Genomic DNA, 57671 nt, shown 5'->3' on the forward strand with positions numbered 1-57671 from the left:
GTCAAACTGGTACGCGTATCATTTTCGTTAGTGATATAGTTAATATTAGTGTAATGAAAACTTTTTGCACGTTCGAAAAGTTTATGAGTAATTGACTCATCTTTTGAAAAAATTGAGACATAGCATGAATCTATAATTAAAAGTGCAAGTTCACAAGTGCTCTTTAAAAAATCGTCATAACTTTTAATTTCTACTACCTCTTCCATATTAGGAAAAGCCTTTAGATCCGTAAATATTAAATAATATTCTTTAGTTGAAATATATTCTAAGAATGATGGACCATTTAAACTAACACTGTGGGGGAATAAATCTGAACCAAGTGTTCCTTTTTCTATTTTGTAAGACTCTCCAGGACCTACTGACCAATACCAAGAAGGATCAATGATATTTGAAAAAATATCAGATAAAAACTTGCCATACTCATTATTAATCTCGAAAGAAATACCTCGCATTTTAACATCCTTTCTTCAAACTACTAATTTTATTATAAAACAAAAAAATCTATCAATTACAAAATGTAATTCACTGGGCAACTCTCAATAGAAAAGTGTATAATTTAGCTTATATTGGAAAATGCAGACGTCTATGCATACCTAAAATAAGCAAATCATGTAGGGGAGTATAAAATGAGGATAAAAATTATCATAACAGTAGTCATTTGTTTATGGATGTTGCCATTTAGTCAAACAGCGCAGGCAGCAAATCTTAGTGAACATTATCATGATATTACAGACAATGATCTTCATAACAGTATCATTATGTCGCCTGAAAGCTCAAAGGCATTTGTCAATGGTAATATGGTTTCTGCAGTACAGCCACTTATCAAAGATGGAAGAACCTTAGTGCCACTTCGCTTTATTTCTGAAGGGTTTGGCGCAAAAGTCGATTTCAATGCTAAAAACAATACTATAACTATTAAAAATTCTGATAAAATCATAACCTTGAAAATCGGAAACAAGGCTATTGATGTGAATGGCCACTCGATTCAAATGGACGTTGCGGCTAACCTTCATCATAATTCTACCTATATTCCTTTAAGATATATAGGGGAGGCTTTTGATAAGAAAGTAGTTTATTTAAAAAATGAAAACCTACAACCTTATAGTTTGATTATGATTAGGGATGTAAAGGCAGCGGAGCTTGAAAATCTTAAACTTGTCCGCATTTGTGAATGGCTATTTCAGGGGAAATCAATTGTCTATAGCGATCGTTTTATGGCAGTGATCCAAGAGAAGGGTCAATTATTCTATAGCAATTATTTTTCAGATTTTGAACCATTTGTTTATAAGGAATTTGTTGAGGATAAAAATATCATCAAATTAGGGGATATTTGGATTAAAACAGATATGGGCAATTTTTATATGGACTACGCCTATAACACTACAAGAGAATTTATTTTATATTATGTGGATGGACAATCCATTTCAAGAGTAGCCGTAGAAAAAGCACCGATTAAAGCTGTAAAACCTTATGAGAATAATGTCTATTATCTAACGAGATATGAGCGTGGTATTGTAAATGCTCATGAAACGAGTAATTTAAAATCTGCAACACGAACAAATGGCCAATGGGTTACTGATTATTTAGGCAAGCCAGGGTTTTATTATGGTTTTGATACGATAGGCAATTCATATAACTGGAAAATAAATGATAACGGCATCTATATTTTTGGTTATAATAGGTTTGGCAATTTAAGCTCAGATGATAGAAAAAAAACTTTTGGAAATTACAGGGTAGACGTAAAGGGGCATAATCATGAGGTATTACACCCTTAAAGTTTGCGTATTCATGATATAGTTGGCTGGTTTAGGTTCTGTAGTGTACGAATCCTGAGCTAGTCAATTTTTGCTTACTCGGTTCGTTATGATTGGAATGGGGGCATGGCCATTTGTTTGATTTTACTTTCTGGCACTTACATGTTCTATTATTTGCGTTGCTTTTTAATATAAAAAATAAACCAAATATAATATATGATTACAACTAGTGACAAACCTAATGAAACATATTTATTTTGCTCATTGGGCAAAATAATAATAGAAATAATAGCTAATATAAAGGCGGGGAATACCGTGTAAAACCAGATTCGCACTGCTTTATTTCTAAAAGAAACTTCAAATCGATCCATACAAGCACCTCATTTATTGATCCTAAAGACCATTGTTTGGATAGTTGGAAATGATTTCCTAATAGAAAATATACCATAGTAAAATAAAAAATAGAAGTAAAAGGGTAGGGTGACGGATAAAACTAGCTCATTAAAGGTTATCGATAAATATCTTTTCTCCTGTAACTTTATTTGAAGTTGATGCGTCTACTTAGTAGTGTATTTAACTATTTTTCAAAAAGAATAGTAAATTCACATCATTTACCAAAGGGTTTTTAGTTGCTTGTCGACAAAAATATAGATTAAAATGATTCTGACTGTTTTTTTATTAGGTACAATGTATCCTGATTATCTACTTGTGCCCGCAAGCACATCCCCGTTTTGACTGCTTACTATAAGTGATGAAACAAACCTTGTCTGCAAATCGGAAAAATATCCCAATCCTTTATATGATGGAATACACGATAATTTCATAGAAAAATACTGTAGAAAATGATATGCCTTATGGTCGTAGGCAAAAAATCAATAGGACATTCAGCTCTTTCAAGTGGCAGAAATGATGATAAAATAAACATGTTATTGGAAATATTAACTATCGGAGGTTTATTATGGGTAAAAGTATATTATGGACAGCCACTGCTATCCTAGTAGTTTTACTTGGGTTTGGAAGCTACTACTTTATTAAAGAAATAACGAACTCTATGGCATACAATAAATTAGTGGATGAGTATAAAAAGCCAGTACCCATCAACAATATAGAGTCTGAATATGATGTGATTGTCATTGGTGGTGAGCCAGAGGGTGTCGCTGCTGCGGTTGCTTCAGCTCGTAATGGAGCTAAAACCTTATTGGTAGAAAAACGTGAAGAATTGGGTGGATTATTTACATATGGGATGCTAAATTTTCTAGATATTCCACGTGATGGTCATAATAACTCCATCAGTGAAGGTATTTTTAAAGAATGGCATGAGCTAGTGAGAGGCAATGATGCTTTTGGTATCGTCGGAGCTAAAGCAGCGTTTAAAAAGCTGATTGATGAGGAACCCAATTTAACATTGTCGGTGCAAACGGAAGTTGTCAAAGCGAATCTTCAACAACAGCAACTAACGTCTGTTGAGCTAAAAAATGAATACGGTACATATGTCGTTAAAGGAAAATCATTCATAGATGCTACACAGGATGCGGATTTTGCTACGATGTCTAAAGTTCCTTTCTTCGTTGGTGGTGAAGATATAGGGATAAAGGATAAACGCATGGCTGTAACATTAATGCTTCACTTGAAAAATGTTGATTGGGATCAAGTAAAAAAAGCGGCGAAGTCAGATGTATTTGGCGGGGCTAACTTGAATCATACCGTTATGTGGGGCTTTACAAAGCTTCATGATGAATATACACCTTTACAAGAAGGTACAAGATTAAGAGGGTTAAATTTAGCGCGAGTGGATGATGAATATTTTATTAATGCCTTACAAATTTTTGGTATTGATGGCTTAAATGATCATTCGAAGCAGGCGGCCATTGCTGCTGGTAAAAAAGAAACATTGCATGTACTTAAATATTTACAGGAAAACTTCCCTGGATTTGAAAAAGCAGAAATTGTCAGCTTCCCAGAAGAGCTTTATGTACGAGAAACAAGACATATCTGGGCGGAATATCAATTACCAATGTCCGATATTTGGCAAAACCGAGATCATTGGGATAGCATTGGGATTGCTTCTTATCCAGTAGATGTGCAGGCTCAAACACCCCATGATTATGGCTATGTTATTTCTGCACCAAAGCAATATGCGATTCCTTTCCGATCTCTAGTACCAAAGGATATCGATGGTTTACTTGTTGTAGGACGATCTGCAGGTTATTCATCTTTAGCAGCGGGAAGTGCCCGTATTGTTCCAACCGGTATGGTGACTGGGGAAGCGGCAGGGACAGCGGCAGCACTGGCTCTTCAACAAGATGTTACTTTTAGAGAAATGAGCAAGGATAAAAAATTAATTGCTACGTTAAGAGAGCAGTTGGATAAACAAGGTGCCTATATCGATTCATTTTCTGTGGACTATCCTTATCAGGGCGAATGGTATGATGAAGCCATTCAATCGTTAATTAACTATGGACTTGTAGTGGGCGGTTATGATAATGATTTAAAGGTCGACAGTAAAGCAACGAAAATTAAGTTTGCTAAAATGTTTAAAGAAAGTATGATTCGTGCTGGCGGAGAGAGTACAGCCGATAAGAAAGATAAGCTGGAGATTGTCATAAATAAGGTATATAGCACGGGTGATGAAGCTATTACGCGAGATGAGCTGGCGCAATATTTGGCAGATGTGCTTATCGATGAATCGACTGGAACAAGCTGGGAAAGCTTAATTGATCAAGAAATTGTTACTGAAAAAGTAGCTAAAAAAGTGAAAGACAATAAGCAACTGAAGTTAAAAGAGATGTATGCCATCATGGCAGATGTCATTCATTATATAGAAAAAGAACGTTCCTCTAAATGAGGAGCGTTTTTTTTAATGTGGATCGTTTGAATGCCGTCTGTAACTCATGAAGGTGAATGCAGATGCAATCAGTGCCAACGTTGCTGCTGCCCAGGCAAGATATTCTAGACTCCCTGAATTGATGACAAAGCCTCCTATGGCAGCGCCTAATGCTATCCCCACATTGACGGCTACTGGCGTTAATGAGGAAGCAAAATCTTTGGCTGATGGAGAATACTCTTCTGCTAAATCCATGAAGTATAGCTGAATTGTCGCGTTTACGGCATAAAGTATAACAGCCATTAACAGGATACTTAAAATTCCTAGCCAATGGGAGGACATTGTAAAATAAAAGGAAAATAAGATGAATGCCTGAATGATAAAAATATAACGTAATTTACTTAATCCGTTTCTCTGTGCAATTTTACCTGCTAAAACATTACTAAAAATAGAAAAGAAACCATAGATCAGAAGGACAATGGCTATGTATTTAGTCGGAACACCAAGTTTATTTTCTAAAATAGGCGTAATAAATGTATAGATTGTGTATGTTCCAGCAATGGTGAAAATAGGAATTAAAAATGCAAGTATAACTTTAGGATGCTTTAATAAGGACAATTGATCGGATAGCGATCCATTCTCACCACTTAAACGTTTAGGTAACACAAACATGCTTATGATAAATGCAACGCCCCCTAAGAAGGCAGTTAACCAAAATGTCATATGCCAATTACTCCATTGTCCTATCATTGTTCCTAATGGTACACCCATGACATTGGCAATGGTAAAGCCGGAAAATATCGAAGCAATGATAGTGGATCTTTTTTCTTTTGGAATGACCGTATTAGCAATGGACATAGATAGAGCTGTTAAAACACCACTGACAACAGCAGTCGTAATTCTAGAGCCCATTAGCACAACATAAGTGCTAGATAAAGCACTAATTATATTTCCAAGAATGAAAATGGCAATTAATACTAACATAAGTGGATATTTCGGAAATCTACTGACAAAGCCTGTTACAATAGGGGTGCCTATTGCATAGGCAATGGCGAATCCAGAAACCAATGTGCCTGCTGTAGCAATCGAGATCCCTATAGATGTAGAAACCTCAGTTAATAGCCCTACAATTACAAATTCACTTGTCCCCATGACGAAAGTAAGCAAAATAAGCGTAAATGCTAAAATCTTATGCTTTTTACTAAGCGTTTGTTCTTCATGAACCATTGTATATTGATACCTCCTTATATTTATATATCGAGAATTATTGATATATTAGATGTAATATCGGAACCTATATCTATTTATCGTGAATATTCGATATAATACTTGAATAGAAACCCACTTAATCATTTTGGGTTTCTGATACTAAAAACATTGCAATTTCTTGGACAGTTTCTTCTTTTAATTTGTAATACGTCCATTGACCATGACGAAAAGATTCAAGGAGACCAGCTTTTTGCATCATAGTTAAATAGTGAGAAACGGTCGATTGAGAAGTTTTTGCTTTTTCCTGAATATCCCCTACACAAACGCCTCCTTCAATACTCACTTTTGGAAAATGCTTCTCAGGTTCCTTCAACCACTGTAAGATGTTTAGCCTTGTCTCGTTTGATAACGCTTTAAAAATTTCAATAGGTTCCATGTCTCAATGATATATCGAATTATCTCGATATGTCAATGATTAATTTTATACAAAAAATTATTGACGTCAAGAAAGGACTCCTGTAGAATATGTCAAAATCATAGAAAAATTCGATGATAAAGAGAGTAATTGATGGGACAACTGGAAAGCGAGTTAGGGATGGTGTGAGCCTAATACAGAAACCATGAATGAAGCGCACTTTGGAGAAGGTTCTCGAACTACTAGTAGAGAATAGCGGGGCGTCACCTCGTTAACAATGGAAAGTGGTCATTATGAATGGCAACTAGAGTGGTACCACGGGATTACTATGCTCTCGTCTCTAATTATAGAGGCGGGGGCTTTTTTTATTGAAAATGGAGGAGGATATACATGAATAAACAAATTGCAAACAGTATTGCTGAAATTTTAAAGCATCAGCTAACAGCTCAAGACGTGGAACAATTGCTAGAAAAACCAAAAAGTTTAGAAGTTGGCGATGTGGCATTTCCATGCTTCACCTTGGCTAAAATATGGAAGAAGCCACCTCAACAAATTGCTGCGGAAATAGCGAACCAATTGCAAAATGAGATGATCCATCAGGTGCAATCCGTTGGTGGCTATGTCAACATCTTTTTAAATCAAGCAACAGTAACGCAACAAGTGTTGGGCCTTATTATGCAGGAACAACAAAATTTTGGTACGAATCAAAATGAAATGGGAAGTGTCGTCCTCGACTTTTCTTCGCCCAATATTGCTAAACCGTTCTCTATGGGGCATTTACGTTCAACCGTCATTGGGAATGCCTTGGCAAATATTGCAGTTAAAAATGGTTACCAGGCTATTCGTATTAATCATTTAGGGGACTGGGGCACCCAATTTGGCAAGCTTATCGTTGCGTATCAAAATTGGGGTGATAAGGAAGCCATTACAGCATCTCCTATTGAGGAATTATTAAAGATTTATGTTAAATTTCATACGATGGCCGAACAAGATCCTACATTAAATGAAATGGCTCGCGCCGCATTTAAAGCATTAGAGGATGGTGATTCAGAGGCGTTAGCATTGTGGCAATGGTTCCGCGATGTATCGTTAGATGAATTTCAGGCTATTTATCAGCTGCTAGGTATCAATTTTGATGAATATACAGGAGAAGCCTTTTACAATGATAAAATGACAGAGGTTGTGACAGAGCTACAAAGCAAAGGACTCCTAATCGAATCAGAGGGTGCTTTTGTAGTAGAGATGGAGGGAATGCCTCCTTGTTTAATAACAAAAACAGATGGCGCCACGCTTTATGCAACTCGTGATTTAGCGGCTGCCTTTTACCGACAGCAACAGTATCAACCGAACAAAATTTTCTATGTAGTTGGCAATGAACAAACGCTCCATTTTAAACAATTATTTCAGGTGATTGAAAAGATGGGGTATAGTTGGGCAAAAGATTTACAGCATGTACCGTTTGGGATGATGCTTAAAGATGGTAAGAAAATGTCCACACGTAAAGGTAAAGTGGTGTTATTAGCGGATGTGCTAGCCGAGGCGATTGCCACAGCTAAGCGTAATATAGAAGACAAAAACCCTCATTTACAGCATAAAGAGCGAGTAGCGCAGCAAGTAGGAGTTGGAGCGGTTATCTTTAATGACCTAAAATATCATCGTTTAAACGATATTGAATTCTCCATCGAGCAAATGATGAATTTTGAAGGGGAAACAGGTCCTTATGTACAGTATACCTATGCTCGTATTTGCTCTATCTTGGCAAAAGGCGATGTGCCCTCTCACATAAAGACATTTGCTCCATTAGGGCAGCATGCTTGGCCAATCATTTTATTATTGGAACAATTTCCGAAGGTTGTGGACACCGCTTTTAATCAGGCAGACCCATCCATTATCGCAAAATATGCTTTACAGCTAGCACGTTTATTAAATAAATATTACGCTAATCAAAAAATATTAACCGATGATGCCCAGCAAGCTTCACGTCTAGCGCTTTGTCATTGTGTGGCGATAGTGTTAAAAGAGTCATTAGCTTTATTGGGCATTGAGTCGCCAGAAAATATGTAGTGAACGGTCGCATATTGAAAGCATTGACCATTTATAGAATACATGGTAAAAGGATAGAATAATAAAAGAAAATTCTTCCATTGACTGGCAGCAGAGGGGATTAAATCAAATGGGTAAAAAACAATGGACTGTTTCACTGATTTTAGTCGTAATAAGTATATTCTTTGTAGCACTTAATATGAGACCCGCAGTAACGGGAATTGGGCCACTCTATAATGTCCTCATGACAAACTTACAGGTTTCCAATACGAGTATGAGCTTTCTCACATCTATCCCAGTTTTTTGCATGGGTTTATTTGCTCCGATTGCTGTACCATTTCAGCGTAAGCTTGGAACAAAATTAGCAATCGTGCTGTTAATGGTTATACTCATCTTCGCAAATGGGCTACGCTTTTTCCAAGAAAGCTATCTTTTATTAGTTGTCACTAGTTTTGCGGCAGGCTTGGCTATTGCGATGATTGGGCCTATATTAAATGCATTTATTAAGAAAAAATTCCCTCAACGCTTTACAATTGTTATTGGTATTTATTCATTTGGCATCGGCGTTGGTGCGACATTAAGTGCAGCATTAACAGTGAGCTTTTATCAATATTTTGATAATCAGTGGACAGTTGCACTGGGCATGTGGGCCTTACTTGCTATGGTCGCCCTTATTCTATGGAGCTGGGCAATTCCGAAAGAACAAGGAGCAGATGGTGAAGAATTAGCTAAAAATGAACCGGCGCGTAATCCTTGGGTAACTGGGCGCGCTTGGTCAATTTTATTGTATTTTGGCTTACAAACCTCACTGTTTTTCTCTATGATGTCGTGGCTTACACCTCTTTTACAGGACAAAGGAATGACGCTTAAGGATGCGAGTATGATGCTGACGTTTATGTCTATTGTACAAATGATTGGGAATATTGCTGTGCCGATGCTTATGGAGAAATGGACTAATCGATTAGCATGGGCAGTGGCATTAGGCTGTTTAGGGCTGATAGGCTTTACATTATTATGGCTTTTATCAGGTATTTATTTGTGGTTGGCCGTATTGATAATCGGCATTGTTCTAAGTGGGCTATTTCCGATCGGCCTGCTGTTACCGCTTGATGAAGCTAGAAATGATCAGGAAGCCAACAGCTGGTCATCGATGGTATTTTCAGGTGGCTTTATGCTAAGTGCAATCATTCCTGTTTTGATTGGCGTTTGCTATGACATGACAGGTAACCATACATGGACGTATGTGATTTTTCTAGCATTAATGCTAGGAATAATCGCGACAACAGGGCTACTGCGAAAAAATTAATTCAAGAAGGCATGCCATTCAAAACGCATGTCTTTTTTTTGTCAAAAATATTTTGAAGGCCTAAAATCCATCCATTTTCACAGCAAATCAGAGAATCCATAAATTTTAATAGGTAGAATGAAATAGAACTAAAGCGATTGCTCTATTTTACTACTAGATAAATTCAAATAATAATATTATGTAAACTTGAAACATCCTAAGACCTTGATTATGATAGACAAGAGAGATAGTTGAAAAGAAAGTTTTGGTGAAGGTATGTATAAAAAGATGCTCGTTTTAGGAGCGGCTACAATACTAATGACAAGTTGTGACAGTCAAATAGGTGCAGGCTGGTTTCAAGCAGAAAAAGCAGAGATGCCAACAAAAACAGTGGCCAAGCAAGAAGAAAAGATAGTGCCTGAGGTCAAAGTGATAGGTGAGCATGGAGTTGGTGCAGGCATTATTATTCAGCAAAAGGATGATGAGCTTTATATTTTAACAAATGGCGCACTAGTGGCCTCAAAGCCAACTGCCCTTGTGCAAATTGGTCCGGATAAGCTAGTGGCAACGAATGTTCATTTTATGTCAACGGCACATAATGTTGCACTTTTGCAGGTGACCTATAAAGCGAATGTAAAAGTACCTAAAATGTATGAGGGGGAGCTCGATCAGCTATCAGTTTATGTGAATGGCTTACCTTATACGATTCAAAAATACGATGATAAAATTGCTGCTTATTATATTGATACAGATGAAAAGCTACCTTTGGGAAGCCCCGTGATGGAGGCGGAAAACGGAGCAATTGTCGGTCTTTATTTTAACCGGCAGCAGCTAGGTGAAGCACAACCATACATATTGCCGATAAAGGAAATTCAACCGTTTATGCAGAAGTGGTTAAAGGAAGGCATGAAGGCGAGTGTACGCCTATCGCAATCAAAAAATTTATATCCTTATATTGAACAGGGGGATCAAGAAGCCGTACAGCAAGCCATCGACCAATATGGTGAAAATATATTTGCGTATAATATAGATGAAATCAATCTTTTTTTAGATACATTCCATAAGCATTTAAAAGGCGCTGTCACTATTCAAGATGCAAGTGTTATGGAGCCGATTGTTGGATCAGAAGATTTGCAAGACACTTTGGCAGGTATGGTTGCCTACTATGCCTCCAAACACGCGAAGATTCATTTCTCGAATACGGACATTCAAGATATTCGTATAGTGGATCAGCATCTACAGGTACAAGCTAAAACGGAGTATGTATTGACCAACGCAACTGGTCAGGAGGCACTTGCCCATTCCATCATGCTTTATGAAATTATGAAAAATGAACAGGGCGAGTACAAGCTACTTCGTCTTACTACTGAGGAGTGAACTTTGCATGGAGCAAGCAAGACAAATGCTACAGCATCATTTTGGCTATGAAGCCTTCCGGCAAGGACAAGCCCAAATTATTGAACAAACTTTACATGGACAATCGAGCCTTTGTGTGATGCCAACAGGTGGAGGGAAGTCTATTTGTTATCAGATTCCAGCGTTAATGCTTGAGGGGCTCACAATCGTTATATCGCCTCTTATTTCTTTAATGCAAGATCAGGTGGAAGCTTTACGAGCAGCCAATATTCCTGCTGCCTATATAAATAGTACATTAACAGCACAAGAAGTGAATGAAACGATGCAGCTAGCTAGTGCTGGTTATTTAAAACTACTGTATATCGCACCTGAAAGACTTGAAAGTGCTTCCTTCCTTCAAGCATTGTCCTATTTATCCGTGCCATTAATTGCGGTGGATGAAGCACACTGTATTTCTCAATGGGGTCATGATTTTCGACCAAGTTATCGTTCCATTCAAAAGCTTTTCACACTGTGGCAGCAGAAGCCAACTGTTTTAGCGCTTACCGCCACTGCGACACCTGCTGTTTGTGAGGATATTCGGAAAATATTAACCATTGATGAAGATGCAACAGTGATGACAGGCTTTACACGTGATAATTTGGCCCTTTCGGTGTTAATTGGTGAAAATAAAGAACGTTATATTAAAAATTACTTGCAGAAAAATAAACAGGAAGTCGGTATTATTTACGCCGCCACACGAAAAGCGGTAGACGCGATTTATGACATGCTAAGTCGGTCGGGTGAAGAGGTAGCCAAATACCATGCTGGGCTATCAGAGGATCTACGGATGGCTGAGCAGGAGCGTTTTTTAAAAGATGAGGCACGTATTATGGTGGCTACCAACGCCTTTGGTATGGGAATCGATAAAAGTAATGTGCGCTTTGTGCTGCACTATCAAATGCCTCGCAACATGGAGAGCTATTATCAAGAAGCAGGGCGAGCTGGTCGAGATGGTCTTCCAAGTGCTTGTATCCTACTGTATGCCTCCGGAGATGTTCAAACTCAACGTTTTCTTATTGACCAATCGCAAGATGAAGCACGAATACCACAGGAATTAGCGAAGCTCCAAACAATGGTCGATTATTGCCATACAGAGGGCTGCCTACAAAATGCAATTTTAGCCTATTTTGGTGAAGTACAAGAGGAGCCTTGTGGTCGCTGCAATAATTGTAATGATGGCCGTACTGTGATGAATGTAACGGAGGATGCACAGAAGGTACTCGCTTGTGTTGTACGGATGGGCCAAAAATTTGGCAAGACGATGGTGGCTCAAGTACTTATCGGCTCCAAAAATCAAAAAATGAATGAATTTGGATTTGCACGTTTATCGACCTATGGCATTTTGAAAGGGCATTATTCGTCTAAAGATGTCTCGAACTTTATTGAGTTTCTAATTGCCGAAGGCTTATTGGCAGTTAAGCACGGCACGTATCCGACTATTTATGTGTCAGCCGATGGCAAAGAAGTTCTACTTGGGCAACGACAGGTCATGCGGAAGGAAGCTGTAACGGTTAAAAAACTGGTTGATAATGATCCTTTATTTGAACATTTACGTGTGTTGCGAAAAGAAATTGCAGATGAAGAGAAAGTTCCACCATTTGTAGTATTCTCAGATAAAACATTACGTGATTTATGTGACAAGAAGCCCGCAGTACTGGATGATTTACGCCACATTAGCGGCATCGGTGAAGTGAAATTTGATAAATACGGCAAGCGTTTCTTTGAGGCACTACAATCATTTTTAGAAACACCCATCTAAAATTAAGCATGTGTTTTTACAAAAAGAGAGGTGTCTCAATGAAAAATTGAGGCACCTCCGTTTGTTTATTTATCCCAATGCTTAGTTAGAAACTCATCACGGCCGGAAACAGCACGGTCTTGCTTATAGTGATCAGCTTCTTTTTTATAGTAATCTTGGTGATAGTCTTCCGCTGGATAGAAGCGTTCAGCATCGCGAATTTTGGTTACAATAGGTTTATCGAAGCGTCCACTAGTGGCAAGCTTTTCTTTAGATGCCTCGGCGATTTGCTTTTGTTCATCCGTGTAAGTAAAGATCGCTGTTGAATAGGACTCTCCACGGTCATGAAACTGCCCAAAAGCATCAGTGGGATCGATTTGCATCCAATAAATGTCTAGTAGTTGTTCATAGCTAAAAATGGCTGGATGGAATTCAATTTCGACGACTTCTAAATGGCCAGAAGTCCCTTTCTTAACATCCTCGTATGTTGGGTTTTCTAAATGGCCGCCCATATAACCAGATGTTACTTTATGTATACCATCCCACTCGACGAATGGCTTAACCATGCACCAAAAACAACCGCCAGCAAATGTAGCTTTTTCTATCATGTACATCATCCTTTCTTTTGTGAAAATATTATAGCATTGTTTGGCGAAAAAACTGAGCATTTGGGTGTAAAATAACAATAAGATAGATGAAGATGAGACTTCCTCTATCAGCCAAATGAAACTTTCCGGCTAATCAATCGTTACATTAACTATAAAAAAATAGAGGAGTTAGTCATTATGGAAGAGCAAGATTATACTAGACGCTCACAACGTCCTACAAAACGAAAGCTTCGTAAAGGGAGAGCAATTTTTACATTATTAATACTCTGTGTCTTGGTTGTGGCAGGTTATTCTATCATGCAGTACCGCAGTGGCCTAAAGCTTGCCAATCAAACACAAGTTGAGCAGGAGGATTTTTCTGGCGATACATTAAAAGGCGATATCGAAAATTACTTAATCCTTGGTGTCGATACACGTGGCGAGGAGAAATCTCGAACAGATACGATGATGGTATTATCTTGGAATAAATCAAACAATGATATTAAGCTCGTATCCTTTATGCGTGATATTTATGCGGAAATCCCGGGCTATCAATCCTATAAGCTTAATACAGCGTACTACTTAGATGGGGTACAGCTACTGAAGGATACACTAACAAATATGTTCGGCTTACCGATTCACCATTATGCGCTTATCGATTTTAAAAACTTTGAATCGTTGGTGGATATTTTAGCGCCTAATGGTGTTGAGATGGACGTTGAGAAGGATATGTCTGAAAATATTGGGGTAGAGTTAAAGCAAGGTGTTCATCACTTAAATGGACAGGAGTTACTAGGCTATTCACGATTCCGTCATGATGCGGAAGGTGATTTCGGTCGTGTAGCACGTCAGCAAAAGGTTATCGAGGCTTTAAAAAATGAACTGTTAACACCTGCGAATGTATTGCATTTACCAAAATTTGTAGGGGCAGCACAAGGCTATATTACAACCGATTATTCTTCTGCTGAAGAAATGCAACAAGTGCTGAAATTGTTATCTAAGGGCAAGGTGAACATTGAAAAAGCAACGATTCCAATTGAAGGTAGCTATCAATTCCAAAACTTTAGTCATGCCGGCGATTCAATCGTGATAGATGTGGAACAAAATAAGGCCTTTTTAAGTGATTTTTTAGGCATTTCACTGGAGTGATATTTAGCAAAATCCAACATTATCCTGTAATATAAAGGTAGAGCTTTTTGATTGGGGTGGATATATGGAAAAAGAAAGACCAAAAGAACGTTCAAACCTGTTAGCAACCAAGTTTATTCGTTTCTTAGGTGGCAGAAACCTATTATTTACGCTGGTTATTTTATTATTAGTTGCATGTGTTATTTTTATGTTTAATCAAGTTTCCTTTATCTTTACTCCGCTTCAAGTATTATTTGAAGTAGTCATTTTACCAGGGGTACTAGCCGTCATTGGCTACTATTTATTACGTCCATTGTTGGCGATCTTGGTTAGATGGCGTATCCCGAGAATTTGGGGTATTTTAATACTCTACATTGCGGTCATTGGTGTCATTACACTGCTTGTTGTGTTGGTTTATCCGTTTTTACGTGACCAATTCACGAACCTTGTACAGGAATTCCCAGAGTATTTTATGAAGTTTACGGAAAAATTTGTTGCATTCTTTAATCATTCACGTTTTAACGATTATTTAGATAAAATTAATTTTGACTACAATGAAGTGGTTAAAAACTTCACTACAGATATGGTGAAAACTGTGAAGGATACAGCTGCAAATATAGCACAAGGTGTCGCATCCGGTATTACGGGCTTCCTATCAACGTTAACAGGCATTGTTCTATCGCTTGTAACCGTACCATTCATTCTGTTTTATTTACTGAAAGAGGGCGAAAAGTTACCGAAATTTATGCTGAAAGTTTGCCCACCGCGTATGCGTAAAGAAGTGACTGAAATTTTCCATGATATGGACAAGCAAATTAGTTCTTACATACAAGGGCAAATTTTAGTATCAATGTGTATTGGTGCAATGGTAACGATTGGCTTCTTAATTATTGGTATGAAATATGCTTTATTGCTCGGCTTCCTTGCGATGATTACAAGTGTGGTGCCTTATTTAGGTCCTGTTATTGCCATCACACCAGCCGTTATTATTGCTCTTGTCACATCACCATTGATGCTGATTAAGCTAGCGATTGTATGGACAATCGTGCAGTTAATCGAGGGAAAATTCATTTCTCCACAAATTATGGGGAAATCGCTCAGTATTCACCCGATTACAATTATCTTTGTATTATTAACGGCAGGTTCGTTATTTGGTGTACCGGGTGTCATTTTGGGGATTCCAGGATACGCAATCTTTAAAGTGCTTGTGACTCATCTATTCAAGCTATTTAAACAGCGCTATAACCGGTACGAGGACGACGTTCACCAAAAATATGATGTATAAGAAGATACAGCTACTGCCGCTTGACAGTAGCTGTATTTTTAATACGAGATGAAGGATGGGGGAAAAGGGAATGACATACATACCAATTAATTTTCAAGAAAAATTAGCTAAATTCCAAGAGCACTGGTCACCAAAGGTAATTGCTGAAATGAATGAATATCAATTCAAACTTGTTAAAGTAAGAGGAGATTTTGTTTGGCATAAACATGATGATACAGATGAAGTGTTTATTGTTATTGAAGGGGAGCTTGTCATCGAATTCCGTGATGGAGAAGTTAGATTAAAGGAGGGGGAAATGTTTGTCGTACCACGCCAAGTTGAACACAAACCTTACGCCGCTGCCGAGTGTAAAATTTTGCTTGTAGAGCCTGCAGGGGTAGTGAATACGGGTGAGGAAAAATCTGTCCTTACTGCTGAAAATGATGTTTGGATTTAATTAATAAAACCCTTCTAGCTTGTTGTTAGAAGGGTTTTCTATGTTAGTTTTCTTGTAGTACTTGAACTTGCGCTAAACGATCGACTGCTTCCTGAAGGATTTCCGCTGGCTGCACGAGTGCTAAGCGCAAATAACCTTGCCCTGCGGTTCCAAATACAGTACCTGGAACGGTCACAATGCCAACCTGCTCGATCAATTTAAAGGCAAGTTCTGTGCAGTCCATATCATATGGATATTTTGCCCAAACAAACATACCACCGTTGGAAGGTGCTGCGTCCCAACCTAGTGCCTGTAAGCCATTCATCAGTGTTTGATGACGCTCAGAGAAGGTTGCACGTAAGCTTGCCGTAATTTCTTCAGCATGATCGAGGGCAACAACAGCTGCATCCTGAATAGGCTCAAAAATACCGAAATCTAAATTTGATTTTAATTGCTTTATGATCGAGATCATTTCAGCATTTCCTGCGATATAGGCAATACGTGTTCCTGCCAAACTAAAGCTTTTGGAAAGGGAGTTAATTTCCATTCCTACTTCTTTCGCACCTGGGGTAGCAAGGAAACTAATTGGTCCATCGCCTGTAAAATAAAACTCAGAATAGGCTGCATCATGCAGAACGATGATGTTATATTTTTTAGCAAAGGCAATCACTTTTTCAAAATATGCTAAGGATGGCATCGCTGGTACTGGGTTTCCTGGTAAGTTTAAAATTAATAGCTTTGCTTTTTGGGCAATATCTTCTGGAACAGCGTCTAAGTCTGGAAGATAGTTGTTGTCAGCTGTTTGAGGCATGTAATAGGGTGTTGCACCAGCTAAGTGAATGCCTGCGTCATACGCAACGTAAGCTGGGTTTGTCGATAGCACGATGTCTCCTGGATCACAAAAGGCCATTGGAAGATGCACTAAGCCTTCTTGAGAGCCAATCGTTTGAATGATTTCAGTAGCGGGATCTAAATCAACATGGCTACGGCGCTTATAGTAGCGACTAACTGCCTCATAAAAACGCTGTGTGCCTGTAAGTGTATAGCCATACGATTCAGCTAAACCTGCTCGATAAGATAGATGTTCACGAATTTTGGCATGTGGGGGAAGGTCTGGGCTTCCTAAGCTTAAGTCAATCAGGGTCATGCCCTTTGATTGCTGCTCTCTCGCAAAATTTTTCAAATCTCCGAAAATTGCTGGTGTAAATAAAGACATTTTTTTAGATGGTACGATTTTCAAGACTAGTACACTCCTTGTAGTTGTATAACAGAATAGTAGTTCACATTTTATCATACTAAAGCACAGAAAGGGGCAGATATTCTGAAAAAAGAAAATATTTATATAATGTAGAGGATGTGCGCATAGGCTAGCGAAAATGGATTGCCTAATGTTGGGGAAACCTACTGTAAATTCCGTAAATCTAGAAGTTGTATTATACTTACTATATAGCTTGTCAGTGAGAATTAAGGTACGAATCGATGGATCTACCTGCTATCATTAGCATAAGGGGGGGTGAGGGCTTTGAAGGTATATTCGTTAAGTGGACCGAGTGGCACAGGAAAAAGCACTAGTGCTCTATCTTTTGCCCATAAAATTGGCGTACAGGCGATTATCGATGATGGATTACTCATTGTCAATGGCGTGAGAGTCGCAGGAGTTTCTGCCAAATTTGAAAAAAATACAATTACCGCTGTTAGGCGTGCCATTTTTACGGATCAAGAGCATCGTGATGCCGTCAAGAAAGCGCTAGCGACCCACCGAGTGGAATCTATTTTACTTATAGGGACGTCAACGAAAATGACAAACAGTATTGCAAAGCAGCTGGAGCTAGGGGCTATCGAGCATTATTATGCTGTGGAAGATGTTCGTTCCTTTAAGGACATTCAAAAAGCTCGTTTTATTCGTCAAACGCAAGGGAAGCATGTCATGCCAATCCCTTATCGACAAGTTGAGCAAAACTTCTTTAAGCGACTGGTGCTAAAGGGAATGGAGATTTTTTCAACAAAACGTGAAAAGATAGGGGAAACAACCATTGTTCGTCCTGATTTTCAACGGGAGTATATTGAGATTAGTCACCATATTTATGTCCAACTACTTACGTATTGCTGTCAACAGCAAGATTTTGTGCAAAAGGTGGAGCAAGTCCAATTCGTGCTAGGTGAACATGTCCAAGCTATATTGTCCCTACAGGTAAGGCTACCGATCGATTATCCGTTGGCAGAACGATTATATAACTTACAACATGCAGTTCAGACAGAGTTTTATGAGCATTTTGGCTATGAATTGGATGCTATCCATGTTCATGCTAAATCCGGAATACAGAAGAGAAAGTCATAAAAAACAGGTACTCCCGTCGCGATAGGGCGAGAAGAGTACCTGTTTTTTATTTAGGTTGACGCGTAAACAGTGGCTGGCGTTTTTCAACAAATGCTCGGCAACCCTCTGCAAAATCATTGCCGACAAATGGCGTGGAGCCTTGCCATAAGGCTGGAACACTATCCAGGCATTCTTGGACAGATTGCTTTACTGCCAGTAAGGATTCAGGAGACATCCCCGCCACAAGCTTACCCATGCGGATCATGTATTTATTTAAATCCTTTTCTGCTACAAGATAATTGAGCATCCCAAGCTTGTAAGCTTCCTCTGCTTTAAACATTCTTCCTGTGAATACTAAATCCTTGGTTGTAGCAGGGCCGACAAGCTGTACTAAACGCTGTGCAAATTTATTATTTAAGGTGATCCCCAATTTACCAACAGGAATGCCGAGTTTGGCTTTATCGGAGCCAATACGGATGTCGCAGGCTAACGCTAATTCCAACCCAGCCCCCATGGCAGGCCCATTAATCACACCAATTGTAGGAATCGGCAAACGCTCAATAGTGGAAATGGTCTTTTCCATATGTATAAACGCCTCCTCAGCCTTGTCGAGAGAGATGGCATTAAATTCTTTAATGTCAGAGCCAGCAGTGAAATTTTGTCCAGAGCCGCGTAGAATAAGGACTTTATTTTTAGGATTATCTAATACTTGTAGGGCAATTTTTGCTAATTGGTCCCACATATTTGCGGTTAAAGCATTTTTCGCTTGTGGTCGATGGATCGTAATAATTGCTAGCCCAGCAGTTTCTTGATAAATAATTTTTGCATCTTCTGCTTCCAGTCTAGTCGTCTTTACTTGCATTTTAGAGAACCCCCTAATTTGTTTATACCTTTATTATATAGTACAAGGAACGATAAACACGAAATTATACGAATTTTCATATAAAATTGCGTTGTTATACAAAAATAGGTGGAATAATAGCATTGTTCTACAACAAAGGAACGCAATTTACTATTGTAAGAAAGCAAAAGGTATGAGAAACTAAAAGTCGAACATTTGTTTCTTAATTATGCAAGAAGCATTTGAAGGATGGGAGCGGGTATGAACCTTGACTACAGATTATCCGACACTATAAGTTAATATTAAAAATAAGAACAAACGCACCGAATATATAGTAAAATGAAGATAATTACCGCTCAGCAAACAAGGAGGGATCGAATGATCACACTCAAGGACGCGTGGAACAGATATATTTTGCTGTTGCAGTCATTAAAGAAAAGTGCAGCAACGATGAAGCAGTACAATATGGACGGGCAGCATTTTTTATCCTTCGCCCATGAAAAAAATTACTTGTATGTTGATCACCAATTTCAAGAGTTATTACAAATTTATTGTCACGATATAAAGGAAACCTATAGCAATATCAATACGTTTAATCATAAAATAGCAACAATGCGCGGCTTTGTAGACTTTATTTTCTTACGAGAATGGATGGAGCCCTTTGATTATCAACATATTTTACAGCCGAGAAAAAGGCAAAAAGAGGCGTTACAAGTACTTACAAATAAGCAAATCGGGCAAATGACTAATGTTTGGCCAACTTATTTTCAATATGCAAAAACAGCAGAGCATGCATGGCTGGCGAGGCGGAATGGTTGTATTGTTCAAGTTTTGATGGAAACAGGTTGTAAGCCAGCAGAGCTTGTACGTATGAAATGGTCGCATTTCCAAAGGGAAAAATCAACTCTTTTTATTGCCAATCGGAACGGACGCCGTGAGGTAAAGTGTTCGCCCTTACTTATGGACATGCTAGGACATTATAAGGAAGAAACAAAATCCATGCATGACAAAAAGGTAGAGGAATGGGTGTGGGTGAGTGAGGCAAGCATGACAAAGCCGATTACGACGAAGACAGTAGAACGTATTTTTCAAACGATGTCTAAAGATATTGGAAAAAACGTCAGAGCTACCGATTTACGTTATACCGTTATGCAAAGGGCGTTTCAGGAAGAGAAGACGCTGGAACATATTCAGCAAGAAATGGGCTATGTTCGCAAATGGGTACTAACAGAAAGACAACAGCGCTTTGAATAAAAAAATGTGCAGCAATTGCGTATGTCACCATTCCTGCACATGTCATTATTTCTTATAAGTGATTCAATGCTTTGACACTTACTTTTACGGTTAAATCATGCTTGCCTCCTGAATAAACCCCTTCAACAGGGCTTATATCACTATAATCTCGACCAATACACAAAATAATATGGTTTTCTAATACTTCCACATTATTTGTAGGATCAAGACCAATCCAGCCAATACCAGGTATCATTACTTCTACCCAAGCATGTGTTGCAATATCGCCGACGAGAGCTGAATTTTCATCGACATATAAATACCCACTAACATAACGTGCTGGAATTCCTTTAGAGCGCAATACACCTAGCATAACATGAGTGAAATCCTGGCATACGCCGCGTTTTAGGGCAAATGCCTCACTGGCTGTTGTACCCACATCTGTTGCTGAAGGATCATATTCAAAGCTAGAGTATAAGTATTGCATTAAATTAAGCGAAAAGAGCACAGGATTTTCAGCATGGCCAATTGCATGAAAAACTTCCTCCAGCTGTTGTTCTGTCATATACGTAAAATGAGTTGTTTTTAAATAGGGAAGATAATGTTCATAAAATAGCTGTGAGTGAAAAATAGTCTGCATTTCGGGCGAATATTGAATGCGGTGAATAAATGGCGCACGCTGGATACTGACAATCGACGATGTATGAATTTCTAGTACTTGATGCTGCTCAGGAATATAAAATGAACCTACTGTATTTCCCCAAATATCCGTATGCTCACGGGTAAGAGAGGATGGAGTAATTGCAATTCGATAGGATAACAAGCGTTGACGCTCATCACTCCGCGGCTTTAAACGAATCGTATTTAAGCTTTGATCGACTTCAGACTCATACTGAAAAATATTTGTATGTTGAATTTCAAATTTCATTGTGTCCGCTTCCTTCTGCTTACTGACTTGCCTGTTGAAAGGGAGCTGTGATGGATTCCTTTCAAGGTTGTATGCTGGGTTCATATAAATGATAGATTGTCGAGAATGTTTCGCTAAAGGCAATCCATTGACTCAATCTTTCCTCCATTATTGTGATGGCTTCCTCAACGCTCATTGACCAAAAATCATGATGATCGATTGCTAGGACGAAGCTTTTGATGGTCGAATGAAGCGTTAAACATCTTGACGACAAAGGATCATGCTCGATGGACTTGAGAGCTTCTTCTAATTTTTTCAGACAAAACATGATCGAGCAAGGAAAATGTTCATCCTGCAATAAATATCGAATGACCATTAAGAGATTGGTTTGGCGGTGCTTCTGCAAAAATGTTTCCTTTGCGGCAGCAAGCTCCAATAGAAATGTACCATCCATTTCATGAAGGGATGGTCCTGTTATTTTCTGTTGTTCGAGAATAATTAACGTCATCCGCATTGTTTTTTCAGCTCTTTCCAGCCATTTCCCAATCTGCATGAAATAAAAGGGGAGATCCCGATCCATCGTGCCCTCAATTAATCCAGTCACCATCCACAACGTCTTCCGAACTTCCTGTAAAAAAGCTTGAAGATCAATTAATGGGATAGGCCGATCCATTGTTAGTATGTCCTGTTGCTTAGTTAAATAAAAGGCATTTTGTATTTCCCATAGCTCAGCAGGTATACGATCTCTCGTAACTCGGGCATTTTCTCGAATGGCGCGTAATGTAGTATGGAGAGAGTTGCCGTTTGTCTCAGAAAACAGAAGATAATCAATTAATGGGTTAACACGTATAGCTGTATAATTGGCTAAATACTCCTCCTTTGAGGCACAAATATTTAATACAGCCTCCCAATGATCAATATAATCATGTTCTTGCCCAGATTGCTCCAACATATTCAACAGCTGTACCTGTAATATATGTGTATTGGTTTGTGTGCGTTCACTATACCGTGCCATCCAAAATAACGCGTCGGCTACTCGACTCAGCATGCTTCAACTCCTCCTTTAAGATCCATGTGTCCTTAGCACCACCACCCTGTGATGAATTGACCACAAGTGAACCTTCTTGTAAGGCCACTCGTGATAATCCACCTGGCAATACATAACAATCCTCACCCTTCATGGCATACACACGTAAATCCACATGGCAAGGATAGAATCGTCCATTTTGAAAGGATGGCGCTCTAGACAACTTGATAGTTGGCTGGGCAATATATTGACATGGATGCATCATAATTTTGTCCTTAAATAAAGTAATTTCATCCTCACTTGCATGGGGACCAATCAGCATATCATAGCCCCCGGATGCACTCACATTTTTTATGACTAGCTCCTGAATATGCTCCAGTACCCACGCTCGCTGTTGCTCATCTTCTAAATGATAGGTTTTCACATTCGGTAATATTGGCTCTTCCTGTAGGTAATAACGAATCATTTCAGGGACATAGGCATACATCGCTTTATCATCTGCCACTCCATTGCCAACAGCATTTAAAATGGCCACATTGCCTGCTTGGTAAACTGCCATTAAATGAGGGACACCCAATAAAGAGTCCTCACGGAATGCAACCGGATCTAAAAAATCATCATCGATACGGCGATAGATAATATCAATTTGCTGTAAACCATAGATGGTTTTCATATAAACCTTTAAATCCTGTACGACTAAATCGCGGCCTTCCACCAGTTGAATACTTAAATGCTGAGCTAAAAATACGTGATCATAATAGGCAGAGTTGTACATTCCTGCTGTTAGTAGCACAGCTTTTGGTTCTCGCCCTTCATCCATAGTAGGTGGGCGGTGGGCAAGCAGTGCTTTTTTCATGTTAGCCATCTGCTTATCAAGTGATAAAATGGTATGCTTGGAAAAAAATTCTGGATACACTTCCTTCATGACGTCACGGTTTTCAAACACATAAGAAATACCAGAAGGGTTCCGTAAATTGTCTTCCAGCACGAAATAGTCACCTTTTTCATCCCGTATTAAATCAATACCTGCTAAAAATATATGATTAGCAATTGGAACCTTAAGTCCCAGCATGATTGGCGAGAAATATGGATTCTTTTCTACCAGCTGTCTAGGGATATAACCATCACGGATGATTTTTTGTTCAGCATACACATCCTGTAAAAATAAATTCAGTGCTTCCACACGTTGTTTGACACCTTCCTCAATAATTGCCCACTGTGTTTGAGGAATAATGATAGGGACGCAATCAAAGGGCATGGTCCTTTCGGTTCCATCTTGTGCACCATAGACCGTAAAAGTAATTCCTTGTCTGAGAAAGCTTGCTTGGGCTTGACGATATTTCTCTTCGAGTTGCTCCTGCGAAAAAATGGATAGCTTATGATGAAAAGATCGATAATGGGGCTTCGGTTGATTGCCATCAAACATTTCATCGAAAAACAGACTAGAATCATATAAATTCATCATATGGATCCCTCCGAATTTGAGTAGTAATAAAAACATGGTACACTGTGAGTAAATACATAAAAGGAGCTAACATTCATGACAATCATTAATCTAATGCAAGCTTATGAACTTGATAAACTTTCTAAATTAAATTTTTCAGACGAGGAGATCTTACGTGCTTTACGGGCGGGGGATGTATCAGCTTGGCAGGAACAAGTACCAAACTATGAATTTAGTGAAACAATGGCACTTTTTCAGGATGGCGAACAAGAGTTCTTAGATGCGTTACATGGCCATTATCGAATCAAGTATGTAACATTGCCTGGCATCCAACGTTTATTGCACCTGCGCTTTAACCTAGAAGAAGGGATAGATTACCAACTTTTAGAAACTGGTATCCAACATTTGATGTGTGATGAGGAAACGGTCACAAAACTACAGCAAATGTTATCGACGAACTGGTCTCTTACAAAACAAGCTGATCAGAAATACTCGGTTTTTGTAAAATAATCAATTTTTCCAAATAATACCATGCGTGTTGTGAGACGAATCGACATGGGTAGTTACCCACCTTTCTGTTTTTCGAGTCGCCTCACAAAGCAATAGAAGTATACTAGATTTTAATATTCATCGAACGTCAACTTTATACCTAAAAACCAAAAACTGTCACAATTCTTTTCTTATTTAGTAGAAGGTCCCTATATAAAAAGGGGATCTTTTTTTATTTGTATATACCGAACATATGTTTCTTTAGTGTAGAAAAGTAGCTTGTTTTTTCAATAAAGTTCCCAAATTTATATTTGGGAACGTTTTTTATGGTAAAATAGAGCAAATAGAGGTGATTGTGATGCAAAAATCAAAACAACCAAAAATCATGAAGGACTTTCTTGTATATTTAACAACCATCAAAGGAAAGTCCCAGCGCACAAGAAAAGAATACGAATATGATTTGACTTTATTTTTCCGTTTCCATACAGCTGTCCAGGAGGATCTGGATATAGAAAATTTAGCAGTCATTGATATTGCCACCATTACAATAGAAGAAATTCGAGATATTACACTGGAGGACCTTTATTACTTTATGGAGTATTGTGAGGTACAGCGTGGAAATTCTGCAGCTTCAAGGGCACGGAAGGTTGCGACATTAAAATCCTTTTTCAAATACTTAAAAGGGAAACGGCGACTAATTGAGGAAAACCCAGCAGAGGAATTAGAAACACCGAAAATTGGTCGAAAAAGACCCATCTATATGAATTTTCAAGAAGCTACACAATTTATAGATGGCATACCTGCTAATCAGGCATCGCCAAGAAATTATTGTATGATGATGTTTTTCTTAAACTTAGGAATTCGTGTGACAGAGCTATGCCAGCTTAATATTACCTCTATACAAGGACGTCATTTAACCGTTGTCGGGAAGGGCAATAAGGAGCGTACTGTTTACTTGAATGATAGCTGCATGCAGGCACTAGCAGACTATGAGAATAGTGGGAAAACACCATATAAAGGAAACGGAGATGAGCCTCTTTTTGTCTCCCAAAAGGGAACACGTTTTACACGGCAAACTGTTGCTAAAATCGTGAAGCGTATTAATCAGCAATCAGGTCTTCAAAAGGAGCGACTTACACCACATAAGCTGCGCCATACTTCGGCAACAATGATGTATAAGGCTGGTGCTGATATTAGGAGCTTACAGCATATTTTAGGGCATTCAAGTGTAGCAACCACTCAAATTTATACACATATTGAGGATGAACAGTTACAGCAGGTTTTAGAAAACAATCCATTTAATATGGTGCATGAAAGATGATTTTCACCTATCTCTGTCGAATATAAAGGTATAACGAATGAAGGGGGTAGCGTATGATTATACTTGCAAAGGATCAATTTGATGCCACAAGAGAGCAATTACTTCAGGAAATTAATCATTTAAGTGATACCGAATTTAATGACAAGCCAGATGCACAAAATTGGAGTATAGCACAAATTTGTCATCATTTGATTTTAGTAGAGGAAGCTACAAAGAAGGCTGTTACATGGGGCTTACAATCACAGGAACAATCGTCTCCTGAACGAAAGGATATGCAGCTGTTGTTAGACCGTACACGAAAATTTCAAGCGCCAAGCATAGTGGAGCCTTCGGAAGATCCTTTCCATGTTCAAAAGATGGTGGAATTGCTAGCAACAACAAGAGAAGAATTTCTTGGGTTTTTAGAAACCCTTGAGGACGCTGATGCTTTAGCAAAGCGCACTATGAAGCATCCAGCTCTTGGTGAATGTCCACTAGATCAATGGATTGAGCAAATTTATCTCCATGAGCAACGTCATATCCTGCAAATTCAGGAAATAAAAAATAGCTGGCAACAGGCATCAAATTAATTTGAAAACCCATCTATCCATTCAACAGATAGATGGGTTGTTTTTTGCGATTGATCATTGATCAGGAAGCTTTTGTATAAGGTCTGAATAAATGTCCATCTTCATTTTCTTTTCTAAAAAATGTCCGGTCTTGTCAGTGTAAATAGCTTTAGCTGTACCGTCCTCATACTCAGTAAAAAGCACATTTCCATAGTTATAGGGTTCCATGATGGGATCAGTATCTAAACTCATATCGGGTGAAATATTCCCTGCGGCTATAGATGGCACTCTTCGCTCACGGAAAAGCTGTCCAATGGCAATGGCCTGACCTTTTTTAATTTCCACAAATGTAAATATACCATCGAGTAAATAATATACATCTGCTCGACCGATAGGAAAGGTATAACTGTGTAAGCGATGTCCATCAAATGTGCCTAGTGTTTTAAAATCAGCCTTAATAGGTAGAGCAATAGCAGCTTTGCGCGCTGCTTGAAGATCCTCCTGCTCCCATATAGACGAATCAAACGAATAGTCTTTGGCATTAATGAAAACGAATTGACGAATGGGTTCAAAATATATGTCGTATCCCAAAGATTCAGAGACAAATCTGAGAGGAACAAGGATACGGCCTTCGCGATTTTGCGCAGGCACCTCCATTTGTACATCTTGTCCATTGTTAGAGGCGGAATGGCTATTGGCAGTGATTTTTAAGTAATCGCCATTTTTATTTTGCACGGTTGTCATTTTAGTTTTAGCATTAAAACTATAGGAAAGTCCAAGTGATGCAAGGGCACGGATGGGAACGAAAAGATGATGGCGGTCCATTAGTGGATGTATATCCAGCTTGATAAATTCACCATTGACAACAACTTCGATTGGCCTATTCTCTACTGCTGGCTTTGCTAGAGGCGCTGCAAATACAGGGGTATTGGCTATCATTCCCCAACCTACTATTAAAATAATTCCTGCTAGGATGTTCTTCATATTGTGTATTTCCCTCCGTTCTAAAGTTTATTTTCCATTGAATACCAAAAAACTCCATATTTTGGGCGTTTATAAGCGCTTGCAAAGCGATGCAAGCGTTTATGATTTTTTCTGTCATAAGCACTTGACGTCCATCATAATCTGTTATATATTAAATAAAAATAAAAACAACTGTTATAAAACAGATTCGACTAAGGAGGAATTTTTAATGTCAAAGTATCGAGATGGATATGAATTTTATTGTGAAATGTGTGAGCGTTATGGATTAGAACCAATTTCTTTCCGCTATTATGTATTACAGTTATCCCAGAAGCAACTTTCCGCTTATAATATGCAAGCAAAACAATTAGGGATTTAAAAGAATATGGAGATGACGGAAGCCGACGCGAATATTTTATGAAAAGCCCAGCCATACTAAGTAAAATGGACTGGGCTTTCATCTTTCTAAAAAAAGATTTCGGAAAATTCGTTGATTTATAAAGTAGAGATGTAACGATATTATACGTACAAGGAAAAGTAGTTCAAGTGAAAGGGAGAAATAAAGATGACTGATTATCGAGAAGGCTATGAATATTATCGACATATGTGTGAGGAGCATGGATTAGAGCCCATCAATTTTCACTATTATATTTTAAATTTATCACAAGAGCAGTTAAATGCTTATAATGAGCATGCTAAAACATCTGGAGGATCAATAGAATATGGGGTCTCCTAGCTATTAAAATGCCTTACTGCTGCTTATGAGTGACAGTAAGGCATTTTGTTTGATCATTTTTACAATCTGATAAATTTATAAGTTATTAGTATTTTGTATTTAATGGAGAAATAGCCTAAGGAAAATACTATCAATAGTACAAAAGTATTCAAAAATCTTAAGATTAGACATTTTAGAGTGTTAATAATAACTAATATTTGTATTTTATATCAAAAACTATCCCAACCTTGACTTGAATGATTTCATATTTGGGTTGAATTAACTGCTTTTCTAAGACTATAATATAATTACAGAAAAAAGGGCGATATACCACAACTTTATACCTCGCTGTAAAATAAAGCAAAAGTACCAAACCCTTCATATTTTAATGAATGGAGAATGAAAATGATGAATGTCACGCCGAGTAGTAATCAAATGAACTACAGTCTTAAAGAATTGCAAGATATTTTTTCCGCTATGAATAGTTCCATTATTGTGGCAATTACAGATCGTACCGGAAAAATTACTTTTGTTAATGATCATTTTTGTAAAATTTCGAAGTATACGCGTGAAGAATTAGTAGGCCAAGATCACCGTTTACTGAACTCAGGCTATCATCCTAAATCTTTCTTTAGAGAGATGTGGAGAACAATCGGTAATGGTGAGATGTGGAATGGCGAGGTTTGCAATCGTGCAAAAGATGGCAGTTTATATTGGGTGAAGACTACTATTTTCCCATTCCTCGATGAGCGGGGAAAGCCTTATCAGTATATCGCAATACGCGTCGATATTACAGCGCAAAAGGATATTAAAAAAATTACCCACATAGCCTATCACGATGAATTAACAGGGCTACCAAATCGTCGTAAATTAGAACAGCGTTTAGAAAATGAATTCCATCAATCTCGACGTACAGGAGAAAAGTTTGCGTTATTTTTCATTGATGTGAATCGTTTTAAACACATAAACGATGGGCTTGGCCATATTATCGGTGATATGTTTTTAGTGGAAATGTCCAATCGTTTACGGAATATTGATTATACCTCTAATTCTTTCTATCGTCACAATAGTGATGAATTTGTCATGATTTTAAATGATGTCAATCGTATAGAGGAAATGGCCAAGGAAATTATTAGTGTCTTTAATGAAAGCTTTGTAGTAGATAACTATGAATTTTATGCAAGTATTAGTATAGGCATTAGTATTTTCCCAGATCACGCAAACACTGTAGAAGAATTACTGAAAAATGCTGATATTGCGATGTATGCTGCTAAATCTACGCGAGGAAATCAATATCGCCTCTACCGTGACAATATGGATGAAGCGAACGATAAATGGCTTTTACTAGAAACAAAATTACATCAAGCTTTAAAAAAGGATCTTTTAGAATTACATTACCAGCCTAAAATTGACTTAAAAACAGACACAATTATTGGTATGGAAGCATTATTGCGCTGGTATGATCCCGAATTGGGGCATATCCCGCCAGATCGGTTTATTCCATTTGCTGAAGAATGTGGACTAATTAATGATATTGGTGTATGGGTGCTAGGTAAAGCCTGTGCACAAGCTAAACTTTGGAATGAATCACATAATCTCAGATTGCGAGTAGCTGTTAATATTTCACCGATTCATATAAGTACTTCAGGCTTTGTAGATATGGTGAAGGGAGTCATTGCGGGAACAGGCATTGACCCACATTTATTAGAAATTGAAATTACAGAAATGAGCATGCTAGATTATACAGAAGATTTAATTAATACGATTAATCAATTGCGCGCGCTTGGAATTACGATTTCATTAGATGATTTTGGGACAGGCTATTCATCTTTAAATTACTTAAAAAAATTCCCTGTGGATGTACTTAAAATTGATCGTGCTTTCGTTCGTGATATCGTACCTGAAAAATCAGGTATTGCGATGATTTCCGCCATGATTTCTTTAGCTCATGCGCTCAACCTACAAGTAGTTGCGGAAGGTGTCGAGGAAGAAGCTGAATTAAACGTACTTCGTGAGCATGGCTGTGAGTATGTTCAAGGCTATTATTTTAGTAAGCCTCTTTCTGTAGAGGATTTTACAAATTTAATCGTCCAGTCGTTCACTAATAGTTCCAGTTATTAATTGCTATTTATGAATGATTTTGCTAAAGTGAGAGATAATATAAATTACAATTTGATGATGTGACCAAGTAAGTAAGAATAGTGAAACAGAAAATATAGCATTTGCTGAGAGCTATATCACCGCTTCTTTACTGAACACCTACCACGGAGAAGTTATGAAAAACATAACCGAGTCGTTTTCGTTACTAAACGCTAGAGGGTTTTAAGCATTAGCTTAAAGCTAAATTCAAGGTGGTACCACGTCGGGTCCAGCACAAAGACGTCCTTTATACAAGGACAGCTTTGTGCTTTTTTTATTCATCAAATAGAATACTTACAAAAAATGGAGGTAAGCACAATGTCAAAACAACTAGAGGATTTTTCAAAATGGTATATCGAAACCATTCAAAAAGCAGATTTAATGGATTATACGCCAGTTCGTGGTTGCATCGCCTTTAAACCAGATGGCTACGAAATTTGGGAGCATATACAGGAGGCAATGGATCGTCGTTTTAAAGATACAGGCCATCGAAATGCCTATTTTCCTATGCTAATTCCTGAATCCTTTTTCCAAAAGGAAAAGGATCATATTGAAGGGTTCTCACCTGAGCTTCCTTGGGTGACAGAAGCAGCAGGTGAAAAATTAGAAGAACGCTTAGCACTTCGTCCCACATCTGAAACAATGATTGGTCATCTTTATTCAAATTGGATTAAAAGCTACCGTGACCTACCAGTTCTCATTAATCAATGGGCCAATGTCTTCCGTTGGGAAAAGAAAACATTGCCTTTCATTCGTACCTCAGAATTCCTTTGGCAGGAAGGGCATACGGCTCATGTGGATGAGGAAGATGCACGTAAAGAAACGATGCAAATGCTTGAGATTTATAAAGAAGTGGTGGAACAAGTTCTAGCAATTCCAGTTTATGATGGACAAAAAACGCCATCAGAACGTTTTGCAGGAGCAGTCGATACGTATTCGATTGAGGCAATGATGAAAAATGGGAAGGCTGTGCAAGCAGGTACGTCTCATTATTTAGGAACAAAATTTGCAGAAGCCTTTAACATAAAATATTTAAATAAAGCCAATCAACACGAATATGTACACACAACATCTTGGGGGACATCCACACGTTTAATTGGTTCTGTCATTATGGTGCACGGGGATGAGCAAGGATTAGTTTTACCTCCACGAATTGCTCCAACTCAAGTGGTCTTAATTCCAGTAGGACCTTGGAAAAAGAATCCCCAAATTATGGAGCAGCTGGATGCGATTTTTGCGGCATTAAAAGCGAAGGGGATTCGCGTACGACTGGATGATTCAGACCAATCGCCAGGCTTTAAGTTTAATGAATGGGAGCTAAAAGGAGTGCCTGTTCGTATTGAATTAGGCCCACGTGATCTTGAAAATAATCAAGCTTTACTGAAAGCACGTGATGAGGATGACAAACAGACGATTGAATTATCAACTATTGTGGCAGCCATTGAGGAAGAATTAACGACGATGCAAACACGTTTACTTGAGAAGGCTCGTCGATTCAGAGAGGCACATACTCATTCAACAATTGATACACTGCCACAGTTACAGCAGCACATTGAAATAGCTAAGGAAAACGGCACTATTCCAGGTTGGATACTTGCTGGGTGGTGTGGGGAAGATGTGTGCGAGGAAAAAGTGAAGGAAGAAACGAAATACACGACTCGCAATATTCCATTCAATCCACCAACAACAAAAACGACTTGTATTTGCTGTGGAAATGAAGCAAAACATACCGTTTGGTTTGCCCAAGCATATTAATAATACGTACACGAACCCCTGAGCGAAAACTCAGGGGTTTTGTTCTTTTATTTGAAATAGCTTCCCAAACGCTCCAACGTATGAATCTCAGCATATGGCTGGATAGCAGTGTCATTTTTGCGCATGTCTGGATTAAACCAGACGCCCTTTATATGGGCCTGTTGGCACCCATCAATATCCTTTTCTAAGTCATCCCCAACAAAAAGAGTTTCCTCTGGATTGACATCAAGTCTTTTTAAGGCCACTTCAAAGATACGCTTATCTGGTTTACTAAATTCCACTTCCTCAGAAATAATGACCGTATCAAAACAGCGATCTAAATTTGTGTAGGCTATTTTAGCTTTTTGTCTTTCTACAGAGCCATTTGTAATTATGCCCACTTTCACTTGCTGCTTTATACGATGAATGAACGTTATCGTATCCGGATGAACAGCAAAACATTGAGGGAAGTGAAGATTCCAAAAGTCTTGAATAGCATGGTTCGGCATGCCGTTTTGCGGCGGAAATTCATCAAAAAATGATGCGATAACATCGGTTTTATCATGCTGACCAAAGTATTTTCCATCATATACTTTAAATTGTTGTCGCATTTCATTTTCTAACGTATGATCGACATCCCTGTAACACATTTTTACTAGCTTGAAAAACAATCTATCAACTGCCTCATCTCTATTAAGTAAGGTGTTATCTAAATCAAATAACATTGCTTTAAAACCGTTCAACGAAGTCACGACCTATCATCTTATTAATGAAGCTTTCCTTTAATAAATAGGTATCGATAATATCTATTGCTTTCTTGACGGTATTAGATGGCAACGCATCTAAAGAAAAATAGGCTAGCTGTAAACTCTCACCATCAACCATTGCAAGCTGTCCATCTATTTGATCTGCCATAAAGACGGCCGTTACCCCATAAACTTCATCTCCATTTGGATAGTGAAAATAATCCTGCTGACCAGATAGCATCGTTATCAAACGAAGTTGGGAAGTATGTAGGCCAGTTTCCTCAAACAGTTCACGTCTAGCGGTATCCTCTAAACTTTCACCAGGCTCCATCGCTCCTCCAGGTAAACCCCACATTTTTATATCTGAGCGTAGCTGGAGAAGAATTTGTTTCTTGTCATTCAAGACAATGACCGTTGAACCTACCAAAATAAGAGGCATTGTCCCAACCTGTTGTCTTAGTGCTTTTACATAATCACTCATAACATTGCTCCTTTTTCCATCAACCGTTACCTATACCTTAACATAAATATCCAGATTCTTAGCATGCTTGTGATAAAATAAAGGGGTGATATCCTACATCTCTATCATGTAAAATAATCAATAACCTAGGTGAAAGAAGCCAATTTATTAGCGACTATCTAATAAGAGTGCAAGAAGGATTGATCTTCATGGACAGTAAAAGGAGATATAGAAATGACAGAAACAACTGGCTGGAAAAATAATGCGAAAAATCATCCATTCATCGCTTCATTTAGTGGGGGAAAGGATAGTGTATTAGCTTTATATAAAGCATCACAGGTGGGACGAGCGATAGGTCTGATTGTCATGCTGGAGGAGGAAGGGAAACGTTCTCGATCACACGGTATGCCACCTGAGCTTATACAGGCTCAAGCCGATTCTATTGGATTGCCAGTCTATACGGCTGGGGCAAGTTGGACGGATTATGAACATGTATTTATCGAACTTTTAAAAAATGCGAAAAATCTAGGGGCAGAGGTGTTAGTTACGGGCGATTTAGATATGCCTGCACACGGCTGCTGGCATGATGAGGTGACGAAAAAAGCTGGATTAAAGCTTGGCATGCCGTTATGGGAGATGAATCATCGGGATGCTGTTGATGAGTTTATTCGCTTAGGGTTTGTTACGATGGTGGTGACAGTTAATCTGTTATTAGGCATGACAGAAGAGGATTTAGGACGAGTACTTACCCCTGATTATATTAAAGAACTGGAAGAACGTAATATCGACCCTTGTGGAGAAGGGGGAGAATTCCATACAACAGTGATTGATGGACCTCTTTTCCAATATCCCATCAAGGTTCGTACATGTTCTATTATTCGAGATGGGGAATATGCATTTTTACCATTAGAACTTGCTTAAAAATAACCTAAAAACATCGATGGATGCCTGTTCTATGGCTTGTCTAAAGCAGAATATCCATAGACAATCATCATAAATACAAGCACAAAGGAGCTCACCTTTGTGTTTTTTGTATTTATAAGTATAAAATCCAAAGCAAAATGTCCAAAATAATAATTGACTAGACACTAAACGGTGTCTTATAATTAGGACACCATTTAGTGTCCTAATAGAAAGGGTGGTGGTTTTGAATAACAATCATCAAGAGCGTGACGTGTATGTAGCCATTGCTGACCCTACAAGACGCCAATTGATTAATTTATTAGCTAAGGCAGATGAGTTACCGCTTCACGAATTAACGGCTCACTTTGATATGGGACGTACTGCCGTGTCAAAACATTTAACTATCCTGAAAGACGCAGGTCTTGTGATCGCTCGAAAAGAGGGTAGGGAAACAAGATATAGGCTAAATGCGGCTCCATTGAAAGAAATACAAGATTGGATATCGATATACGAAGATTTTTGGAAAGCAAGAATTTCAAAATTACATTTATTATTGGGGGAAGACAAATGAAACCAGATGTAGCATTAGATTTTAAATTTACAAGTTCCATCGAGCAAGTATGGCATGCCTTAACTGATTCGGACACACTTGCAAAATGGATTTGGAGCAATGATTTTCAGCCGATTGTTGGCCATAAATTCCAGTTCCGAGCTGAGCCAAATGAATGGTGGGATGGTATTGTCGATTGTGAGGTACTTGAAATTGAAGAGCTACACAAACTATCTTACACTTGGACAAGTGCGGGTGAAACAACAACCGTAACATGGACATTAACACAAGCATCTGATGGGACAACTCAGTTACATCTCGATCAAGGTGGATTTAGTGAAGAAACAAAAGCTCGTCAAGGAGCAATTGAAGGAGCTAAATACGCTTGGACTAACATGGGTAGTCAGCTTGAAAAAGTATTAGCCTAGTAATTGAATCAACCTTTATGAAAAAGAGCGCAATTCCTTCAAATGAATTGTGTTCTTTCATTTTCTGAAGGTTGCTCTTCATAGGTAAATATAGTGTCCTTTTGAAAAATAGTAAACACGGAAGGAAAACAGAATGAAGATTAATCAACTTATTGCCAACAATATTAACCGTTTAGATGTCGTCTTACCCGAAGATCTATCCCTTGGCATTGCAGGCTTGTCTGGGTCAGGGAAAACTACTTTTTGTCAAACAATAGGGGAAGAATCCAAAAAACGTCTTGTTTCTTTATTACCTAAAGCTGAATATCAATATTTGTTTCCAGCGATTATGGAAACGAATTTTAGTGCCATTAAAATGGAGGATATGCCATTAGTTCTTTTTCTAGGGAAATCATCCATATCTACGAATCCACGTTCAACAATCGGTACGCATACAGGTGTATTTAAGGAAATACGTGATCGATTAGCGGAAGAGTTTCTTTTATCTCCAGAAGTTTTCTCCTTCAATAATGCACTAGGCTGGTGTCCGACGTGTAAAGGGCGTGGGACGACGAAAAATGTTGAATGTAAAAAATGTCAGGGGAAGCGCTATAGCGAGGAAGTAGAACAGCACCATCTAACATTAAGAGGTGGACAATATAGTATTTCGGATATCCATCAATTAAGTGTCGAAACGATCTATTCCTTATCAGCGGAATTAAAGATTAGTGAAGAGAAACAACATATTCTTCAAAATATTATCCAGATGAATATTGGCTATTTAACATTAAATCGTATTATGGGCACATTATCAGGTGGAGAATTAACAAGGCTGTATTTAGCTGAGTTTATGGCAACAAGCGAAAATACGGTAATTATTGTTGATGAAATCTCCGTAGGTCTTGACCATGATACACTCTTGAAAATTTTAGAGCAAATTCAACGACTTGGCTCTAAAAATCAAATTTGGCTCATTGATCATTCGGATACGGTTTTAGATACAGCAGATAAGCATCAATTCTTTGGACCAGGGAGTGGAAAATACGGAGGAAAAATCGTAGAGGAATCTCCTCGACCACAGGCTATCTATTGGGAACGTAGTCAGCTAAAACCAAAGACCTTCTATCAATTCCGTGACCTACATTGCCGCAATATCCAGATAGACGAGATAGAAATTCCACAAAATCAACTTGTCACTTTCACAGGAGAGTCTGGCTGTGGAAAATCAACACTAGTTAATGAGTGTATTGCAATGGATTTTGTAAAGCGCTATCCAAAAGATAAATTAGTGATGGTTGGGCAAGATCGAAATCAATCGATTACAAGCCGATCCACTGTTGCGACATTTCTTGATATTAAAAAGAAATTGACCAAATATAGTGAGGAAATCGATGATATTTTTCAACGCTCGATTGAAGATATTATCGAGGAACTCCCAAAGGAAGATATTGCTCATAAACGTTTAAGCTTGCTCATCAAACTTGGTCTAGGCTATTTAACGCTGGAAAGAAAAACACAAACTCTATCAACCGGTGAATTCCAATGTGTGCATTTAGTGTCAGAGCTGTTCGCCAATACGAGAAATCCTCATACACTGTTTATTTTTGATGAGCCTTCTAAAGGATTATCACAAAATATTTTAAACCAATTTATTGATAGTATTAGGGATATTCTGAAAGATGAATCAATCACCATTGTCATGATTGAGCATAATGCCTACATGCTTGAAAGCTCTGATTATATTGTAGACTTTGGTAAAAGACAGCAGGGGCCAGTGACACATCTTGATGTAGTGGATCATGAAGCATATTTTAAACAATCGCACCATACGAAAAGCACCACCGACCTAAAAATCACATCTACATTAGCATCGAAAAAGGGTATTCATTACTTACAAGACAATCCTATTCGCTATTTTAAACATGCCGAAAATATATACAAAGGTGGCATCTTAAAAAGCCTTTCATCAATGGCCCGTCTAATTTACGGTGAATATGAATCGAATAAGATTGCGCCTGTCATCGCGATTGATCTTGAAAGACATTTATACAGCCAATATAGTTTTCTATATGAAATAGGTGGTCTCATCAATCATATTGTGGCTGCCCATCCGACGAATAAGGATACGAGAAGCTTTGATTTCTTTAGCCAAGAAAATCATTGTCCTAGCTGTTCGGGTCGATTACAGATTGAAGAGTTCGATTTTGATTTAGTCATTCAACATAAAAATGTGCCATTCTGGGACGGTTTATTGTATCCAGAGGTGATGGATGTTTTTAAATACTACCAACATTCAAAATTAGCATTCCTTTTTGAAGAGATCAAAAATGAACTGGGTCAAGACATCAGTAAGAGCTATAATGATATGACTGAAGATGAAAAGCATACATTTTTATATGGTTATTGGGACAAATCATTTTATGATAAAGCAACAAAATCCTCGAAAAAATGGGAAGGCTTTAATTTTATTATTGGCCGTTATATGGTCATCTCTAAATCCATCATTAAAGAGCAAATGAAGGAAACAAGAGAGATGGTCCCTTGCCCAATTTGTCATGGCTCTGTCCTTAATCACCAAAAGAAATTACGCTTTGGTGACACGGATATTCGAGAAATAATCCGTCAACCGATTGATGAGGTCATCAAACTAGTAGGCGATTTACCACAGCTTGACAAAATCAAAGCCATTGTAGGCAGTGATATGTCATTGATACAGGATGTTTCATTACTGCCAAGAGAAGCGCAAGTATCGCTGAAAATGCTGGAATTAGAGCTTGCCAGCTTTGTTGGCTACGAGATTGTTCTGCAAAACACATTACCATTCTGGGATAAAATCAAAGATAATATTGCTGCTATCAGCCGTAAAAACCAAGTAACAATTTGTGATTTCCCGAATATTTATGAAACGAGAGACACCATCATTGATCAATATTTTACGAATGGTAAATATAAAAAACTGACGTATGTTTATGAAGCTTTCGGCTATAAAAAAATAGTGACGCAAATCAATAAAGTGAAAGGGAGTCATCCATGTCCATTCTGTAAGGGGAAAAAGGTTCTAACGGAGGATGGACTACATGACGGTGTCTATAAATTAACGGTTCCATGCGTTAGCTGTGGTGCAACTGGTATTAATGATGAGGGCCAAAAGGCAATTATCGAAGACATTGACGTACATACATGGCTAACGGGTATCGTCAGTGATGTTGTAACGGAAGGAAACCACTTGGAAGCAGTGGCGCAAATTCCTATTTTCAATCGTATTAGAGAGTTAAATAAGCAAGAAATGATGGCGGTTTATCAGTTTCTTGAACATAATCGTTAAAGTATTCGTTTCGAAGCCCATTTGCCAATTGCAAATGGGTTTTTTTATGTACTAATTTTTCCAAAAAAGTAAACAATCAGTGTCGTCTTTGACCGAGTAACCGTACAATAAGAATAGGTAAATTGGCAGTAACAGGGAGGCTTTTGTTTGAAGAAAAAGGTGTTATTATTCGGAGACATTGGCATCGACGATACGATAGCATTGATTTATGCAAGATTACACAAAGAAATCGAAATCGTTGGGTTAATTGCTGATTATGGAAATGTCTCAAGAAAAGATGCTGTATCTAATATTTATTATGTCATGAAATTATTTGATTTTCCCGAGGGAATTCCCGTTATTTTAGGAGCAGAGATTCCTCTAACTGGCGAACAGCCAACATATTATCCAGAAATACATGGAGAGCATGGGCTTGGTCCCATTATTCCGAACGAAGATCATGAAATAAAAATTGAAAACTTTTTGGAAATCGTTCGAATTATCGAGAAATATAAGGATGATGAGCTAATCATTGCTAATATTGGGCGTCTTACATCACTAGCGACCATGTTTATTCTTTATAATCAGCTCATGCAACATGTGAAGGAATTTTATATTATGGGTGGGGCTTTTTGGGTGCCAGGTAATGTTACGACCGTAGCAGAAGCAAACTTTCATGGGGACCCATTTGCGGCAAATATTGTGCTCACCTATGCAAAAAATGTCACAATTATTCCATTGAATGCTACACAGAAGGCTATTGTTACGCCTGGGATGGTTGATTATATAGACTCATTTGGCAAGACAAAAATCCTCAAACCTCTAATGGAATACTATACAAAATTTTATCAGGAACGGGACCCGTCACTACTAGGTAGCCCCGTCCATGATGCGTTAACGCTAATGGCAACGATTTATCCTGAGATGTTCATTTATGAATATTACCCTGTAACGGTCATTGAGAAATTAGATGGACCTGCTAGAGGGCAGAGCATTGCTGAAACACGACCATTTGAAAATGTAAATAACGGAGAAAAAAAACATCGTATTGCATTTGATATACACTATGACATGTTCTTCCATCATTTTATAACCATTATGACAGGCCATGATGGGCAATAGCTTATTCAAAAACACCGTCTCTTAAGACCACAAAATCAACATTCACATTTACTTTCATATCTTTATACATTTCATGCCATTTGTCTTTTGTTAAATTGGAATGTCTCACAACGCTTCTATATTTCTCACCAAAGCCAAAAATATCGGATTCCACATCCTGACTATGAGCAATGACTCTTGCTATTTCCTTCGACAATTTTTTTTCGATGGCTTTTTCAAGGGCTGCCACGCTTTCTCGGTCACCTTGATTAATATCTGGAAATACTTCTAATACCCTTGATTTGATTTTAATGTTTAAATCGAACTCAGGAGTTTTTGCATCAATTAATTTCATCTCTCTATTAGAGTGGATGGCATCAAAAGCAACAGTTATTTTATCCGCAGGTTTATGGAGTAATTGAGGTGGAATATCTTCTTTCTCCAAAATGGTTTCATATAAACCTACTTTAAACGTATCTCTGACAATTTTTACATAAAAGCTATCTTTTGCTGGAAGCGTACTAACCATTTTGCCACCTTTAAAGAGAGCCACGCCACTTAGCTCCACAAACTCACCATCTCTTTTGATGGTAGGCATAGCTAAATCTCGTCCAATGGAATAATAATCATGAGCAATCTGATGAAGTGTCGCTGAAATCATATATTCCTGTTTCACATTTTGCTCGATTAACCTGAATACATGCTGACCAATATCCTCAATATTTTTGTATTCGTAATTCAGAAATGGTGCTGCTTTACCTTCCACTACGGCCATATAAATACCGTTGCTGACGCTTGCATTTTCTAGACTAGTATCAATATAATAACGTAAATCTTCTTTTGCTAATTCTTCACCAAACAAAATAACCCTCATTTGACCGACCATTATTTTTTTAGAAAGCTTCCTGTTTGCTTCCATACGATTTCCTTTACTCGTTTCATTTTCTGTCGTCAAAACTTCCACTTTGCTTTGGAACTCTGGATTGACTTCACGAATAACGGCTGTCGCAGCTATTTTGCTTTCTGTTCCTACATCGTAGCCAACTAGTGTGGTTAATCCTACTTTATCCAATACATTCGTTTGAGCACACCCATATAAAAAAATCAATGACAGAAAAACAATAAAAGAGCATCTAAGCTTGTTCATTTTTGGGCACCTTCTTTGATGAAAACTTCTTTTTTAATATAGCCAAGATCCATAACAATATAGGGTAAATAAAAATAACGTAAAATGCTATATTGCCAAATACGGTGTTAATCGTATTGATTTCTGTACGGGTTTGAATGATCATTGTGAAAATGAAAACGATGATGGAAAATATCCAAACAAATGTCGTGGCGCGTATTTTAACTAATCGAATGACCCCGCGATAAGCAGCCCATAAATATAGACATAGATTCGGTATAATAATGAGCATCCAAAAACAAACGGCTATAAATTCAAAGCGCTCTATAAAAGGGAAGCTAATAAAACTAAACAATGTTAATGTTGCCCAAATTGTTTTTAGTAATTTTCCCTCACTGTAATAAGCAATGGACACCATCATGACTACAACATAAATCAATGTTGTAAACAACAACCCTAAATGAACAGGCTTGCGGATATTTTTTTTGTCCTTTACAAAGGGATAAATAACATTTAAGATTTCGAAGCCGATAATGGTAAAGGTCATGGAATGGGCACCCTTTAAAATGGAACGAATATCGTTTTCAAAAATTGGAAATAAACTTTCCGCAGAGGCATACTTCATTGGAAAGGCTAGCATCGGTAAAATCCATAGGGATAGTATGATGCTGAAAAAAGATACACCGACTATGACTCGAAGCCCACCTGTAAAGGCATAAATAATAATGATTAATAAAGTAGCTGACAGAAACCATGTTCCAATACTAGGGAAAATCCATGCGTGGATCACTTCAATGTAATTACGCAAAACAGAAAAAAAGGCGACGGTGCAATAAGTGACATACAAAGCATTTAAAAAATTGCCAATCCATTTTCCGAAAATATCTTGTTGAATACCATATAGATCATTGGAGCCGTAAATCTCTAAAGTTTTAATCATACAAAATGTGACGATATGTGTAGCAATACCTGCTATAAGAACTGAAATCCATGCATCCTGCCTTGCATCTTGATAGATAATACGTTGAAATCCCTGTATGCCGACCCCAATTTGAGCGCCGTGCACGACAAAAAAGAGCAAATAAGCGTTAATCATCTCTTTCGGGTTAAGTTGTATAGGATTATTCATTTATTTCACCTTCAGTTCAACCTTTTTCCGGTTTTATTGGCTCAGGCTCGAATTTATTTTTATCCTTTGGTCTTGTTAACGCAGGTCTTTTCGCTGTATATGGAATAGGCATTCTAATAATACTATCCCTCATTTCTTTCAATCTTGGTGGATAGAAAGGAGACATATACGGAGCACCCAAGCTTGATTGACGTAAAAGATGAATAAGAATAAAGCAAAAAGCTAGCATGATGCCATAAAAACCCCAAAAGCCTGCAAGGATAATGATTGGGAAACGAATCAAACGAATGACATTGCCCATCATATAGCTCGGTGAAGTGAAGGATGCCAGTGCACTTAAAGCAATGATAATTAATAAAATATTACTCGTAATACCTGCCTGCACAGCTGCTGTTCCGATTACGATACCGCCAACGATACCAATAGTTTGTCCAATTTTAGTTGGTAGCCTTGCTCCAGCTTCTCGGAGTAATTCAATAATAAACTCTAATAATAATGCCTCGAATATAGGTGGGAAAGGAACCAATGCTCTAGACTCACTTAATGGCACTAAAAAGGCTTGCGGAATGACTTCATAATGAAAAGTTAAAGCCGCCACGTAAAAAGGTGTTAAATAGACGGATAAAAAGAAGGCAGTAAGTCGTAATAAACGAAGAAAGGTAGCAATTTGCCATCGTAAGTTTTGATCTTCCTGGCTTTGAAAAAACTCAGTAAATGCTTGCGGGCAAATGATGGCCATCGAGCTACCATCCACTAAAACACCCATTTTGCCATCTAATATCGCATCACAAAATCTATCTGGCCTTTCCGTCAGCAGCATCTGGGGGAATACTGACAATGAATTATCATCAATCATTTCTGCTAAAACGGCGCTATCAAGTAGCTCATCAATATACAGATTCGTAATTCGTTGGCGCATTGTATTGACCATTTGCTCATTAGCAATGCCATTCATATATAGTAGTGAGACCGAGGTATTGGTACGCGTGCCGATTTTTAGTTTTTCATTACAAAGATCAGGACTTACTATGTAGCGACGGATCAAAGAAATATTGGTAGTTAAACTTTCATTAAACCCAACCTGTGTCCCAATTACTTGTGATTCATTTTCTGGTGCCGATAATGATCTGGATTCTCGAGTAGCTATATTGCCAATAAGAACTTGGGAGCAGCCGTCTATATGAATAACGACAGATCCATTGACCATCGATTCTACTGTTTCCTGTAGTAGATTGGATGTTACAATTTCGGGGATAGAAAGAGTTACCTCAATGGCTTCTAGTGTTTCTTGAGGATTATTTAGCAAATTTGCGATAATGTCATTGTTCAATGTCTGATCATCGACTAAATTATCTATATAAATAAGGGTAACATTCGGTGGGATTGCCTTAATGATTAAATCTGCTGCGTTATTCGTCGCGTTTCGAATCGACTGAATAAAATGATCCGTTGTCGGGGCGATCCTTACAAGACTTTCTTTTTCTTTTGGTGCCTCTTCGAAGGAGTGTGGTTGATTTTTATTGAAAGGTAGTTTAAATTTCATGCTGAATTGTAGGCTCCCTTCATAGTTAACTTCGATTATAGATTTAACATTTGAAGGATATTCTATACTTATTTCATGCTTTTTCAGTCTAAACATTGTCAGTAAATCTCTAGACAACATTTAACAGAAAGTGGTAAGATTAGTGTATTCTTAAAAACAGAAGGGAGATTAGACATTTATGCTAAAACTTATTATCGCAAATTAAATTCCCATGAATTTAATAAAAGGGCTATTCTATCATGTTTGAAACATGATAGGTCTATTTAGTATTGCCCTTTTGCGATAACGTAGAGAAGCATAATTTTGTCTGATCCATATAAACAGATACTATCGTAGCCACTAAAGTGGTTAACGTTGTTTTCTGTATATAAGAAAAGACTTTATGAGGTTTCCTCATAGAGTCTTTTTCTGTTTTTAGGAGGTGATCATTCCAATAATAATGATGTATGAATAGATAAAATCGGAGGGAATAAACATGGAAAAGTACAAATTAGTTAGCGATTATCGTCATGATGATCGATTAAAGGAAAGCTTTAATGATTTAGCGATAAAAACGTTTGGGTTGGATTTTCGAGATTGGTATAACAAAGGGTATTGGAACGACCAATATATTCCTTATTCATTTGTTCAAGAAGGAAAAGTCATTGCGAATGCTTCTGTTTATAAAATGTCGATTCGCATAAACGGCGAGCAATTAAAGGGGATTCAGATTGGTACGGTGATGACCGATGAACATTATCGTCATCAAGGCTTGGCAAAGCAGCTGATGCTGCATATCATGAAAGAGTACGAAGGAGCCTGTGATTTCATGTATCTCTTTGCCAACGAAACGGTACTAGATTTTTATCCGAAGTTTGGCTTTACTCGTATACATGAAAGTGAATTCAGCTTAGACCTTACAGCAAGTCCTATTCAACGACAGCAGACCAGCGTCCAACAGCTGACAGTTGAGCAAGATTTAGCACTCCTTGAGGATTATGCAAAAAATCGATATAACCATTCAAGTATGATTGCTGTTGAGCAAAATGAAAGTTTATTAATGTTTTATTGTACGTTAGTTTTCCCGCATGCCATTTATTATTTAGAAGAATTAGAAACAATAGTGTTCATGGAGGAAGAGGAGGGGGTGTTAAATATTTTTGATATCATCTCCTTACAGCCCATTCATATAGAGGAGTTGTTGGCCAATATTGTGAAAGATTCTACCCAAAAAGTGGTGTTTTATTTCACGCCGGAGTTTACCTTGAATGGCATGACCGCGACCATCCAACCTAATGATGACGACGCTTTATTTGTTCTTTCAAAAAAGGCGATTCTGCAAGGGAATTTCATGTTCCCTTTAACTTCGCATTGTTGATGGGAAGAGGTTGAAACAAACAATGCGCAAGCCTGTACCTTAAAAAGTACGGGCTATTTTTACAACTTTTAATGTTTTGTCAAATAACTGTAACATTGCTGTTTTACGATACAACCATCAGTTAAATGGAAATGAGGTAAAACACAATGAAAAAAATCAGTATTCTATTACTTACCGTTATTTTAGCCCTTTATATGGCCAAGCTATTTGGACAAGGTCATCAAGACGAAGTTGAATTTATTGATGAAATTGCACCAATAGCCGTTGCGTTAAATAAGCAAGATCAAGAGATATTGCCTAGTGTAATTATTGCACAGGCTATATTGGAGTCGAATTACGGTAAAAGTGAATTAGCGGTTAATGCAAATAACCTGTTTGGGATTAAAGGTAGGTATCATGGAAAGTCTATTAAAATGCCAACAGTTGAATATGAACAGAATAAAAGCTTTACAACTGAAGCAGAATTTAGAGCTTACCCTGATTGGAAAAGTGCATTAAAGGACCATCGTCAGCTATTATTAGAGGGTACCAGTTGGAATGAACAACAATATGAAGAGGTTCTGGCTGCTTCAACCTATCAAGAGGCTGCCTATGCCTTGAAAAAAAGCAATTACTCGACAGATCCTTTATATCCCGAAAAATTAATTGCTATTATCGAGCAATATAATCTGGAAAAATATGATGATTAGGAGTTTTATACATGAATATTCTCATTGCAGATGATGAACTAGATATGTTAAAGATTTTACAAAACTATTTTCAAAGAGAAGGGTTCACGGTTTTTACTGCAACAAATGGAGAGGAAGCACTTACCGTTTTTTATCAAGAAAGAATTGATTTGGCCATTTTAGATTGGATGATGCCTAAAGTAGATGGGATGATGGTTTGTCGTGAAATGAAAAGAACACAAAAGATTAAGGTCTTAATGCTTACAGCAAGGGACACAGGTGAAGATGAATTTAAGGCGTTAGCAGATGGGGCTGACGATTATGTCAATAAACCCTTTTATCCTAAGGTACTGATAATGAGGGCAAAAAAATTACTGCAAATTGAAGCTATTCAACAACTGCATGATGTGTCCTTCGATGTTACAAGTAAACGTGTTTGGCGAGCAGGGACAGAAATAGAGTTAACGAAAACGGAATTCGAGCTGTTACGAATTTTTAGTCAAAATCGGAGACAAATTTTGACGAGAGATCAATTACTAGATTTAGTGTGGGGATTGGACTATATGGGAGATCCACGAACAGTGGACACACATATTCGACGATTGCGAGAAAAAATAGGAGAGAACATTATCCAAACACACAGAGGTATTGGATATAGTACAAGCGAATGAAACAAAAAATCGGCACAAAACTAACCATTTATATTACTTTAGTAGTTATTCTTACATTTTCGATATCCCTTGTTGTAAGCCAGTTTTTCCTCCCTAAATATTATCTATATCAGCTGAATAAAAAAGTATCAGAAGCCTTTGAAACTTATCAAATTTTAGAGGATGTAGAATTGGTGAAGCGACAATTTGATGTCACGATTGTAGCAGTCCCATTGGAGGACTCCATCAATGACCTGAATGATAATTTAAGACTTCAACTGGCGAGAGAGCACATAGCCTTAAATAAATTTTGGGTCTCCGAGGAAGTACTACAAACTATCTCGGAGGATAAAATTGTAGGTAAGCTCTATGATCAGGGGAAACAAAAGTCCAGCTTTATTGTGCATTATGCGAAAGAAGGGGATCAGCTTGTCATGATTGGAGCCTCTATGGCCCATTTTACAGATATAGCCTATTTTATTAATCGTTTTAATTTAGCCTTTCTAATTGTAAGCATTTTAATTATTATAATGGTCACGGCGCTACTATCTCGGAAAATAACCAATCCATTGCATGAATTGCAACAAGTTGCAAAGGAGATTGGGGAACTGAATTTTCAACAAGCTACCATTCAAACAGGTGATGAAATCGAAGAGTTAGCAAAGAGCATTAATAAAATGAGTACAACGCTTGAATCAGCGCAGCAATTATTAACACAACGGAATCTAGATTTAAAACAATTTATGATCGGCTTAACACATGAGTTGAAAACGCCTCTCGCTCTAATCAATGTATACTCAAGTGGGATTGAAGATGGGTTGGATGATGGTACCTATTTAACAGTTATACATCAGCAAGTGGATCGTATGGAGAAAATCATTACAGATATGCTTTATTATGCCCGAACAGAAGAAAATGCTTTGAACCTATCACGTTTTGACTTTTACCAGCTACTACAAGAAATCATCCAAAGCTATCAGCCTTTGCAGGGGGAAAAACAGATTTTTCTTCAATCGGACGTAACTGAATTTATGCTCAATAGTGAGAAGGAAAAGGTCTATTATATTGTAGAAAATTTGGTGAGCAATGCACTAAAATATACATCAGACATGGAAATACAGATTTCCTTTACTTCGGGCATATTCGAAATAAGTAATCATACAACGCTACAAAATATTTCTAAAATATGGCAACCGTTCTATGTAGGTGAAAGCTCTCGAAATAAGCATTTCTCTGGAACAGGGCTTGGTCTCGCTACAGTGAAAAGTATTGCCGAACAGCTAGACTTTGTAACGGAATCCACACTATCAAATGGAAAAATAACGTTTACGATAGATTTTACAAGCAAGTAATAACCATAGGTGGTGAATGCATGAAAACACGGTTTAGGTATATTCCTAAACCGTGTTCAGACAGAAGACAAACATCTTGTTCAATTAAATACTATGTTTGGAATTAAAACGTAGAAAATCCACAGTCTAAGGTTGAGAAATGATATTCTTAACCTTTTTCTATATTTAAAGACTTAGTTTCACAGTAATAGCCTTTGCCCCCAACATAAACTTTTTCTATTTCATTCTTACTATTAGTTGCTAATTTAACTAATATTTCGGAAGGCGAGTGTAAAGAATAACCTTGTTCAAATACATAGACTTCTTTTTGCAAATGGTGCTGTTCATAAAGGTAGCAAGCTAATGCACCGTTTGAAGTTCCAGTCGCCGCTTCTTCATTGATATCGTATAGTGGAGCAAAATTTCTGCATATTATTCGATCGTCATTAAACGTATATACATGCATCCCGACAACATGATAATACTGGCTGATTTCTTTAATCTTTTCAAAATTAGGTTGCAGTGCATGTAATTGTGTTTCACTTATTATAGGAATTAAAATATCTTTTAAGCCGGTGGAGACAATTTGAATCGGGTATTGATTGTCTATAGCTTTACTGTCAATACAGTCGATAAACTCGTTTGGAGATATAACATCATAAAATTTCGGTTTGTTTTGTTCCATGAATATGATGTCATCTTTTATCGTAATAGTAAGAACACCGCTGTTTGTTTCAATCGTATAGCGATCCTTGAAAAGTTTATTTAAATGCATCAGTATTGTGAAAGAGCCAATTGTGGCATGACCACATAAATCAACCTCTTCTTTTGGTGTAAAATATTCAAATTTATAATCAGCCATTTCAGATGCTGATATAAATGCGGTTTCCGCATAGCCCAGTTGTTTGGCTATGGCCATTTTTTGAGTAGTGGTCAATGTATTTTCATTCAATACCACTCCTGCTTTATTTCCGCCTTGATGATCCTTGCTAAATGCACTTGCAACGTAAACAGATATTTTCATAAGACTCTTCCTTCCTCATTTATAGTGAATAGTAGCATAGAAATTACTAATTAAAAATATTTTTGGATATATTTTCCGTAAAGCAAGAGACAAATTATTTTAGCATCTGAAATCCTCAAAAATAGTTTGTCTACAGTCTGACACACGGTTGGAACATTCCGTTTTCACCTACTAGGAAGAACGCGGATAGTAGCTGATTCCGTTTTTGTTTTAACCTTTAACGTCAGCCCCATGATAACGATGATTATAAATAATAAGGTGAAAAGGGCAACGTCAAATGTATTCGTTATATCTTTGATGACACCAACAAGCATTGGAATGATGCCGCTAATGATATAGCCACCAAATTGAATCATCGCTGTCCATTCACTTGCCTCTTTTGGTGTAGTCGTTGCATCTAAAGGTAAAATCATTGCTAATGGAAATAAGCCACCAGCACCGATGCCCGTTAACATCGCACAGAAAATAGGTGAGATTCCGCCCATAATTAACATCATAATGCCAATAAAGGAGCTTGAAGCACAAAGTAGCATCCATGGCTTTCTCTTTAAACTATTATTTATTAAGATGGGAATGATAAAGCTACAAATCATTTGCATGATTGAAAAAATAGTGACCGTTGTTGCGGCGTAAGCGTCACTATATCCCATATCCTGTACTTTAGGAGCGAGCCATGTCGCCAAGGAGTAATAAACGCCAGATTGTAAACCGAACATGATCATAAGAAGCCAAACATATCGGTTTCCCCAAGGTAGTCGACTTTTTTGACTTGTAGAATTCTCTAAGGATTCTTGAGATTGCTTAGATTTTTTAATAATAGGAATCCAAACTATGATCCCCATAAGAGCGAATACTGACCATATCGCTAAAGCTGCGTTCCAGGATTGATGAAAAGCATGCATAGCAGGCACAACTAAACCAGCACTTAAAGACGCTCCAATTCCCATACCCGCGGAATATACACCGATCATTGTAGAAGAATATTTAGGAAATTCCTTTTTGATATAGCCTGAAATCAGTGGACCTGTTATGGCAATACCTATCCCACTAAGAATAGCGGTTACTAATAAAAATAAAGGAAAAGTTGCCACTAACCGTAAAGCTGTTGATACACCAATTAATAAAACGGATAACCCAATCGTCCATTCGATACCCCATTTTTCACTTAGCTTGCCTGCCAATGGTGCAAAAATCCCCATACAAAATACGGGAAGTGCCGTTAATAAACTGACAACAACACTCGTCATCTGCAAATCCATTTGTATATTTTTCAATACTGGCGAGATAGATGTTATTGAAGCTCGTAGATTCATAGACAGTATAAACAAAGAAAAAACGCTCCAAATTATCGGAAAGTTTTTTGATTTCGCCATCACTGAAAACACCTCTTTTAGTTATTATTTGATATACTATAGTTAACTTTTAGTTTTTAAAATAAACTATAATTAATCGACTTGTATACTATAATATACTATTTATACAAAGTCAATGAAAGGGGTGCAAACTATTGCTGGAGGAGAATATGGATTTATCTAGTCAGGTAGGTATGAACTTAAGAGAGATTCGAAAAAACAAAAGGATGAGTCTCGAAGAGCTTGCAAGTATTAGTAATGTCAGTAAACTAACATTAGGGAAAATTGAACGAGGGGAAACCAATCCAACGGTTAATATCCTTTGGAAAATATGTAGAGGGCTTCATATTCCATTAGTTTCTTTATTATCCTTTGAAGAAAATGTAGAGGTCCATCGTTTTGGCTCAGAATATCAATTTGCTGGCCATAATAACGACTGGTTTGTCGAACCTTTATTCAAAACAAATGGAACTGAGTTGTATAGAGGTCGACTTGAACCTAATAGTGAATACAGTGAGTGTCACTTAGAAGGCTCCGAGGAAATTGTACTGGTGTTGAATGGGCAATTGGAGCTAAAGGTCGGAGAGAAGACCCATCAGTTAAACCAATGGGATGTCATTAAATTCAAGGGTGAAGAACTTCACACGTATATCAACCACTCAGATGAAAAAGTACATTTAATGCTGTCATTAACGTATACAACCCCATAAGTATGGATAAAGAAAGTCATACTCTATAAGTGTACTTCCACAAAAAATCGTCCTTACTTTATACAAGTAAAGGACGATTTTTCTCTATTTAAATATACCCCCAAATCATACATAATAATGTTCCGAAAATGGTAACGAGCGCAATGACTAGCCCATAATAAATATTTGTATAGATGGCTGGTTTATCATTGGTTTCACCAGCGTGCATAAAGACAACTAACTGCAAGCCTGCCTGAATAAATGCTGTGACTAAAAGTATCGTCATTGTAATAGGCATTGAGATTTGAAAAAAGTAGACACATGCTGCAATGATGGTAAGGATAATCGACAAGGCAAATCCCATCACCTGTTTTAGTGGGAATAAATCACTCATATCACACCATTCCTTTCAAGTAAATGAAACTGAAGATAAAAATCCAAACCACATCTAAAAAGTGCCAGTATAAGGAGAAGATGAAAGATTTATTGGCTGTTTCAGGCGTTAATCCACGCGTTATTAGTTGGTAGACAATAAATATGCCCCAGAACACACCAAATGTGACATGGGCACCATGCGTTCCTAATGTTGTCAATAGGGTAGCTGTAAAGGCGCTAGTTTGTAAGCCTGCACCAACATGCACATAATGAATAAACTCATAAACTTCAAACCCAATAAATGCTACACCTAGTAGTAGCGTCAAAATATAGAATGTAATCATCGCTTTCATATAGCCTTTGCGCATAGCATGTATGCCCAGACCAATGGTAAAGCTACTTGTTAGAAGAATAAATGTTTCAAATAAAACAGGTGTTATTTCAAAAATGTCTGCGCCAGTAGGACCTGTACCCGTGCGATCCACTAGCACAAAATAAGCTGCGAACAGCGTTCCAAAAAGCATGATTTCAGCGCCGATAAATACCCAAAAGCCTAGTATATTCAATTGATTTTGCTGTGTACTATATTCTAAAGGAAGTGATTGATCGATTTTCATGATTGACTACCTCGCAATTTTGATTCCGTTTCTTTCACTTTTTCGACAGGTATATAATGTCCAGGGTCTTTTTCCAATGAACGGTGAGCCATACAAATAAAAATGCCGATAGTTGTAACAATCGTTGGAATCCACATACCAAATACAAATGAGAAGCCCCAAGCAAAGAATATACAGCCTAAAATAAATGGTATACCGCTGTTATTTGGCATATGAATGTTTTCGTATTTTTCTGGGAACAAATCATGCTGACGATATTTTGCATCCCATAAAGCTTCAGTTGAAATGACATGGGGTACTTTTGCAAAATTATAGTACGGCACAGGACTTGGTGTAGCCCATTCTAGTGTACGTGCGTCCCATGGATCTGAGCCAATGTTTCTTGGTGCATAACGAATGCTGTAATAAACGTTGTAGACAATTAACATAAAGCCAATCGTAAGACCAATAGCGCCGACAAAGGAGACCATATTCCACATACCAAAACCTGTGGATGCTGAGTAAGTATACATACGGCGTGCTTGTCCATCTAAGCCAGAGAAGAACATCGGCATAAAGGCAAGTAGGGTGCTAATCGCAATAATCCAAGCCGTCACTTTGCCGATTTTTTCATTTAACATAAAGCCAAACATTTTTGGCCAATAGTAATGTAATCCTGCTAGCATGGCAAATACAACACCAGGAATAATTACCATATGGAAGTGAGCTACTAAAAACATTGTATTATGGTATTGGTAGTCAGCTGCTGACATACCTAGCATTACCCCTGTTACGCCACCTATTGTAAAAGTAGGGATAAACAACATGGAATAAAGCATCGGTGTTGTAAAGACAATTTTTCCTTTCCACAAGGTGAATAACCAGTTAAATATCTTCACCCCAGTCGGCACAGCAATAGCCATCGTTGTTATTGAAAAAATACTATTTGTTAAAGCGCCTTGCCCCATTGTAAAGAAATGATGGGTCCATACTAAAAACGATAGGAAGGAAATAATCACCATGGAGCCGACCATCGATTTATAGCCGTAGAGATTGCGTCCAGAGAAGGTAGAAATGATCTCACTGTACAGCCCAAAGGCAGGTAAAATGAGGATATAAACCTCAGGATGTCCCCAAACCCAGAAGAAATTGGCCCATAGCATATCCATACCACCATTAGATGTTGTGAAGAAGTTCGTAGCAAATAGGCGGTCGAATGTTCCCATAACAAGTGCAACCGTTAATACCGGAAAGGCAAAAACGATAATAACGTTTGCGACTAATGAAGACCACGTAAACATAGGCATTTTCATTAATGTCATTCCCGGAGCTCGCATTTTGAGAATGGTAACAATCATATTAATACCAGTAATTAATGTACCTAACCCTGAAATTTGTAGAGCAAACAAGTAATAGTTGACCCCTACAGATTGACTAAATTCATTACTAGCAAGAGGGAAATAATTCGTCCAGCCAGCATCAGGTGAACCGCCAATAACAAAGGAAATATTTAAGAGCATAGCTCCCATGAAAAATAGCCAAAAGCTTAACGCATTCAAACGTGGAAAGGCCACGTCTCTTGCGCCTATTTGAAGCGGCACAATATAGTTCATAAAGGCCATAATAAATGGCATCGCCATAAAAATAATCATGACTGTTCCATGTGTCGTAAATATTTCATTATAATGCTGGGCATCTAGTAATTTATTATCCGGTACTGCCATTTGTGCTCGCATCATAATAGCATCCGCACCACCACGGAATAGCATAAGAATGGCTGAAATTAAATACATAATACCAATGCGTTTATGATCCACTGTTGTTAACCATTCCCGCCAAAGATAACCCCACTTTTTAAAATAAGTTAATGCTACAATAATCGCTATAACCGTTAGACCAATAGCGACCATAGATGCATAAATAGCTGGGCTTGGATGGGGTATAGCAAAACGTTCAAAGTAATCCATCTGACTATGTCTCCTTTCGACATAAACCTTATCGTAAACTAGTTTCGTTTGAGAAATTCATGATTGATTTATTGAGAGGCATGATCTTTTATGTGTGAAGAGCCATGCTGATGTCCGCCATGTTCACCCTCGGGTGCCGGTAGAAACGTTAAATGCGTTCCATTGAATGTGGACTGTCCCACATGACCTGGTTCTAATAACGTATTAAATTTTTCCTCTGTTAATAAATCTGCTGTTTCCTTTACTTCCTTCACCCATGCATCAAATTCATCATGAGTCACCGCTGTAACGTTAAACGTATTTTCCGCGAACCCTTTACCATTAAAGTTCGCATTTCTTCCCATAAACTCTCCGGGCATATCCGCAGCCAAATGCAAGGTATTCACCATATCGGCCATCGCATATTTTTGACCCCCAAGCTGAGGAATCCAGAAGCTAGTAATCGGTCCATACGAATAAAGCTTGAATTCGATTGGGCGCTCTGCAGGAATATACACATAATTTACGGTTTCAATATCTTCTTCTGGATAACTAAAATGCCATTTCCAGTTAGATGTTGAAGCATAAATGACCAATGGCTTTTCATCTTTGTATTTTTCAGGTGTCGATTCCACCTTGTAGTTACTTTGAACTGAAATAATAGACATGTACGCAACAATTAACACTGGGATACCTACACAAATTACTTCAACCATTGTGCTCCCTTTAATATGGGGAGGCTTATAGTCGGGACTTTGCTTGGAAGCACGAAATTTCATTAACATATAAGCTAAAATCACAAAAACGACTAGTACGATAAAGGACATAATCCCTATCGATAGCATAATATCTTTGGCTTGTACTTGAGCTTGAGGACCTTTTGGATCTAATACTAAAAGCGGGTCACAACCGGTTAACATAGTGACAATAGTGAAAAGACCAATTAATCTGAGCCAACTTTTTTTCATAAACAAACCCCTTTAACTGATTCTTTGAGTGGCTATCGGTTATTATAGGTTTGTATGGATTTTGATTCACAATTGATTTTTATCATAGTGGTACATACTTTGAAAGACAAGGCGTTTTGCAAGATAACACAGAACGTTCTAAAACTAAGAAAGTAATTTTAGTATAATAATATCGAGAGGGATAAGCGTCAAGTAAGGGTTTTCATAGATTTCTATGGACTAAAATTAAAAGTGGATGGCGAAAGTAATAAGGAAGTGGATGGTTATTTATCGTTAACATTATATTACGATTGACTTTTTAGCTTTTCAGACAAAGCTAGATAAAAGAGGCCATATAGAGGTGAGATTAGATGAATTGGAAACCAGATCGACATGCAAAAAAAGCTATCTATAAACAACTCGCAGAATATATTGAAAAAGGGATTGCAGACGGAACATTTCCGCCCGATAAACCATTACCATCAGAGCGATATTTAGCGAATACTTTACAGGTCAATAGAAGTACAGTTGTTAGTGCCTATGATGAATTAGAAGCAATGGGACTCATAGAACGCAATAGAGGAAGCGGTACAACCATTAGCAAAGATATTTGGGGAATCACAAGAAAGCGAATTCCGAGCTGGAATCGTTACATTGAGGCAGGCTCCTTTTTACCGAATCTACCAGTTACGCAAAAAATAAGAAAGGAGGCAGTGGAACACAAACTCATCAATTTAGCGACCGGAGAATTATCGGAGGATCTTTTTCCTAAAAGCGCATTAAGAGAGATTACAGCAACACGTTCTTTCATTGGTAGTCTTGGATATGATCACCCACAAGGAAGTGAGATTCTACGAACGACTCTTACAAATCATATTAAAACTAGCAGAGGAATTGATACAAAGCCATCTTCCATCCTCATTACTTCTGGAGCTCAACAGGCGTTACATTTGATTGTCCAATGTCTGTTAAAGCCTGGAGATGCTGTTGCGATTGAAGATCCTTCGTATAACTTCAATTTACCTATTTTTAAATCGGCTGGTTTAAAAATCCATTATCTTCCTGTTCATAAGGATGGCATTAATCCAGAAGATTTGCAAGCACTATATAAAAAGCATCGAATTAAAATGATATTTTTAAACCCAGATTTTCATAATCCAACAGGCTCTTCATTAGCTATAAAGAAAAGAGAGGCTATTCTAGAAATATCGTCCAAGCTAGGCATTCCAGTAGTAGAAGATGATCCTTATAGCTTAACAGCCTTTTCAGGTGAGAAAAGACCAACATTAAAATCATTAGATAAAAACGGAAATGTATTATACATTAGCTCCTTGTCAAAAATTGTAGCTTCGGGTTTACGAATTGGCTGGATTATTGGTCCTACATCGGTTATTGAAAGACTATCCGACGCCAAGCAACAAATTGACTTTGGCCACTCCAGCTTCACGCAATGGATAGCGAATGACTTTTTAGAGTCCTCCAATTTTAACTTGCATATAAAACATTTAGTGAAGGAATTGGAAAGACGCCGTGATACAATTATCCAAAGTCTCCATACGTACTTAAAGGATCAGGTGACATTTTTCACACCACTGGGCGGCATTCATATATGGTGCCAAGTACTAATGGAAGATTATAATGAAACACAATTATTAGAAGAATCCATTAAACGTGGAGTCATCTATGTGCCTGGCTCTACAATGGGTTCTCAAAAGGGATTTGTCCGTTTTACGTACGCCAGGGAAGATACACGGTCCATAGATGAAGGAATCAAAAGGTTTGCACAAGCACTGCATTGCCTAAATGGAAAAAGATGAGTTTTTGTCAATTATAGACAAGTGGATGGTTAAATTAACACTAATGTGGATGGTTAAAAAAGTAGGGAAAGTATTTATGATAGAAACATGGATAACCAACATCCATCAAAGCTATCGACAATCATGGACGTGTGGATCGATTCACAATTATTCGCACAAGTAATGAAATCTGTAAATAGGGAAGGTGATAGGGAAACCTTGATAGTAATGCCGAGGACATTAGGGACGAGGTAGGTCACTAATGCTAGAAGGTCCATGCTTCACAGAGGTTTTTACCAAAAAATGCTAGAAGCCCACTTTTAATAAAGAGGTTATAACATTCACAACACCTATCGTTAATGTTGTTTTAAAGCTTTACCTGTTCGAACAGTCTCATTTTTAGCTTTAGCTGCCGATGAAAAAAATCAAGGCAGTCACTACTTATTATATTTTATTGCCCACGAGAATATATAAGGGATATAGGCACTCCTTATATACTCCAATCAAATCTAGTTAAAAACATTAATTAGCCACCTAGCTCCGCACTACCATCAGCGCGCTAGGTGGCTACTTTTATAGAAAAGCTAGGGAAAATAGTTGAGTAATCTATTAATAAGTTTTAATATTCTGATTATAATAGTTTTTTGATTACTTAGCTAAGGGGGATGATGATGGTATTACAAATAGGTGAAAAAATAACATTTGAACGGACATTTACAAAGGAAGATGTAGAATTATTTACGAAGGTTTCTAAAGATGAAGGGGTTCATCATATTACACCCGACGAACAGGGGCGGATTGTAGTGCAAGGGCTACTAACAGCCACACTTCCTACAAAAGTCGGGGGAGACTATAATGTGCTAGCTCGTAACATGAATTTCGAATTTTTACGTCCCGTTTTTAGCGAGGATACGATTTGTTGTGACGTCATAATCGAGCAATTTGAACGAGATGAAAAAAATCGAACAGCCATTACAGCAATATTTACATGCATAAATCAATTGGACAAAGAGGTATTAAAGGGGAGTTTTTCAGGTATTATTTTATAAATCAAAGTGGAGGTGTATATGAAAAGTACTGAGATTCTTTTTTTCGAACGTCCATTTCCAAGTGCGAATAGTATGATTATTAGAGATGATCAATCTTTTTTAGTAGATACTGGATTTGGCAGCGATATTGTGCGAACTGAGCAGCTTTTAACATCTGCAGGGATTTTACCAGCACAATTAAACGGCATTATTAATACCCATTATCATAGTGATCATGTTGGAGGAAATCATTATTTTCAACAACAGTATGAAATACCCGTTGCTGCACATCTTTGGGAAGGTGAAATGGTGAATCAATGTGATTTAGAGTCCTGTGGTGCACATTTTTTAGATCAACCCGTGGAACAATATACCGTTCAGCAATTACTAGTAGATGAACAGCAAATAATGACGGGGCAAAGTGCTTTCCAAGTTTTACATACACCAGGACATACATTGGGTCATATTGCATTATACGAACCAAAACAAGAAATTTTAATTTGTGGAGATTTATTTCATTATAATGATGTGGGATGGCTGAATATATTTAGAGAAGGGACAAACAGTATAAGACGTTCCATAGAAAGTTTAGATCGACTCGCTACACTTTCTATCAAAAAAGCATATCCTGGTCATGGCCCGGCTATCGATGAGCCATCCATAATGATAGACAAAGCAAGAGAAAGACTTGAAAAATGGATAGAGTCTCCTGAAAAAATGGCTTGGCATGCCTGTAAGCGAATTTTTTCATTTACGCTGATGATAAAAAACGGTTTAAAGAGTAGAGAAATTACTCCTTATCTACTAAGCTGCAGTTGGTTTTACGATTTCGCTGTTCACTCTTTCCGTTTAAAACCTGAGGAATTTGTACAACCATTGCTAGA

The 57671-nt window shown here is 37.7% G+C and carries 53 protein-coding genes and 1 other annotated feature (2 of these 54 running past the window's edge); of the genes, 31 read left to right on the forward strand and 22 right to left on the reverse strand.

Going from position 1 to position 57671, the window contains the following annotated elements:
- Positions 1-452 carry the 5' portion of a DUF2691 family protein gene (locus tag AC1Q6O_RS09760; RefSeq protein WP_008180040.1) on the reverse strand. 13 nt of this gene lie to the left of the window's left edge, so only the first 452 of its 465 coding nucleotides appear in the window; the start codon lies at positions 450-452; its stop codon lies beyond the left edge, outside the window.
- 174 nt (positions 453-626) lie between these two features.
- On the opposite strand from AC1Q6O_RS09760, the gene AC1Q6O_RS09765 reads away from it, so the two are divergent.
- Positions 627-1775 (forward strand): copper amine oxidase N-terminal domain-containing protein, encoded by a 1149-nt coding sequence (locus AC1Q6O_RS09765; protein ID WP_239354549.1) that lies wholly within the window; start codon positions 627-629, stop codon positions 1773-1775.
- A gap of 149 nt (positions 1776-1924) precedes the next feature.
- On the opposite strand, the gene AC1Q6O_RS09770 is transcribed toward AC1Q6O_RS09765, so the two are convergent.
- Positions 1925-2125, reverse strand: a complete 201-nt coding sequence (locus AC1Q6O_RS09770) for a hypothetical protein (RefSeq protein ID WP_090001543.1) — start codon at positions 2123-2125, stop codon at positions 1925-1927.
- A gap of 587 nt (positions 2126-2712) precedes the next feature.
- Between AC1Q6O_RS09770 and AC1Q6O_RS09775 the strand changes: the two genes are divergently transcribed.
- Positions 2713-4599 (forward strand): FAD-dependent oxidoreductase, encoded by a 1887-nt coding sequence (locus AC1Q6O_RS09775; RefSeq protein ID WP_090001541.1) that lies wholly within the window; start codon positions 2713-2715, stop codon positions 4597-4599.
- Between the two features lie 12 nt (positions 4600-4611).
- Here the strand turns inward: AC1Q6O_RS09775 and AC1Q6O_RS09780 are convergent, their stop codons facing one another.
- Positions 4612-5805 (reverse strand): MFS transporter, encoded by a 1194-nt coding sequence (locus AC1Q6O_RS09780; RefSeq protein ID WP_492401093.1) that lies wholly within the window; start codon positions 5803-5805, stop codon positions 4612-4614.
- 118 nt (positions 5806-5923) lie between these two features.
- Positions 5924-6223, reverse strand: coding sequence for an ArsR/SmtB family transcription factor (locus AC1Q6O_RS09785; RefSeq protein ID WP_089986552.1), 300 nt, complete (start codon positions 6221-6223; stop codon positions 5924-5926).
- Positions 6224-6327: 104 nt separating this feature from the next.
- Positions 6328-6547, forward strand: a binding site (T-box leader).
- 45 nt (positions 6548-6592) lie between these two features.
- Between AC1Q6O_RS09785 and argS the strand changes: the two genes are divergently transcribed.
- The 4 genes from argS to recQ all read left to right on the forward strand — a co-directional run bounded on the left by argS (position 6593) and on the right by recQ (position 12687).
- The gene (gene argS / locus AC1Q6O_RS09790; RefSeq protein WP_090001537.1) at positions 6593-8266 is read left to right on the forward strand and encodes an arginine--tRNA ligase; all 1674 of its coding nucleotides are present in this window, start codon (positions 6593-6595) and stop codon (positions 8264-8266) included.
- A gap of 109 nt (positions 8267-8375) precedes the next feature.
- On the forward strand, positions 8376-9551 hold the full coding sequence (locus AC1Q6O_RS09795; RefSeq protein WP_089986550.1) for an MFS transporter: 1176 nt from the start codon (positions 8376-8378) through the stop codon (positions 9549-9551).
- A 255-nt stretch (positions 9552-9806) separates the two neighbouring features.
- The gene (locus AC1Q6O_RS09800) at positions 9807-10907 is read left to right on the forward strand and encodes a TcaA NTF2-like domain-containing protein (protein WP_090001536.1); all 1101 of its coding nucleotides are present in this window, start codon (positions 9807-9809) and stop codon (positions 10905-10907) included.
- Between the two features lie 7 nt (positions 10908-10914).
- Entirely contained in the window at positions 10915-12687 is a 1773-nt protein-coding gene (recQ, locus tag AC1Q6O_RS09805) for a DNA helicase RecQ (protein WP_090001534.1), read from the forward strand.
- A gap of 65 nt (positions 12688-12752) precedes the next feature.
- Here recQ and msrA read toward each other — a convergent pair whose 3' ends face one another.
- Positions 12753-13274 (reverse strand): peptide-methionine (S)-S-oxide reductase MsrA, encoded by a 522-nt coding sequence (msrA, locus tag AC1Q6O_RS09810; protein WP_090001532.1) that lies wholly within the window; start codon positions 13272-13274, stop codon positions 12753-12755.
- 177 nt (positions 13275-13451) lie between these two features.
- Here msrA and AC1Q6O_RS09815 point away from each other — a divergent pair, with 177 nt between their 5' ends.
- From AC1Q6O_RS09815 to AC1Q6O_RS09825, 3 genes are all read left to right on the forward strand, one after another.
- The gene (locus tag AC1Q6O_RS09815; protein WP_090001530.1) at positions 13452-14402 is read left to right on the forward strand and encodes an LCP family protein; all 951 of its coding nucleotides are present in this window, start codon (positions 13452-13454) and stop codon (positions 14400-14402) included.
- 64 nt (positions 14403-14466) lie between these two features.
- The gene (locus AC1Q6O_RS09820) at positions 14467-15666 is read left to right on the forward strand and encodes an AI-2E family transporter (RefSeq protein WP_008177648.1); all 1200 of its coding nucleotides are present in this window, start codon (positions 14467-14469) and stop codon (positions 15664-15666) included.
- 70 nt (positions 15667-15736) lie between these two features.
- Complete coding sequence (locus tag AC1Q6O_RS09825; protein WP_043990359.1) at positions 15737-16102, forward strand: cupin domain-containing protein; 366 nt, start codon at positions 15737-15739, stop codon at positions 16100-16102.
- A 43-nt stretch (positions 16103-16145) separates the two neighbouring features.
- Here AC1Q6O_RS09825 and AC1Q6O_RS09830 read toward each other — a convergent pair whose 3' ends face one another.
- Positions 16146-17321 carry an aminotransferase class I/II-fold pyridoxal phosphate-dependent enzyme gene (locus tag AC1Q6O_RS09830; RefSeq protein ID WP_089986546.1) on the reverse strand — a complete coding sequence of 392 codons (1176 nt, stop codon included), beginning with the start codon at positions 17319-17321 and terminating at the stop codon, positions 16146-16148.
- A 282-nt stretch (positions 17322-17603) separates the two neighbouring features.
- On the opposite strand from AC1Q6O_RS09830, the gene AC1Q6O_RS09835 reads away from it, so the two are divergent.
- Positions 17604-18419 carry an ATP-binding protein gene (locus tag AC1Q6O_RS09835; protein ID WP_089986545.1) on the forward strand — a complete coding sequence of 272 codons (816 nt, stop codon included), beginning with the start codon at positions 17604-17606 and terminating at the stop codon, positions 18417-18419.
- 46 nt (positions 18420-18465) lie between these two features.
- Here AC1Q6O_RS09835 and AC1Q6O_RS09840 read toward each other — a convergent pair whose 3' ends face one another.
- Positions 18466-19260, reverse strand: coding sequence for an enoyl-CoA hydratase/isomerase family protein (locus tag AC1Q6O_RS09840; RefSeq protein ID WP_008177644.1), 795 nt, complete (start codon positions 19258-19260; stop codon positions 18466-18468).
- 357 nt (positions 19261-19617) lie between these two features.
- On the opposite strand from AC1Q6O_RS09840, the gene AC1Q6O_RS09845 reads away from it, so the two are divergent.
- Positions 19618-20493, forward strand: a complete 876-nt coding sequence (locus AC1Q6O_RS09845) for a tyrosine-type recombinase/integrase (protein WP_090001528.1) — start codon at positions 19618-19620, stop codon at positions 20491-20493.
- Between the two features lie 52 nt (positions 20494-20545).
- Here the strand turns inward: AC1Q6O_RS09845 and AC1Q6O_RS09850 are convergent, their stop codons facing one another.
- The 3 genes from AC1Q6O_RS09850 to AC1Q6O_RS09860 all read right to left on the reverse strand — a co-directional run bounded on the left by AC1Q6O_RS09850 (position 20546) and on the right by AC1Q6O_RS09860 (position 23871).
- Positions 20546-21400, reverse strand: a complete 855-nt coding sequence (locus AC1Q6O_RS09850; RefSeq protein WP_008177642.1) for a transglutaminase family protein — start codon at positions 21398-21400, stop codon at positions 20546-20548.
- A gap of 61 nt (positions 21401-21461) precedes the next feature.
- Positions 21462-22427, reverse strand: coding sequence for an alpha-E domain-containing protein (locus AC1Q6O_RS09855; RefSeq protein WP_083796498.1), 966 nt, complete (start codon positions 22425-22427; stop codon positions 21462-21464).
- Positions 22381-23871 carry a circularly permuted type 2 ATP-grasp protein gene (locus tag AC1Q6O_RS09860; protein ID WP_043990354.1) on the reverse strand — a complete coding sequence of 497 codons (1491 nt, stop codon included), beginning with the start codon at positions 23869-23871 and terminating at the stop codon, positions 22381-22383. The genes AC1Q6O_RS09855 and AC1Q6O_RS09860 overlap by 47 nt, the downstream gene beginning before the upstream one ends.
- Before the next feature lie 75 nt (positions 23872-23946).
- On the opposite strand from AC1Q6O_RS09860, the gene AC1Q6O_RS09865 reads away from it, so the two are divergent.
- From AC1Q6O_RS09865 to AC1Q6O_RS09875, 3 genes are all read left to right on the forward strand, one after another.
- Positions 23947-24360: a hypothetical protein gene (locus tag AC1Q6O_RS09865; RefSeq protein WP_089986542.1), complete on the forward strand. Its 414-nt coding sequence runs from the start codon at positions 23947-23949 to the stop codon at positions 24358-24360.
- A gap of 337 nt (positions 24361-24697) precedes the next feature.
- The gene (locus tag AC1Q6O_RS09870; protein WP_043990366.1) at positions 24698-25660 is read left to right on the forward strand and encodes a tyrosine recombinase XerC; all 963 of its coding nucleotides are present in this window, start codon (positions 24698-24700) and stop codon (positions 25658-25660) included.
- Positions 25661-25713: 53 nt separating this feature from the next.
- On the forward strand, positions 25714-26229 hold the full coding sequence (locus tag AC1Q6O_RS09875; RefSeq protein WP_090001526.1) for a DinB family protein: 516 nt from the start codon (positions 25714-25716) through the stop codon (positions 26227-26229).
- Between the two features lie 54 nt (positions 26230-26283).
- On the opposite strand, the gene AC1Q6O_RS09880 is transcribed toward AC1Q6O_RS09875, so the two are convergent.
- On the reverse strand, positions 26284-27192 hold the full coding sequence (locus tag AC1Q6O_RS09880) for a copper amine oxidase N-terminal domain-containing protein (protein WP_090001524.1): 909 nt from the start codon (positions 27190-27192) through the stop codon (positions 26284-26286).
- A gap of 208 nt (positions 27193-27400) precedes the next feature.
- Between AC1Q6O_RS09880 and AC1Q6O_RS09885 the strand changes: the two genes are divergently transcribed.
- The 4 genes from AC1Q6O_RS09885 (at position 27401) to proS (ending at position 31780) form a co-directional block, all read left to right on the forward strand.
- Positions 27401-27550 (forward strand): hypothetical protein, encoded by a 150-nt coding sequence (locus AC1Q6O_RS09885; RefSeq protein ID WP_008177633.1) that lies wholly within the window; start codon positions 27401-27403, stop codon positions 27548-27550.
- Positions 27551-27736: 186 nt separating this feature from the next.
- Positions 27737-27907 carry a transcriptional regulator gene (locus AC1Q6O_RS09890; protein ID WP_090001522.1) on the forward strand — a complete coding sequence of 57 codons (171 nt, stop codon included), beginning with the start codon at positions 27737-27739 and terminating at the stop codon, positions 27905-27907.
- Between the two features lie 384 nt (positions 27908-28291).
- Positions 28292-30007, forward strand: a complete 1716-nt coding sequence (locus tag AC1Q6O_RS09895; protein ID WP_237068830.1) for a putative bifunctional diguanylate cyclase/phosphodiesterase — start codon at positions 28292-28294, stop codon at positions 30005-30007.
- A gap of 336 nt (positions 30008-30343) precedes the next feature.
- Positions 30344-31780, forward strand: a complete 1437-nt coding sequence (gene proS, locus AC1Q6O_RS09900) for a proline--tRNA ligase (RefSeq protein WP_043990353.1) — start codon at positions 30344-30346, stop codon at positions 31778-31780.
- A gap of 47 nt (positions 31781-31827) precedes the next feature.
- Here proS and AC1Q6O_RS09905 read toward each other — a convergent pair whose 3' ends face one another.
- Positions 31828-32484 (reverse strand): HAD family hydrolase, encoded by a 657-nt coding sequence (locus AC1Q6O_RS09905; RefSeq protein WP_139150936.1) that lies wholly within the window; start codon positions 32482-32484, stop codon positions 31828-31830.
- A 4-nt stretch (positions 32485-32488) separates the two neighbouring features.
- A complete protein-coding gene (locus tag AC1Q6O_RS09910) occupies positions 32489-32986 on the reverse strand; it encodes an NUDIX hydrolase (protein ID WP_107922250.1) in 498 nt (165 codons plus the stop codon).
- A 213-nt stretch (positions 32987-33199) separates the two neighbouring features.
- Between AC1Q6O_RS09910 and AC1Q6O_RS09915 the strand changes: the two genes are divergently transcribed.
- From AC1Q6O_RS09915 to AC1Q6O_RS09935, 5 genes are all read left to right on the forward strand, one after another.
- A complete protein-coding gene (locus tag AC1Q6O_RS09915) occupies positions 33200-33886 on the forward strand; it encodes a Dph6-related ATP pyrophosphatase (protein WP_089986537.1) in 687 nt (228 codons plus the stop codon).
- Between the two features lie 226 nt (positions 33887-34112).
- A complete protein-coding gene (locus tag AC1Q6O_RS09920) occupies positions 34113-34439 on the forward strand; it encodes an ArsR/SmtB family transcription factor (protein ID WP_036125832.1) in 327 nt (108 codons plus the stop codon).
- Entirely contained in the window at positions 34436-34846 is a 411-nt protein-coding gene (locus AC1Q6O_RS09925) for an SRPBCC family protein (protein ID WP_090001514.1), read from the forward strand. The genes AC1Q6O_RS09920 and AC1Q6O_RS09925 overlap by 4 nt, the downstream gene beginning before the upstream one ends.
- 133 nt (positions 34847-34979) lie before the next feature.
- On the forward strand, positions 34980-38150 hold the full coding sequence (locus AC1Q6O_RS09930) for an ATP-binding cassette domain-containing protein (RefSeq protein WP_492401094.1): 3171 nt from the start codon (positions 34980-34982) through the stop codon (positions 38148-38150).
- A 147-nt stretch (positions 38151-38297) separates the two neighbouring features.
- Positions 38298-39251, forward strand: coding sequence for a nucleoside hydrolase (locus AC1Q6O_RS09935; RefSeq protein WP_090001510.1), 954 nt, complete (start codon positions 38298-38300; stop codon positions 39249-39251).
- 1 nt (position 39252) lies between these two features.
- On the opposite strand, the gene AC1Q6O_RS09940 is transcribed toward AC1Q6O_RS09935, so the two are convergent.
- Genes AC1Q6O_RS09940 through AC1Q6O_RS09950 form a run of 3 tightly spaced genes read right to left on the reverse strand, consistent with a single transcriptional unit; the run spans position 39253 to position 43028 of the window.
- Positions 39253-40377 carry a Ger(x)C family spore germination protein gene (locus tag AC1Q6O_RS09940; protein ID WP_043990350.1) on the reverse strand — a complete coding sequence of 375 codons (1125 nt, stop codon included), beginning with the start codon at positions 40375-40377 and terminating at the stop codon, positions 39253-39255.
- Positions 40364-41485 carry a GerAB/ArcD/ProY family transporter gene (locus AC1Q6O_RS09945; RefSeq protein ID WP_008177611.1) on the reverse strand — a complete coding sequence of 374 codons (1122 nt, stop codon included), beginning with the start codon at positions 41483-41485 and terminating at the stop codon, positions 40364-40366. Before AC1Q6O_RS09945 ends, AC1Q6O_RS09940 begins: the two co-directional genes overlap by 14 nt.
- Positions 41486-41501: 16 nt before the next feature.
- Complete coding sequence (locus AC1Q6O_RS09950) at positions 41502-43028, reverse strand: spore germination protein (protein WP_090001508.1); 1527 nt, start codon at positions 43026-43028, stop codon at positions 41502-41504.
- A gap of 475 nt (positions 43029-43503) precedes the next feature.
- Here AC1Q6O_RS09950 and AC1Q6O_RS09955 point away from each other — a divergent pair, with 475 nt between their 5' ends.
- From AC1Q6O_RS09955 to AC1Q6O_RS09970, 4 genes are all read left to right on the forward strand, one after another.
- Positions 43504-44385, forward strand: a complete 882-nt coding sequence (locus AC1Q6O_RS09955) for a GNAT family N-acetyltransferase (protein ID WP_492401095.1) — start codon at positions 43504-43506, stop codon at positions 44383-44385.
- Positions 44386-44531: 146 nt separating this feature from the next.
- Positions 44532-45074: a glycoside hydrolase family 73 protein gene (locus tag AC1Q6O_RS09960; protein ID WP_427071777.1), complete on the forward strand. Its 543-nt coding sequence runs from the start codon at positions 44532-44534 to the stop codon at positions 45072-45074.
- Positions 45075-45085: 11 nt separating this feature from the next.
- Positions 45086-45724, forward strand: a complete 639-nt coding sequence (locus AC1Q6O_RS09965) for a response regulator transcription factor (protein WP_427421628.1) — start codon at positions 45086-45088, stop codon at positions 45722-45724.
- On the forward strand, positions 45721-47055 hold the full coding sequence (locus AC1Q6O_RS09970; RefSeq protein ID WP_492401096.1) for a sensor histidine kinase: 1335 nt from the start codon (positions 45721-45723) through the stop codon (positions 47053-47055). Before AC1Q6O_RS09965 ends, AC1Q6O_RS09970 begins: the two co-directional genes overlap by 4 nt.
- Positions 47056-47203: 148 nt before the next feature.
- Here AC1Q6O_RS09970 and AC1Q6O_RS09975 read toward each other — a convergent pair whose 3' ends face one another.
- Together AC1Q6O_RS09975 and AC1Q6O_RS09980 are read right to left on the reverse strand one after the other, a co-directional pair.
- A complete protein-coding gene (locus AC1Q6O_RS09975; RefSeq protein WP_171364854.1) occupies positions 47204-48058 on the reverse strand; it encodes a PhzF family phenazine biosynthesis protein in 855 nt (284 codons plus the stop codon).
- 164 nt (positions 48059-48222) lie between these two features.
- On the reverse strand, positions 48223-49386 hold the full coding sequence (locus tag AC1Q6O_RS09980; protein ID WP_237068831.1) for an MFS transporter: 1164 nt from the start codon (positions 49384-49386) through the stop codon (positions 48223-48225).
- A gap of 194 nt (positions 49387-49580) precedes the next feature.
- Here AC1Q6O_RS09980 and AC1Q6O_RS09985 point away from each other — a divergent pair, with 194 nt between their 5' ends.
- On the forward strand, positions 49581-50120 hold the full coding sequence (locus AC1Q6O_RS09985) for a helix-turn-helix domain-containing protein (RefSeq protein ID WP_008177595.1): 540 nt from the start codon (positions 49581-49583) through the stop codon (positions 50118-50120).
- A gap of 88 nt (positions 50121-50208) precedes the next feature.
- On the opposite strand, the gene qoxD is transcribed toward AC1Q6O_RS09985, so the two are convergent.
- From qoxD to qoxA, 4 genes are all read right to left on the reverse strand, one after another.
- Positions 50209-50493, reverse strand: coding sequence for a cytochrome aa3 quinol oxidase subunit IV (gene qoxD, locus AC1Q6O_RS09990; protein ID WP_008177593.1), 285 nt, complete (start codon positions 50491-50493; stop codon positions 50209-50211).
- A 1-nt stretch (position 50494) separates the two neighbouring features.
- Positions 50495-51091 (reverse strand): cytochrome aa3 quinol oxidase subunit III, encoded by a 597-nt coding sequence (gene qoxC / locus AC1Q6O_RS09995; protein WP_008177591.1) that lies wholly within the window; start codon positions 51089-51091, stop codon positions 50495-50497.
- Positions 51088-53037 (reverse strand): cytochrome aa3 quinol oxidase subunit I, encoded by a 1950-nt coding sequence (qoxB, locus tag AC1Q6O_RS10000; protein WP_008177590.1) that lies wholly within the window; start codon positions 53035-53037, stop codon positions 51088-51090. Before qoxB ends, qoxC begins: the two co-directional genes overlap by 4 nt.
- A 68-nt stretch (positions 53038-53105) precedes the next feature.
- Complete coding sequence (gene qoxA / locus AC1Q6O_RS10005) at positions 53106-53984, reverse strand: cytochrome aa3 quinol oxidase subunit II (protein ID WP_008177588.1); 879 nt, start codon at positions 53982-53984, stop codon at positions 53106-53108.
- A 350-nt stretch (positions 53985-54334) separates the two neighbouring features.
- Here qoxA and pdxR point away from each other — a divergent pair, with 350 nt between their 5' ends.
- The 3 genes from pdxR to AC1Q6O_RS10020 all read left to right on the forward strand — a co-directional run.
- Complete coding sequence (gene pdxR / locus AC1Q6O_RS10010; protein ID WP_008177587.1) at positions 54335-55780, forward strand: MocR-like pyridoxine biosynthesis transcription factor PdxR; 1446 nt, start codon at positions 54335-54337, stop codon at positions 55778-55780.
- Positions 55781-56430: 650 nt separating this feature from the next.
- The gene (locus tag AC1Q6O_RS10015) at positions 56431-56808 is read left to right on the forward strand and encodes a hotdog family protein (protein WP_043990349.1); all 378 of its coding nucleotides are present in this window, start codon (positions 56431-56433) and stop codon (positions 56806-56808) included.
- 18 nt (positions 56809-56826) lie between these two features.
- On the forward strand, positions 56827-57671 hold the 5' portion of the coding sequence (locus AC1Q6O_RS10020) for an MBL fold metallo-hydrolase (protein ID WP_089986529.1). Its footprint extends 124 nt past the window's final position; the window shows 845 of its 969 coding nt (coding positions 1-845); its start codon is at positions 56827-56829; its stop codon lies off the right edge, out of view.

It is taken from the genome of Lysinibacillus sp. GW823-FHT06C08 (assembly GCF_058795135.1).

Coding starts and splice junctions, on each gene's coding strand:
- msrA (WP_090001532.1), bottom strand. CDS start 13,274: ATGATAGAAAAAGCTACATTTGCTGGCGGTTGTTTTTGGTGCATGGTT.
- AC1Q6O_RS09855 (WP_083796498.1), bottom strand. CDS start 22,427: ATGCTGAGTCGAGTAGCCGACGCGTTATTTTGGATGGCACGGTATAGT.
- AC1Q6O_RS09875 (WP_090001526.1), top strand. CDS start 25,714: ATGATTATACTTGCAAAGGATCAATTTGATGCCACAAGAGAGCAATTA.
- AC1Q6O_RS09940 (WP_043990350.1), bottom strand. CDS start 40,377: ATGAACAAGCTTAGATGCTCTTTTATTGTTTTTCTGTCATTGATTTTT.
- AC1Q6O_RS09795 (WP_089986550.1), top strand. CDS start 8,376: ATGGGTAAAAAACAATGGACTGTTTCACTGATTTTAGTCGTAATAAGT.
- recQ (WP_090001534.1), top strand. CDS start 10,915: ATGGAGCAAGCAAGACAAATGCTACAGCATCATTTTGGCTATGAAGCC.
- AC1Q6O_RS09975 (WP_171364854.1), bottom strand. CDS start 48,058: ATGAAAATATCTGTTTACGTTGCAAGTGCATTTAGCAAGGATCATCAA.
- AC1Q6O_RS09825 (WP_043990359.1), top strand. CDS start 15,737: ATGACATACATACCAATTAATTTTCAAGAAAAATTAGCTAAATTCCAA.
- AC1Q6O_RS09950 (WP_090001508.1), bottom strand. CDS start 43,028: ATGAAATTTAAACTACCTTTCAATAAAAATCAACCACACTCCTTCGAA.
- AC1Q6O_RS09885 (WP_008177633.1), top strand. CDS start 27,401: ATGTCAAAGTATCGAGATGGATATGAATTTTATTGTGAAATGTGTGAG.
- AC1Q6O_RS09925 (WP_090001514.1), top strand. CDS start 34,436: ATGAAACCAGATGTAGCATTAGATTTTAAATTTACAAGTTCCATCGAG.
- AC1Q6O_RS09850 (WP_008177642.1), bottom strand. CDS start 21,400: ATGAAATTTGAAATTCAACATACAAATATTTTTCAGTATGAGTCTGAA.
- AC1Q6O_RS09915 (WP_089986537.1), top strand. CDS start 33,200: ATGACAGAAACAACTGGCTGGAAAAATAATGCGAAAAATCATCCATTC.
- qoxA (WP_008177588.1), bottom strand. CDS start 53,984: ATGAAAAAAAGTTGGCTCAGATTAATTGGTCTTTTCACTATTGTCACT.
- AC1Q6O_RS09965 (WP_427421628.1), top strand. CDS start 45,086: ATGAATATTCTCATTGCAGATGATGAACTAGATATGTTAAAGATTTTA.
- AC1Q6O_RS09780 (WP_492401093.1), bottom strand. CDS start 5,805: ATGGTTCATGAAGAACAAACGCTTAGTAAAAAGCATAAGATTTTAGCA.
- AC1Q6O_RS09865 (WP_089986542.1), top strand. CDS start 23,947: ATGACAATCATTAATCTAATGCAAGCTTATGAACTTGATAAACTTTCT.
- AC1Q6O_RS09765 (WP_239354549.1), top strand. CDS start 627: ATGAGGATAAAAATTATCATAACAGTAGTCATTTGTTTATGGATGTTG.
- AC1Q6O_RS09775 (WP_090001541.1), top strand. CDS start 2,713: ATGGGTAAAAGTATATTATGGACAGCCACTGCTATCCTAGTAGTTTTA.
- AC1Q6O_RS09985 (WP_008177595.1), top strand. CDS start 49,581: ATGGATTTATCTAGTCAGGTAGGTATGAACTTAAGAGAGATTCGAAAA.
- AC1Q6O_RS09785 (WP_089986552.1), bottom strand. CDS start 6,223: ATGGAACCTATTGAAATTTTTAAAGCGTTATCAAACGAGACAAGGCTA.
- AC1Q6O_RS09870 (WP_043990366.1), top strand. CDS start 24,698: ATGCAAAAATCAAAACAACCAAAAATCATGAAGGACTTTCTTGTATAT.
- AC1Q6O_RS09955 (WP_492401095.1), top strand. CDS start 43,504: ATGGAAAAGTACAAATTAGTTAGCGATTATCGTCATGATGATCGATTA.
- AC1Q6O_RS09895 (WP_237068830.1), top strand. CDS start 28,292: ATGATGAATGTCACGCCGAGTAGTAATCAAATGAACTACAGTCTTAAA.
- AC1Q6O_RS09770 (WP_090001543.1), bottom strand. CDS start 2,125: ATGGATCGATTTGAAGTTTCTTTTAGAAATAAAGCAGTGCGAATCTGG.
- qoxC (WP_008177591.1), bottom strand. CDS start 51,091: ATGAAAATCGATCAATCACTTCCTTTAGAATATAGTACACAGCAAAAT.
- AC1Q6O_RS09960 (WP_427071777.1), top strand. CDS start 44,532: ATGAAAAAAATCAGTATTCTATTACTTACCGTTATTTTAGCCCTTTAT.
- proS (WP_043990353.1), top strand. CDS start 30,344: ATGTCAAAACAACTAGAGGATTTTTCAAAATGGTATATCGAAACCATT.
- AC1Q6O_RS09845 (WP_090001528.1), top strand. CDS start 19,618: ATGATCACACTCAAGGACGCGTGGAACAGATATATTTTGCTGTTGCAG.
- AC1Q6O_RS09815 (WP_090001530.1), top strand. CDS start 13,452: ATGGAAGAGCAAGATTATACTAGACGCTCACAACGTCCTACAAAACGA.
- AC1Q6O_RS09880 (WP_090001524.1), bottom strand. CDS start 27,192: ATGAAGAACATCCTAGCAGGAATTATTTTAATAGTAGGTTGGGGAATG.
- AC1Q6O_RS09890 (WP_090001522.1), top strand. CDS start 27,737: ATGACTGATTATCGAGAAGGCTATGAATATTATCGACATATGTGTGAG.
- AC1Q6O_RS10015 (WP_043990349.1), top strand. CDS start 56,431: ATGGTATTACAAATAGGTGAAAAAATAACATTTGAACGGACATTTACA.
- qoxB (WP_008177590.1), bottom strand. CDS start 53,037: ATGGATTACTTTGAACGTTTTGCTATACCCCATCCAAGCCCAGCTATT.
- AC1Q6O_RS09910 (WP_107922250.1), bottom strand. CDS start 32,986: ATGAGTGATTATGTAAAAGCACTAAGACAACAGGTTGGGACAATGCCT.
- AC1Q6O_RS09840 (WP_008177644.1), bottom strand. CDS start 19,260: ATGCAAGTAAAGACGACTAGACTGGAAGCAGAAGATGCAAAAATTATT.
- AC1Q6O_RS09930 (WP_492401094.1), top strand. CDS start 34,980: ATGAAGATTAATCAACTTATTGCCAACAATATTAACCGTTTAGATGTC.
- pdxR (WP_008177587.1), top strand. CDS start 54,335: ATGAATTGGAAACCAGATCGACATGCAAAAAAAGCTATCTATAAACAA.
- AC1Q6O_RS09905 (WP_139150936.1), bottom strand. CDS start 32,484: ATGTTATTTGATTTAGATAACACCTTACTTAATAGAGATGAGGCAGTT.
- AC1Q6O_RS09860 (WP_043990354.1), bottom strand. CDS start 23,871: ATGATGAATTTATATGATTCTAGTCTGTTTTTCGATGAAATGTTTGAT.
- AC1Q6O_RS09970 (WP_492401096.1), top strand. CDS start 45,721: ATGAAACAAAAAATCGGCACAAAACTAACCATTTATATTACTTTAGTA.
- AC1Q6O_RS09820 (WP_008177648.1), top strand. CDS start 14,467: ATGGAAAAAGAAAGACCAAAAGAACGTTCAAACCTGTTAGCAACCAAG.
- argS (WP_090001537.1), top strand. CDS start 6,593: ATGAATAAACAAATTGCAAACAGTATTGCTGAAATTTTAAAGCATCAG.
- AC1Q6O_RS09800 (WP_090001536.1), top strand. CDS start 9,807: ATGTATAAAAAGATGCTCGTTTTAGGAGCGGCTACAATACTAATGACA.
- qoxD (WP_008177593.1), bottom strand. CDS start 50,493: ATGAGTGATTTATTCCCACTAAAACAGGTGATGGGATTTGCCTTGTCG.
- AC1Q6O_RS09945 (WP_008177611.1), bottom strand. CDS start 41,485: ATGAATAATCCTATACAACTTAACCCGAAAGAGATGATTAACGCTTAT.